Below are 56,589 nucleotides of genomic sequence, written 5' to 3' on the forward strand. Positions count from 1 at the left end.
AGATTTCTTTTATGTATTTATACAATTGTTGAAATACGGGGGCAAAGGCGACCTCTTCGTTTCTCCAAAATAATTCCGCCTTCTCCGTTGAAGTACTTCCATTTCTTTAGTTCAATCTATATATTATTTTTACTTGGTCCATTCTTGCATTTGTTGCACAAAATGTTTCAACATTTCTTTGGAAGGATATGTTCCGCTAAAATCTTCAATTCCTAAGTATCCGTCATAACCAACGGATTTCAGATCCGCAATAACCTGAGGCCATGAAACGATGCCATGGGAGAGCGGTACCCACTCACCTATCCATTCCGTGTTACGGCCGTTCTCTGACTTCGTCATTCGATAACCGGCATTTTTCACATGAACATGGGCCAAATAAGGACCAAGAAGCTCTAAGCCCATCCTAAAATTTTCATAACCCTCATGAACCATATTTCCGGGATCATATAAGACACCGACATGTCGAGAATCAAAGTGGCTAACCAGCTTATGAGCCAAGCCAGCGCTAGGCGCAATTGTTTTGTGATGGGTTTCTACAAGAGCTTTGATACCGTAGTCCGCAGCCAGTCGCTCCACGGATTCCAGATAACGTACGGCTTGCTTATAAAGATCATGGTAGGTCTCGCTTCTATCATAGCCAGGTATACCCGCCCGGATAAAGGAAGCTCCAAGCAGCTTGGCTGCCTTCATCACCCGCTCTGTGCCTTCAATATCACCACAAGTCAGATAAGGTACAACGGCTATGCTGCGAAGATTGTACTCCTTGGCTACCTTGTCAAACCTCAACCAGTCCTCCTCCGTACCTCTTGGATCGATAGAGCAGCGATTGTGGCGCCAAAATGAAGGCCCCTCCTGAAGGACGTCCTCCGGAATTTCCTTAAAGCGCCATTCTATTCCTTCAACTCCAGCCTCATGCGCAGCTGCGGCCAACTCCTCCGGATTCAAATCAGGGGTTGCAACTGTAAACACAGACCATTTCATCGTCGTTTCCACCCTTCTTTACTCGAAAGTAGCTTACTGTAAACAGACCTATTTGATTGTAGTTTAGCTATCCGTCACCATCATTCGACTTCACTTCCGGGTTACTACAGACTGTAATCGTTTTCAGTTTGATGCGGGTATAGTCTAACACAGGTTTTCAAGCAAACCTACGGCCTTGATACGGCATCTTAACCACAATCAAATAGACCGCCAAAAAAGAGTTTCCCATGCAAGAAGAACACACGACTTCCCCAAAGCAAAAAGGACTGTTCCTTCGTAGAATATCTACGCTGAAACAGTCCTGAGTCTGTAATTTATTATTTGACAGCTACAAAGAACAGCCTTTGTGCATCGCTTCCAGCTTCAACCCACTCAAAATCTGCATAACATTTCACATCACGGAATCCGGCTTTGGTCAACTCCACCTTCATCCACTCTGGATCGTAGCCGCGCTGCGTATGCGTTTCTTCGAAACGGCGGTATACCGATCGGTCATTCTCATCACGCGCGAAAATAGATAGATGATGTTCAATTTCACAGCGGAGTTCATCCAGAGCACATGTCCAAATATATGAGACCTTATGATCATCAAGAACGAAGGGCTGCTCCTCATCGTAACGAATCAAGGTGTTCGGATGGTGCACATCAAACAGGAACGAGCCCCCATCCTTCAGACCGCTATAGGTACGGGCGAACACAGCTCGAATGTCGTCTTCTTCAAGTAAATAATTAATGCAATCACAAAAAGAAATGACGGAGTCCACCTGCTCTGGCAGTTCCCATACCCGCATATCCTGCTGTACCCAGCGAACACTCCCCTCACGGAACAGACGATTCCCTTGAGGGGTCCCCTCCAGCTTGCGGCGAGCAATCGACAACATGTCGGCTGACAGATCTATTCCCGTTACTTCAAATCCCGAATTCACGAGCGGAATCGTGATGCTGCCTGTCCCGCATCCGAGCTCCGCCACACTTTTGGGCATACCATACTTTTCCCAAGCTGTCCGCGCAAACCGGATCCAATCGGGATAAGGCATGTCCTCCATAAGTTGATCGTAAACGTACGCAAATTTGCGGTAAGACAACATGATGACACCACTTTCTTAAGGCTTCCTTATTTATTGCCCTCTACACTGGGTTCCGAGTTCTCCTCATTTTCCTTAGCAAGATAGGTCCAATTTTCCTTCTGTGTAACCAGCCCGTCCTTCATCAGCTTACCTAGGGCCCGTTTAAAGGCTGATTTGCTGATGCCGAAACGCTGCTTAATAATATCTGGCGGCGTTGCGTCAGAGTATGGCATGGCTCCACCCGGACGTTCCTTCAGAAACGCTAGCAGCCGATCAGCATCATCTGTCATCCCAATCTCTTTACGCGGCACCATCGATAAGTTGACACGGCCGTCCTCACGTATATGACTGACACGAACACGAACTTCTTCTCCGAGACGCATTAATCGCGTACGCTCGGAAGAATGAATCATCCCAATAGCTCCAAAACCAAGCACGCCACCGTCTACTATAACGAACGTGCCCATCTGAAGAGGCTTGTACACAAGTGCTGTAAACCATTGGTTGAGCCAAGCATCGGGTGCATGAAAAGCAAGGGGCGCAAGCTCCTGTTCTCCGGCCAACTTGGCACGGAGCCGTCCTTGCTTATCGTGTTCCATCATGGCGAATACATAATCACCTACCTGGGGATGAAGCTCTCTCATCTCAGGTAGTTCACGGATAGGAAGCAGCAGTTGACGGCCCAGCCCCATCTCGAGGAAGCAGCCAAGGCGCGGATGAACGTCAGCTACCATTAGCTTGGCTGTCTCACCCAATGTGAGATACGGCTTTTTCATTGTAGCTGCGAGCCGATCCTCCGTATCAAAAAATATAAACACCTCAACCGTATCTCCAGGCTCTACCTTCCCGGTAAGCTCAGAGTAATGGAGAAGCACATCTCTGTCGCCGCCGTTCAAAAAATAACCGTAAGGCGATACTTCACGGGTTACTTCCAACTCCACGATCGTACCGGCGATCAGGCTCATACGTTCTCCACCACTTTAGCGTCAGACCACAGACGTTCAATGTTGTAATATTCACGCTCATCGCGATGGAATATATGAACTACTACATCGCCAAGATCCATCAACACCCAGCGGGCAGCGTCCATTCCTTCGATACCTTTAAGCGTCACGCCGACCTCTTGAGCACGCTTGCGCACTTCGGTTGCAATCGCTTGAACCTGGGTATCGGAGTTACCGTGACAAATAACAAAGTAATCGGCTACAAGAGAGATTCCTCTCAAATCAAGAGCCACAATATTCATCGCTTTCTTATCTTCAGCGGCCGCTACGGCCGCATTTAACAATTCATTCGGACTTATCGTCATGAATTCGCCTCCAATTGCTTTATTAAGTCATTTCGAGCCAGTACGGTCAGTGGATAAATGATCTGCTTGCGAGATACCAAGAGACTTATCGTCGAATCGAATCCGGCTACAAGCGCCTCTTCAAGGCTATGGTTGGCCAGTTCGCGAATATTATTCACGCCTGGGAAATCCCTTCCCGGCTCCATATAATCCGCCAGACAGACGACCTTCTCCAGAAGAGTCATTCGGGCACGACCAGAGGTATGATAGCGTATTGCATCCAATACTTCCCGATCGGTTATGCCGTAATCCCTTTCTGCGACAAAGGCGCCTACTTCGGCGTGCCACAACTGTTTATCATGCTGCAGCAACTCGTCGTTAAGTCCGTTATCCACTAGCACTTCTTTTAATTTTAACACAGGCCAATATTTAGCGACGTCGTGCAGGATAGCCGCCAAATCCGCTTTTTCCGGATTTGCCCCATACTGTTCAGCAAGTTTGACCGCCGTTTCCATGACGCCCTTGGTGTGTATCCAACGCTTCTCGGGCATCTGGGATGATACGGCCTCAATCAGCTGTTCCCGACTGTATCCCATAGATTCCGCTCCTTACAATGTAATCATATACACGGTCGGGTACCATATAACGGATGGATTCGCCCGCGGCCACCCTCTTCCTGATCAGGGTCGAGGATATATCAACAAGAGGCATATCTGCAATTTTGACAACTTTCTGTAAAAACGAAGGCAGCAAATTGACATCCAAACTGGATCCCGGCCGGTTCACTCCGATAAAATTAAGCATTCCGGCAAGCTCATCAATCCGGTGCCATTTAGGCAGGTAGTTGACCATGTCCGCACCAATGATGAATGTGAACTCTATATGCGGATAAGCCCGGCGAAGTTCCATCACCGTATCTACAGTGTATGATACTCCTCCACGTTCAATTTCAAAGTCCAGCGTCCGAAAAGACGGATGGCCGGATACGGCTTCGGATGTCATTTCCAGCCTCATCTGTCCCGTCGCACCGGATTCCAGCTTATGTGGAGGAATATGGCTTGGCATAAACCACACTTCGTCCAGTTGGTATACGTCCCGGGCAGCTTCTGCTGCCAGCATATGACCGATATGGATGGGGTCGAACGTACCTCCCATAATACCAACCTTCATCCGGTTCGCCTCCTTTTATTAAGGCAGTTCGATCGTTTTGTTATCCTTCGATTCCTTGTACAGCACGATCGTTTTTCCAATCACTTGTACAAGCTCTGCTTTAGCACCTTCAGCCAATTCCGCCGCGATTGCACGCGGATCTTCCAAACAATTGTTCAGCACGGATACCTTTAACAGTTCCCGCTTTTCAATCGCTTCAGAAATATGACGGATCAGATGATCATTGCTTCCACCCTTACCTACCTGAAACAAAGGATCCAAGTGATGCGCCATTGACCGTAAATACCTTTTTTGCTTTCCTGTTAACATACTTCGTCATAACTCCCTTAATTTCATCTATTTCAAGCTTTTCTCTGTTCCGAAACCTTTATTCTAGCGCTTGATGTATCTTTAAGCAATTATTATTGGAGACCTGCTTATTCCTGAAAACTGTTCAGCACAGTCTGCTTCATAATCTCAACCGGGGCAGCCTGTCCTGTCCAATATTCGAAAGCGTAAGCCCCCTGATTCACGAACATGCCGAGGCCTCCGTGAGTGGTACAGCCTTTTTCTTCACTTCTCCGAAGAAACTCGGTTGTAAGCGGGTTATATATTAGATCGCTGACAACGATTCCTTCCGGAATCCATTCTGCCAATAGCGGAAGATCACCGATATGCGGATGCATGCCGACCGAAGTCGTGTTGATTAACACATCTGCCGACTTCACAGCCTCTCTCGCTTCCGCTTCAGCCAATCCCCGAATATCGGCTAACGAACGCCACTCTTCCGCAAGCTCCTTCGCCCTTGAGGCAGTTCGGTTGACAACGGATATATGTTCTGGCTGTTCAAAAGTCAAAGCGTGTATGATACCGCGAGCGGCACCTCCTGCTCCGAGAACAACAATATTTTTGCCGGCCAAATCAGGACAAGCTTCATCCTTCAATGACCGGACGTATCCGATTCCATCCGTGTTGAAGCCGGTGAGAACGCCGTTATCGTTTACAATCGTATTGACCGCTCCGACCCTTGCAGCCCCTTCGTCTATAATATCCAGGTAGTTCATAACCTCTACCTTATGCGGAATCGTTACATTGACCCCGCGAAAGCCAAGTGAACGAAGGGCTTGAACCGCGCCCTCTAGCCCTTCCGGCTTAATATGAAGAGGAACATAGTCACCTGGAATACCGAGTGCCTTCAAAGCTGCATTATGCATGACAGGGGATTTAGAATGAATGATCGGATCCCCCATCACCCCGAGCAATATAGCTCCACTATTCCGGACAAAATCTTTTTGCTGTATTGAATTCATGTATTCCATCACCCTCTCCCAAAAGACCGTGTAAACCCGGTTAGATCAGTGACGGCCGTTGAAGTACTTTGACCCCTTTCGGCACATGAACCGCGACAAGAGCACCCATGTCTCCGTTCACTTTCACCCATCCCAAGCCGGAAATAAATATGTCCGAGCCGGAGCCTTTTGGAATTCTTATCTCATGTCTTGTCCATTCAGGCATTTCTTCCAGCCGTTCCTTGGTTGGAGGCGACAGCAGTTCCCCCGCATGCTCCTCGAACAGTGAATCGGCACGTTCCAGCTTCGTACGGTGTATATTCAGTCGGCCGCTAATAAAGCAAGTGAAGGACTGATGTTCTCCCTTAATGAAGTCGAATCGCCCCATTCCCCCAAAGAACAACGTTTGGCCTTCATTTAGCTGGTATACCAGAGGCTTCAGCGGATTCTCGGGCATAACGACACCCAGATCGTCACGGCTTACAAGCTCACTGTATCTCCATGGATAGACAATCCCCGGTGTATCCACAATATATCGTCCGTCATCAAGCGGAATATTAACCATATCCAGCGTAGTTCCCGGATAACGTGATGTGGTCAGCTCCTGCTCCAGATCACTGTAATCACGGATCAAACGATTAATGAGTGTCGACTTGCCAACATTCGTTGCGCCGACAACATAAACATCACGATCACCGCGATGAGCAGCCATCGTATCCAGAAGTCTGTCGAAACCCTGATTCTTCTTTGCACTGCACAGAACGATGTCGGTTGTTCGAAGTCCTTGTTCTTTGCACTGCTTCTGCACCCAATTCAGAAGCTTGTTCCAATTGGTGACTTTCGGAAGCAGGTCGATTTTATTGACAGCCAGGATGACCGGGTTGTTGCCAACAAACCGCTGAAGACCTGATATTAAACTTCCTTCAAAGTCAAAAATATCTACAATATGAATGACGAGGGCTTTCTTCTCGCCTATTTGCCCGAGCAGACGCAGAAATTCATCCTGATCGACTGCAACAGATGCGACCTCGTTATAATTTTTGATACGGAAGCAGCGCTGGCAAATGACCGGTTCACGGTCCCAGGCTTTTTCCGGCAGATAGCCAGGCTCACCCTGAGCAGTATGCTGAAGCGAAATGCCACAACCGCTGCATTTCTTGATGACTTGTTCGCCTAAAGGCTCCATCATGATTTCTTGTCCTCCTCAATCCATAATCCTTTTTTTCTCAGACGTGTCAGAGCGATTCGTTCCACCCGCCGGTTGAAAAACCGCGTCACAAAGCCTTCATCATTAATCGCAATCGGCATGACCAAAACCGTGTATAAGCCCAAACGATTACCGCCGTAAACGTCCGTCAGCATTTGATCTCCAACTACAATCGTCTGCTCATTCTTTAGATCCATCATTTTCATCGCTTTCCGGAAAGGAATGTTGCTAGGTTTACGGGCTTTGTGCACATACTGGATATCTAACGGAGTGGCAAACTTTGATACGCGCTCCAGTTGGTTATTGGAAACGATGATCAGCTGAAAGCCAATCTCTTTTACTTTTTTAAACCATGCCACCAATTCAGGGGTTGCAAGTGGCGCCTTCGCTCCTACGAGCGTATTATCCAAATCCGTAATAATTCCCCGGTAGCCCTGCTCGTACAGTTCTTCCAGGTTAATGTCAAACACCGTGTTGACGCGGAGTTTTGGAATCAACATTTCAAACAAATTCGTCACCTCAATTTCATACGAAAAACTATACCATATTACGGTTGGTTAGTAAAAATAATCGACAGCGCGTCAACCATACATCCCAAGCCAATGAGTGCCTGGGGTTTCATGAAAAAGCCGCCCGTTATTCCTATCGGAATCCGGGCGGTTGTGATCAGGAAATCCTAACACTTTTTATACTCTTCTTGAGCTGATCCGCTTCGGATTGAACCGCGCGCCATTCTTCCTCCATAATGTGGATTGGACTATAGCGTGCAGCCTCAAACTTTCTAAGCAATGGAGTCAGCGAGCGGGACAGTGGCGGATAAAGACTCTCCCAACGGCTAACCGACTCCCGAAGTGTTTCGTGGGTGTCGCGTTTCAAGCCGCGACGATGGGCATAACGTAGCCAACGTTCTGTCTCGGCAATCACTTTATCAGCAGGTGTCAGAGGTTTCCCGGCTCGAAGACGGGCAGAGAAGAACCGGAGATTAAACCGCATTCTCCAAAGAATATACCCTATCCAGGCGAGAATAACCGTTCCTGAAATAATTCCCAGAATCATGTACAAAGAGGAGCTGCCTCCCGTTTCTTCAGAAGGCAGAACAGGCTCTTCCTCTTCCTCAGCCTTCTCTTTCTCTTTCTCCGAAACAATAGGTTCCAGCGACTCCCCGCCGGCCAAAATCGGCATGTTAAAGCCTGGTGTCGTCTCAATCGGAATCCAGCCATAGTCCCCGAAGTATACCTCAACCCATGAGTGTGCATCCGCATTGGTAACCGTATAACTCCCAGATGCGGAATTATTCTGACCATTCTGAGACATAAATTCCTGACTCGGAATGTTTCCAGGCGCATAGCCTTTCACCCATCTGGCGGGAATACCTAGTGATCGGGTCATCATAACCATAGACGTAGAAAAATAGTCGCAGTAGCCTTCCTTCACTTCAAACAGAAAGGCATCCACAAAGTCTGTACTTTCCCTTCTCGTTAAGTCAGGTGTGTTCGTGTAGGTAAAGTTGTTTTGTAAATATTGCTGCAACAGCATTACCTTTTCATATGGGGTATTTCCTGCGGCAGTCACTTCCTCCGCCAGCATTTCGACACGCTCCGGGAAATCGGACGGTTTCTGAAGATACACCTCGTCTATTGGACCGTTAAACAATTGATCATAAGTTTGAGCGCTAAGCTCTTCTACCGGGATGACCGGGATTTCCGAAGTGACTGTATACGTCTTCGGATAATTCGGACGTTTCGGCTCAGAATTCAGATGAAGCTCGGAACTTTCGCCCTTCCAACGAAGCATTCCATTATCCACATCAGGATCCAACCTGTCCACTTTAGATATCGAATAGGCTCCAAACAGCACCGGATATACACTGTCATTGAGCATCGTCACGGTCTGCTGCACCGTCTTGGTGTCAATCTTCCCTGATAAATCCCCGCTTAGAGCCTCGCCTAGCGCAACTTCTTCCGAGTCGCGCCGTCTTTGTTTATCTGACCAGCCTGTTCCGGAGTATTGTGCTCTCGTCTCACCACGCCAATAGCTTCTTTCCTTGGATGCAACTGTCATGACCGGTGAATAGTCGAAATTAAAACCTCCGCCTAATTCGTTATCTTCACGCCCATATCCGGACATGCTCTCGACAGATACATCGAGAATACCGCTACCCAATCCGCTCACGCTTCCCGACAACGGTATGCCGTTCCATTCCCGCCAAGCGGTATAAGGATCTGTAAGTGCGGGTTGGATATTCGGCATGTTAATGCCGGCCAAAATAATCAACGAAAAGATAACGAGGATATTTCCGATAATCTTAATGGGATACTCGCGAAGTTTGCGCCAACCCAAAGGAAATCTTTTGCGAAACCGGTTGAAATGCTCTGTAACAAGCCAGCCCATACCCACCGCTACGATCCATGCGGTTTCATCCCATAAAACAATAGTCGTGAAGGAATCAAGCACAGCAAAAGCTACGATATTCAACCCTATAACCAATAAGATCCTTCTCTTGTTGGTCGCCCAGACTGCTATAAACAGAAAAATCGCCCATGATGCAGCTGCAAACCAAAGATAAGGCAGAAATTCAAGCAGCTCTCCCGACTCTAGTCCTTCAAGCAAGCTTGAAGGTACAGGATTGCCGTATTTCTCTAACGTGCGGTATACCGCATAAATGATCAACGGCAACTGAATGAGCATACGAAATCCGCGCTTGATAAACACCAAGGATTCCGTAATCGCCGTAATAGCGAGCGCGACAATAATGCTTGCCGTTGTTTCTTCATATAATAAGGACTCTGAATAGGAAACCCACTGCAGTAATATTAGCCAAATCCACAACAACGATAGTATATAAAAAAAGGACAAGGAAAACTTTTGCATCCATGACCTCATCATGCACCACCTCCTAACACGGCAGGAAGCTCTTCTAGCGAAGAAGCTGAGTAACTCGTGATGCCCCGTGACTGAAGAAATGCAGAGTAGTCATCCTTGCCGTTGTTCATCCCATCAGAGCTTAGTATTCTAAGCAAGCTAGGGTTCATCCCTTTGGTTTCTGCCCAGCGCATTGCTTCCATAACCGATTGATCCGCCAAAGGACTCACTAGAAGGAACAAAGCACCTTTCGGAAAATGTCGATATGCTCTCTCCAGTGAGGTCAGCAGACTTTCTGTCCGGTCCGCATCCACATCCACCAAATGCTGAATCATCCGCATCCGTTCGCTTGGGGTATCGCTTGGCGCAAATACACGGGAATCTTTCCCTGCAGTAAACAACCCGGTGCCTGCATGTTCTCGTGCTCCATATTCAACAAGTGAAGCAGCCGCTGAAACCGCAAACTCAAATTGTCGGGAATTATGGTATCCTTTTGCCGTGCAATCCAATACTATCATTGTTTTTGGAAATGATTCGTGCTCAAACTCCTTGGATTTCCAGGAGCCTGTCCTGGCTGTTGCATTCCAGTGTATTCGTGAAATCCGGTCACCGTAAACATAATCCCGGACACCGTTAATCTGGGTCGTCTCCCGTCTGGAGGACGAAAGTGTCGTCTGCGTCCCTCCGAGCCTTAAATTACGAATGCTCCGATGCCAATTCGGAATATACACGGTTCTCGGGAGCACCCGGAATGACGTTTGAACCTCAAATACCCCGCGATGCTCCATAAGGCCAAATATATCCTCGCTAATGCATTCCGTGCTTGAAAAGGCGTAGCGACCTCTTTCCAGCGGAGGTGTCTGAAACACCAGCTCCCCGGATCCGCGCAGGCTCGGAATCACACTATCTTCAAAGGACCACTTTTCCCCGTTATGACGCTGAAGCACCTCTCTTACAATAAGGTAAGGCATGGGTAGCAACCCTGGGATGTTCACTTCCATCTTGACACGAACCTGGTCACCGGCATGCAGAACATCGCCATTATTCTCACCTGATGAAACGGAGCGGGAGGCCTTTACTCGATTGACTCCGCCGAAACTCGAACCAATCAGATAAACAGACAATAGACTGACCATTGAAAAAAGCATCATGGATGTCTTGCCGCCCTGAAACAGAACATACAGCAAGCATATACACCAAACCGCCAATACCGCTGCGAGTCTCGACGGTTTTATGCCGTTCGTCCATATCGAAAGATAACGGCGCATACTTATCTCCCCATCTGTACGGGCACTTTTACTTGCCTTAGAATAAATTGCAGCACCGACTCTGTCGTCGCATTTTCGAGTCTGGATTCCGGACGCAGCATAATCCGGTGTGACAAGACATAAGGCGCAAGAGTTTTGACATCATCAGGCAATACGTAATCCCGTTGCTGCAAGAACGCATAAGCCTTTACGGCATTCATAAACGAAAGTGTAGCGCGTGGACTCGCTCCGAGAATGACAGCCGGGTGCTCTCTTGTAGCACGCGTTATGCCTAACAAATAATCGGCTACCGGGTCTCCAATAAACACATCCCGAATTTCGTGCTGAATGGCCGAGATACTGTCCATATGTGTCACCGGTCTGAGCTTGTCCACCAACTGTCCATTTTTAGAACGGAACATCAGCTCTTTTTCGGTGGCGGCATCAGGATAGCCCAAGCTGATTTTCAGCATGAAACGATCCAACTGAGCTTCGGGAAGCATATAGGTGCCTTCAAAATCAATTGGATTCTGCGTAGCACACAACATAAACGGATGTGGAAGCTCATGTGTCTCTCCATCTACGGTTACACAACGTTCTTCCATAACTTCTAACAAGGCCGATTGCGTCTTGGTCGTTGCGCGATTGATCTCGTCGGCGAGAAGAACATTCGTCATTACAGGCCCCGGACGGAAATAGAACCGTTCATCACGGGGGTGAAACACCGATACACCTGTTATATCACTTGGTAGAATGTCAGGATTACACTGTATGCGCCGGTAATCTCCTTGCATGGATTTGGCGAGTGCTTTAATCAACTGAGTCTTGCCCGTTCCCGGAACATCCTCAATCAGGACATGTCCGCCGGCGAGCAGCGCAGTTAGAAGAAGCTGGATTTCGAATTCCTTGCCCAGCAGGCACGATTCCAGATTGGAACGTACCGAAGAGATGATATTCATGGATTCTTGACTTACGGGCATGTATTAAAAACCTCCTGTAAGGGAATAAATAGTAGATTAACTACTATTGTACATGATGAAGGTCGCTGAGTACATTCAAGAGTCCATTCAAAAATACATTCATGCAAAAGAGTTATCCTGTTCATATCTTTCCTCACATCAAAGAGCCCCGGAAAAAATCCGGAGCTGTAATGTATCATCCATATGAACCGTATCTTTAGCCTTTGGGACGTACGATCAGTGCGGCCAGAAACGAAAAGATGATCGCCGACGAAATCCCGGCGCTTGTTATTTCAAATATACCTGTAACAACACCAATCCATCCGTCACGCTTAAGCTCACTCAAAGCTCCGTGGACAAGAGAGTTACCAAAACTTGTGATGGGCACTGTCGCACCCGCGCCGGCAAACTTAACCAGTGGATCGTATAAGCCAAAAGCGTCAGCAATCGCACCGGCCACAACGAGTGTACTCATCGTATGGGCGGGTGTGAGCTTGAATGCATCCATCATGATCTGTCCAACGACACAGATCAAACCGCCGATAATAAAAGCCCATAAAAATTGCATGCTTCTCAACCTCCCATCTCTAAAGCTACGGCATGGGCGATACAAGGGATACTCTCGCCCTGCTGATATGAAAGCGGTGAGAGCAATGCTCCTGTAGCCACAACCAGCACTTTTTTGAGCTCGCCGCGTCGCATTCGTTTGAGGATATGACCATAAGTAACAACGGCAGAGCATCCGCAGCCGCTTCCACCGGATAACACATACTTCTGTTTATCACGGTCGTAAATCATAAGCCCGCAATCCATAAAATCCGTCTCCTCCATGCGGACTCCTTCTTTTTGAAGGAGCTCTTTGGCAATGGGTAACCCTACAGCCGCCAAATCCCCTGTCACGACCAAATCATAATATCCGGGAGAGCGTCCGCTATCCTTAAAGTGTGCGGTAATGGTGTCCACAGCTGCTGGTGCCATAGCTGTACCCATATTAAAAGGATCCTTTATCCCTAGATCCATCACTTTACCAATCGTAGCGTAAGTGATTTCCGGTCCGACCCCTTGGGTCGCTACAACTGAACAGCCGGCTCCGGTAATTGTATATTGCGCATACGGCGGCTTCTGAGAGCCATACTCTGTCGGATAACGGAACTGTTTTTCAACCGTACAGTTATGACTCGCCGTGCCCGCCATCGCATACTGTGCAGCACCCGAATCTACCATAAGTGAGGCAATAGCCAAGCTTTCCATGGAAGTAGAGCAGGCTCCGAATACTCCGATATATGGCACACCCATTTTACGGGCGGCGAAGGAGCTGCTGATGATCTGATTCATCAGATCTCCACCTACATAAAACTGTAGCTGTTCTTCTGTAATGCCTGAGTTCTCCAGTGCCGTTCTGGCCGCATCCTCTAGCAAACGGCGCTCACCTTTCTCCCAGGTCTTTTCGTTAATTTCTATATTGTCGTATATATAATCAAAATCCTGAGCTAGTGGGCCTTCCCCCTCTTCAGGACCGACAATCGAAGAGGCTCCCAAAATGACTGGTTTATTCTCAAACTTCCAGGTTTGTCCGGTCACTTTCATAATCAATGGCCTCCTCCTATACCCAGAAGAGCATAGATAATACCTATGATAAATGCCGCTACGGTACCGAAGACGATAACGGAACCCGCAAGTTTGAACATGCTGGCTCCTACGCCAAGCACAAGTCCTTCCGCACGGTGCTCAAGCGCGGCAGAGCACATGGAGTTGGCGAACCCGGTTACCGGAACGGCCGTGCCGGCTCCTGCCCACTGGGCGATTTTATCGTATACCCCGAAGCTTGTCAGAATGACGGATATCAATATGAGTACCGCTACCGTCGGGTTGCTGGCCTCTTTTGTATTCATATGGAACACCGACATAAAGAACTGCTGGATACCTTGTCCGATAACACAAATCAATCCCCCCACTAAAAAAGCTTTTAGACAGTTTTTCAGTATATTGCTCGGCGGTTCATGTTTTTTGGCAATCGATTTGTATTCCTCCGGACTCATCGAATTTAGTTTTGATTCGGATTTTTGTTTGGAGTCAGGCAATTCGTACACCTCCGGCTAAGTATATGTTGCTTTCGCAAGTTGGGGATTATAGACATTTCGCTCTTTATCATTATGGTTTGAATTGACTTTCTTTATGTATGTTTGGTAAATCATCCATATAAAAAACAGCTTCAAGCACTTTGCCTAAAGCTGTTTTACGTACTGGCCTTAACATTGATCATTCAGATCAACACATACATCAACAAAACCACCAGCAAAATAAAGAGCACTAGCACCAGCAGAAACTCACTGGCTTTGCCATGCTGACTGTATAAATCGAGGGTATGTTGTTTCATATAATGCTCCCTTCTAAGGCAAATACGGTAAAGCAAGTTCAGTACAGTATACTCGTTGTCACCGGTATAGGTGCCTATGCATTGACGAAGGTTAATAAGGCCATGTGATAGCATGGACTTTTCGACGCTGGAAGAGCATACTAGAACATGAATCTTATACATACCTTCGAAAAAAGGAGCGAACACATTATGAATCAATCGACAATGGATTTGCTACGGACTTTAACAGAATTCCCGGCGGCTCCGGGCTTTGAACGTGAACTGCGTTCATGGGTTAAGGATGCCCTCTCCCCATATACAGACGAATTCCTGCAGGATCGCTTAGGAAGCATCTTCGCGGTCTTGCGCGGAAATGATGAAGGACCTCGGGTAATGGTGGCAGGTCATATGGATGAGGTAGGCTTTATGGTAACGGGAATTACGGAAGCCGGCATGATCCGCTTTCAGCCTTTAGGTGGTTGGTGGAGTCAGGCTGTGCTCGCACAGCGGCTGCAGATTATTACGGATCAAGGTCCGATCACTGGAGTGGTTGGCTCCATTCCTACCCATCTGTTGGATGAAGCACAGCGCAGCAAGCCGGTTGACATCAAGACAATGTATGTAGATATCGGTGCGGATAATAAAGCGGAAGCCGAATCGTTCGGTATCCGTCCAGGACAGCAGATTGTTCCGATCTGTGAGTTCACTCCACTTGCGAACCCCAAGAAAATCATGGCGAAAGCCTGGGATAACCGCTATGGTGTTGGACTGGCCATTGAGCTTGTAAAAGCTCTTCACGGTGAAAAGCTTCCTAATACCGTATATGCTGGAGCTACCGTTCAGGAAGAGCTCGGTTTGCGTGGTGCGCGGACATCAGCCAACCTGATCCAACCGGACATTTTCTTCGGACTTGATGCCAGCGCAGCGAACGATATGATGGGTGACAAGAGTCAGTTCGGACAGCTCGGACAAGGCGCGCTGCTGCGCATTTTCGACCCAACGATGCTAACGCACCGCGGGATGGTGGAGTATGTTCAGGACACAGCCGACACTAACAAAATCAAATACCAATACTTTGTATCTCCAGGCGGCACAGATGCAGGACAGGTGCATTTGAGTGGGATCGGTGTTCCTTCCACGATCATCGGCATTTGTTCAAGATACATCCATACTTCCTCATCCATCATCCATACAGATGACTACGAAGCAGCCAAAGAACTGCTTATTAAGCTGGTTAAAGGATTGGACCGTACGACATTGAATACGATTTTGGAGCGGGCGTAACTGGGTATAAGGCTTACAAGTCACGCTGAACAGACTCGATTACTCACAAATGGAGGGACTTCTTCGTGCTACAAGGATTAACACGTGCTGGTTTAGGTGAAATTGCAAATGATGAGCAACTCATGGAGCTGGCATCCCAGTACCATTTTCAGAGTGTGGATCTTGAAGCCAAAGAGCTGGTTGACCGTCTCGGAGCCGAAACGGCTGTCGAACGTCTTCTGGAACTCAATCTTACGATCGGAGCCATCGGTCTTCCGGTTGAATGGAGAGCCGACGAGCACACATTTTTAAAAGGAATAAGTCAATTACCAGCAGCGGCAGCTGCCGCCTCTGCCTTGGGATGTACCCGATGCTGCACATACGTCCTTCCCTCAACAGATTACCCGGCTGCACATTTCATGGCAGTTGCAACCAAGCGCCTTCGGATATGTGCTAATATCCTCGGCGCTTATGGAATCAGGCTCGGCCTGGAGTTTGTCGGTCCGCATCATTTGCGCACACAATGGAAAAATCCTTTTATCTGGACAGTCGACGAAACACTCGATTGGATTGATACGATTCACGAACCGAATGTCGGACTATTATTCGACTCCTATCATTGGTACACGAACGGTTTGAACGAATCCGATATATTGCGTCTGAGAGCAGACCAAATTGTTCATGTACATATCAACGATGCGAAAGACGTACCGGTAGAGGATGTGCTGGACAATGACCGTGTTTACCCAGGTGAAGGTGTCATCGATTTAGCAGCATTTTTAAGAGGACTGCATCAAATCGGGTATAACGGGCCTGTAGCTCAGGAAATTCTGACCCCGTCCATCCCGACCGATTCTCCTGATCAACTTGCTGCCCGGTCTCGCCAAGCCTTTGACAAGGTGTTCCAGGCAGCCGGATTGCTGTAGGCAACAGAACTGACAAAAAAGCCACAACTATCAGTTACAGTAAAAAACAACGCCTAAGGCACCTGCTCAAGTAACAGGCAGCTGCTTTAGGCGTTGTTTAACTTTTCCAGCCTTCTTCGAAGGTAGCCCACGCCTTTAATTCCTCGAATAGCTCCATAGGCTCGAATAATTCCTCTGTATGAAAAATACCAGGGCGGTAATCTTGCAGATACATTTTTTTTGCTATGAATGCTGCTGTTTTTCCCGTTATAAACGACTCACTCTGTCCATGAATCGAACATTCATAACAGACGGATTGAGCGTTATTTATACCGTTTGCACTAACTTTTGCAGCATATACCTCTGTTCCCAAGTGAAATTTACTTAGCAGATTGATCATAGAACGTCGGACGGCAGGATATTGAAGTGAGCGATATACGCCTAACTTTTTCATTAAAGCGATTAGGCGGGTTATCCATGACGAGTCGAAACAAATACGTGTGGAAACTGAAGAAATGCCCAGCGTTTCCGGTAAAACATGTTGATCTGAAAAATTAAATCGGTAAGCTGTTCTTCGACCGAATTTACCGGGAAAATCCGTCGTTTTACCTTCCTCTAAACTTCTCACTTGTTTGTTTACTCCATTCTCAACCACGGAAAAGCTCGAAGCTATATTATCAACCATCCACTCTATTGCAGCATGACCATGCTGCTCTCCCAAACCTAACATAATAAAAATATCAGCCGAATGAACCTGATCCATTCTATTCACGCATTGTTTAACCAGCATGTTGGTAAGTCCTGGCGCTAACCCGACACTTAATACCGAAGTCGATTCCAACGATGTCATATGTTTCTCAATACTTCTTACTTTGGATAAAAAGTCATGCGACGCAGATATATCGATATAGTGTATTTTCTTTTGGAGACATCTCTCTACGAAATTAGTGTTGTCTTGATCCAGGCACATGACCACAATCGTTCCCTCCTCCAGAAGGTCGACTGCGTTGATATCATGTGCATCCAGTTGAATCGGAATCACTTTATTGCCGGTAGTTGCAGCAAAACGTGCAGCTTTATCAAAACTTCTTCCAGCAGCATAAACTTTTCCGGGAAACAAATCTCCCAGGCTGCTGCATATCACTTGGCCTACTTGACCATAACCCCCAATGACTACGATCTTGTCTTTCATATGTTTATCCTCCGAAGATCCATTATAGTATAGGTACTAAACTATTTATCCAAAAAAAATTATTTGCGTAAAATATCATTTAGTGTTTCGATGCACTTCTCAAAAATTTCGATCTCCTGTTCGTTAAGCTGTGAACGAAGTTGATCATAAAACTGAATATGCACTTCCTCGTGCGCCTTAAAAGCCTCCTTCCCTATATCGGTTAGTGAAATGATAGTCGCTCTGGAATCATGTGGATGTGGCGAACGTGTCACCAAATCTTTCGCTTCCAGACGAACGATAAGCTGGGTGACCGCACCTTTTGTAACAGCGAGACGCGCGGCAAGCTCGCTCATCAGCACGCCTCCCTCGTATCCAATCGCTTCAATTGTGTGAATTTCACTGGGGGTCAGAGAACCGGCTTTACCAAATGTATGCGGGTGGCGTTCTAACCGCCGGAGCTGCAATATCAATCGGCCAAGATTGCGGCTTCCTTTGTTGTTGTCAGATGACAAGTGATTTGATTTATCCATGATTTTAGTTTAGTTGCTAAACATAACATTGTCAATGGGGGGCTTAAAAAAGGTCCATAGACCTGGAACACCCCTTCTGTCTGTTGTGAGACGCTTCGCGTACGAATCGTCCTCTCCGCTGCTTCGTGCATACATCTACTGTAAAAGATCTAAACATAAAGAAACCGTTCTTTTGTAAAATGGAGGTGCGACCCAACCACTTACGAAAGGAACGATTTCTTTTTTAGATCATTTATCTTTCTTCTGTCTAGGTTATTCAAATTTCTCTTTTGCTTTTTCCGGTAGTTCATCTTTTGTTACCTCTTGCCAAGATGTTACTCCTTTCTCTTCCTTAACATAAAGTCTTAGAAAAGCTTCTTCACGAAGTTGTTTTTGCGCTGTAAATGTCATCATTTTTTCTATTCCTTCTTTGTTAATCGCTTGTAAGGTGTATTTGTAGTCTTCAAAATGCTGGCCATTAGCTGCTTTAACATCTAATTTCTCGCCTTTCCCTTTAATTTGAACAAAGTATTCGTCTGCACCAATCCTGTTTACATTTACATTCTGAATAAAAATCAAGAACCCAATTACAAGTACCGCTATTACCGAAACAGATATGATTATTTTTTTCATTGTTCTACTCCTCGTATAATTTATTATTTAATTCGATTTCGTCACTATTTTGTAGTAAGCATTTACTGTTAAGAAGTAGTACACGATATAAATACAGGTATATACCCCCATGCAAATGACTACTGGAATGACTAGATTTGTTTGTAATAATTTTGATAAAGCAGTTAATGCCACAATACTATGAGCTGATCCTGCAAGTAATGGCAGGGCAAAAACAAACAACACTTGCTTCGCAATTGATTTTCGTACTTCTTTTTTGTTCACTCCTATTTTGTTAAGAATCTCATATCGACCTTTATCTGAGTTAGCTTCTGTTAATTGTTTAAAGTAAATGATACTTCCTGTTGCAGCCAGGAAGACTAATCCCAGAAATCCACCCATGAATATTAGTAGTCCTGATGATTCTAACCCTGAAGCATAGTTTGCATAAAAACTGGAGAATGCTGCTTCATCTGGTACGATCGATTGAATGTCTTTTGTTAATTGTTCTGCATCATCTTCATTCGTGATGTTATACACTTCCATGTATGTTGGATTTGCTTCTTTCTCTAATTTCGCAAATAATTCATCACTGACAACTAGAGAAGTGTAGGCAGTATAAAGATTGAGGACACTATATTTCTTTAAATTCGTAAATGTAATCTTCTCATCACTTCCATTAAGCTTTAAAGAAATCGTGGCTCCTACATATTTTGGTGACATCCCTTCCATGTAGACTGCGTCTAACGCAGCTGCTTCATTAGCTTTTAAAGAAAGGAAATCATTACGATCTTGTGCTTTTGCTAGTTCGTTAAAATGACTGTTTGAAATAATCGTATATTTCTCTTCATCATTAGAAAATTTATCTTTTAGGTTTGTTATATCTGCATCTAGTTGAAGTGTTGGAATCGATTGATGAAATACAACGTTATGATCTTTATTGTTTGATACGATATCTTCAACAAGTTTTGTTAAGTTCTTGTCCGTAGCAATAAACATCATGCTATTGGGATTTATTGTCTCTACACTACTTCTGTTGTTGTAATACAAACTGTATGCCGTTCCAACCGCTGTTAATGTTGTGGCACTTAGTACGGCAATGATGGTTAGCGTACGAGCATTCCCTTTAATGCGGTATAGAAGTTGGGACGTCCCTATGATGTTAATTCCTTTCCAATAGTTCTTTTTATTCTTTCTTGACATTTTTAATAGGTATACAGTTAATGTACTAAATAACAAATACGTACCCAGAATAACCGTAACTAAGATTACCATTGGAGTTATCGCAAAACCTAAAGATTTCCAAACATTCGACTCAAGAAAGTTTTGAAGCGCTATCCAGTAACCTAAACCAATTAGAATAAGAGATAATAAAGCAACTATAATAGATGCATTTGGTTCTTGTTCTCCTTCTTTATCGGCCTGGAATAAATCAATTAATTTAAAGCGATAGATAAGTCTATACCCTTGGAATGAGGTAATTAGTGTAATAACAACAAAGACTAAGACCGTGTTAATAACTGCTTCAGATGAAATTGAGAAATTCGTGATTGCTTCATATCCCATAACCTTCATTAAAATGGACACGAAAAACTTTGATAATACAGAGCCAATTAAAATTCCGATCACGAGTGCTAATATTCCCATAATAAAGTTTTCATAGAAAAGCATACGACCAATTTGCTTTTTACGCACACCCAGTAAAGAATATAAACCGACTTCTTTTTTACGTTTCCTTGTAAAGAAGGAGTTAGAATACCATATGAAAATAGCCACAAAAATCATTAAAACAAATGCTGCACCACTAAAAACAGAACTAATTTTTGGTGACCCATCAGAAGTGGCTTGAATCGTTGTATCATATTTCAATGAAACGAATGTAAAGTAAATGACTATACTAAAAATCATCGAAGCAAAATATAAAAAATAATTATTGAAATTTTGCACTATATTTTTTTTAGCAATACTAAATAATGTCACTGTGCCCACCTCCAAGAGAAGACAGGACATATAATACCTTTTGGAAGAAATCCTTGCGGGATTGCTGCCCTTTCAGAAGCTCCGTAAAGAGTTGACCGTCTTTTATAAATAAAACTCGTTTACAGAAACTTGCTGCGTACGCATCGTGCGTTACCATCAGGATCGTTGATTTATTCTTTTCGTTTAATGTGCTTAAGCTTTCTAGTAAACTAGTGGCAGATTTTGAATCTAATGCACCTGTTGGCTCGTCAGCTAATATTAAGCTTGGATTTGCAACAATGGCACGAGATGCAGCTGCTCGCTGCTTTTGACCTCCAGATATGTGGTATGGGTATTTATCTAAAATTTCTCGAATACCAAATGTATCCGCGATTTCATTGACGCGTTTTTCGATTTCTTTCACTGGAACTCTTGATAATGCAAGTGGAAGTAAAATATTCTCTTTTACCGTTAAGGTATCAAGTAAATTGTATTCTTGGAAAATAAAGCCCAACTTATTGCGACGAAAATCCGATAATTGAGCTTCCTTCATTTTGACGATATTTTGACCAGCGATAATGATTTCTCCTGATGATGGTGTATCGATTGTGGAGAAAATATTTAAAAGCGTGGATTTACCAGCACCAGACGGACCCATGATTCCGGTAAATTCACCCTCTTGAATCTCTACATTAATATCTTGTAGTGCTGTATACACATTTCCTTTGGCACCAAAAACTTTTTGAACATTCTTTGCTTGTAAGATTGGTTTCATATTTGTGTCTCCTAAATCGTAAGTTTAAAATTTCTTCTGTCTTCAATAGTTATAATAAACCTTGAACCTTACACCTTTTTAATTTAAACCTTACATAAAGCTTAAATAGAAAAATCTCAAAGCAAATTCGCTTTGAGATTAATTTAGAAAGTATTTTCGCTATTAGTATGGGAATACAATCGACACTCTACCTTTTGGCCTTATAAAACTCATGGTTCAATGCCCGCTTCTCAATCCGTGATACATAGCTGCGCGAAATCCCGAGCTCCTTCGCGATCTCCCTCTGCGTCCGTTCCTCACCGCCTGCCTCAAGGCCGAAACGCCCGATGACCACTTCCTTCTCCCGTTCGTCCAAAATGTCCAGATTGCGGTAAATCTTGCTCTTTTCAATCTTCAACTGCACCGCATCCACAATATCATCAGCCTCTGAGCCAAGGATATCTATCAATGTGATTTCATTGCCCTCTTTATCCGTTCCAATTGGATCGTGAAGAGATACGTCCTTGCGGGTCTTCTTCAGGGAACGAAGATGCATCAGTATCTCTATTCTAATGTCAGTAGTGTAGCTGTCCAAGTAAGCCTCGTTAGTATCGTCTTAACCGAATCGCGCTTTTCGATCAAATCATGTAGAACGATTAACAGGATTTGCTTGTCCGATTTTTAGAGATTACCAGCTGCATCCATGTGCACTACACATTCGCACTAGCAGATGCTTCCATGGATCAAAAAAATGCCACTCGCAGAGGAACGGCAGGAACAGTATCGAGAATCAGAATGTTCAATCAAAAACAACTTATTACATCAAATCCAACATCGGCAGCTCGTTCAAAGCCAGTACCGTCTCCTCTTGCATCTGCTGACCATTGGCGCGAACCAATGTGTAATATTCATAGTCACAGATGACTGTATAGTCGTCGTCCATGACCCCGGGATAGGCGCGGTTTACCGAGTAAATCTGGCTCTGGTAGGCTTGTAAAGCCTCCCCCTTGTGCTGACGAAAGTCACTGATATCGACTCTCACCGTAATCGGGCACGTATGCTTCGGCCCCGAATCCTTGCAATGGTCGTAGTAATGGGGAATTGAGGTAAAATATAATGATGGCTGCTGCCCCTCTGGGTATTGCGCTTCTGCCAGCACGACCGCCTTAACTACTGCTGCGGAAATCGCGATATGATCAGGATGTCCGGTAACTCCGTCCGGTGGAAACGTAAGGATGACATCCGGCTTCAGCTCCAAAATAGTCGATTGAATTCGATGGGCCAGCGTTTCCAAATCGAGTGACTTTAGTTCGCCATCTGGATAACGGTATAGAATGAGGTCGGCAAAACCCAGTACGGAGCATGCGCTCCGCAGCTCCTGCTCACGAAATCGGGCCAATTCTTCGCGGGTAGCGAATTGAAATTCTCCCGACTTCCCCCTGCATCCCGATGTAGCGCACGCCAGAAAAACCTCGTGCCCCGTGCTGCTGAGCTTCGCGATCGTGCCTCCGGCTGCAAAAGATTCGTCATCTGGATGGGCGAACACGAATAACCATCTTTTCTTCATTTCCCTCCCCCCCTACTGTTCGTATCTTACTGAACCTTAGTAGATACCTTCGTTTCCAAATAAGAAAGTCCCATGGCTGTTACACCGTAAATCGGCTCCTTCCGAGCCTTGTCCCATTGAACCTGTGGAGCATGCGCTTTAATCTTGTGCATTAACATATCCCGAACGTATCCTTCGTGTTGCAGAACGCCACCCAGTAGTATCATTGTAAATGGTTTATTCTGGAACGACAAATGACGTATAACCGCTGCGACAGCGATAAACAGCTCGTGAGCGGCCACCTCCAGAATTTGATGCGCTTCCTTGTCTCCGTCAGAGGCTGCTTGGCCAACCGCACGGGAGAGCTCACTTACTTTTTCGACGGAATACTCGGGGCCATATACCCAGTTGAACAAATCCTCTTCATTTTCCATACCCAAATGCGGGAGCACCCATTTACCGAGCCGAGTACCCTCATTCCGCCCGTCATAAGCCTTGAGAATCGCCATCACTGCCTGCTTGCCGATCCAATAGCCGCTGCCTTCGTCACCGACCCGATGACCCCAGCCTCCGGCTCTGGCCGTCTGTCCTTGATCGTTGATGCCGAATATGATCGACCCCGTTCCGGCAATGGCCAGAATCCCCGGATCGCCGTCTGTTGCCCCGAGGAGTGCAGCGTAGCCGTCGTTTTCTACGATTAGATGCTTGACCTGTATCGGCAGCAGCTTCAGCACTTCCTCTACCAATCCAGTAATAATGCGCCGGTCGTATTCCGTATCTAGTCCCGCAAGGGCGAACACGGCGCATTCCACTTCAATCTCTACATGCGATACATCAATTCCGTTCCTCTCACACAAATCCGCGACCGCTTCTTCAATCCCGACTTTCAGTTCGCGGATGACCCCATCTTTCCCACTGCCTTGGTAATTGGAGGAACCGCCCTTTCCTTGTCCGAGTATATTCCCCTGCCTGTCTGTAAAGACCGCAAGGCACTTCGTCCCCCCGCCGTCGATAGCAAGCAGAGGGATGGTGTGCTTATCCATCAAGAACCACTCCACTCTAGGATGACTTGATCCAAATGCTGCAGCGCCTGCTCAATTTTACTTTGTGCTTGCCCAAGCCAATGAACATGTGCGTGATGCTGGTTCATCCGAATGTCGATCATACGATTAATTTCCTTCGGGCTCGGCCCTCCCGGCAATGAGCGGATCTCTACAAAATGCACAGGGTCGAGCGCCTCGCGCAGCGTCTCCTCGCTAAGAGAAGAATCCCGTCCGATGTGGCACTGTGCGCTTTCGTTGACGATGAACAACGTAATCTCGTTAGCCGCTAGGCCTTGCGCCAAGGACAGCTTTACCACGTCACTGACGATATGATGCGCTTTTCTGAACGACAAGCCGTCCGTGCGGACAAGCGTGTCCGCCAGCTCGGTTACCGTGGCGAAGCTTCCTTTCGTTCGCTCGCGAAGCACCTCTTTGTTCACTTCCATCGTACCAATGACGGCAGCGAACAAACGATACATTTTATCCATAATGTCGAGGCTTCTCCACGCATAAGGCTGCATATCGTCTTCCGTATCTACGATATCCCCGAACGGCGTATTGTGAATCATCGACAGCACCGTGTTCGTATTGCCTACGCAGCTCGACAACAAAGCACGCATATGCTCGAAGGAGACGGGATTGCGCTTCTGCGGCATAATCGAGCTGATCTGCACATACGGAGCTGCCACCTTTAACGCGCCGAATTCCTGTGTACACCAGAGCAGCATATCTTGAACGACTCGACCTAAATTGATTGCCGCCAGCTGCACGGCCGTCGCCACTTCACCCAAGTAATCAGCACCGCCGATCGCGTCATACGAATTGTCGATAAGCTCGTCGAAGGCGAGCAGCTCCATCATCTGCTCCCGACTAATTGCAAAGCCCGACGTCGTGAGCGCCGCTGCTCCCATGCTGCTTCGGTTGCAGTTCGTGAAGGACGCCATCATCCGGCGAATATCCCGATTGAGCGAATCGACAACGGCCATAAAATAGTGCGAAAGTGTCGTCGGCTGAGCCTGCTGCGTATGAGTATAGCCGATCATAAGCGTATCTGTGTGGTCTTTGGCGAATAGCAGCAGCTGCTCATTGAGCTTCAGCGCGGAGGTCAACGTCACGATCAACTTCTCCCGTAGAACCATGCGATAAATGGAAATGCCCATGTCATTGCGGCTGCGCGCCAGGTGCAAATTGCCTGCGATATCACCCGCATGCTCCAGCATCTGATGCTCTACCTGAAAGAACAAATCCTCGAACTGTCCCGTATAGCTAGCTTGGCGAAGCGCCTCCGGGTCGATCGACCGGATTGCTTTGGCAATTTGCTTCGCTTCGTCGGTTGATACCAATTGCTGCTTTTCCAGCATGATCAGATGTGCCTTGTTGATCGCCATCATCGGGCCCAGCAAATTAGTCTTGGCCTCGTTAAATGCCGGCTCCAACACAACCTCTGTATACGTTTTGCCGGGAAATGCGGCCCCTTCGGTCTCCAACCATTGTTCACGATATCCCATAGCTCTATTTAGCCTCCTTGTTCGTCTTTTTTTTCATATCCAACCATTCTTGTATCAATAAGTTCATATTGCGGCTTGCTTCTACTACGATTGTCTGCCCCGCCTCCAAGGAGCACTGCTGAATATGTCCTGTGTAGCCGTCCCAGCCTTGAGGGGTTCCTTCTACTAATACATAAGGCAAAGAAGATAAAGGAGGACACGAATCTAATTCCAAGTCCGATTCCTGTACGGTTACCATTTCCGGGCGAAGCGCCTTGACGGCGGACATTTCATACGGACCGCCATGCCCTCTTCCTGCCGTCCCTTGGAACAGTCCTAACTGCTGCGTGAAATCGACGCTCGCCATCTGCCACCAGTTGATAATAAGGAAGCTGGCGTCGGGATAGGTGCTAGTCACCGATTCGGCGACGACTCTGGCTGGGCCCATATTGCCGTCATGAGCGTTCAGCAGCACGATATTGCAGATGCCAAGACGGCAAATCCCTTCGACAACATCAGTAAGATACTCGATAAAAATCGAGGGGCGAACCGATATTGTTCCGGGATAGTGCTGGGTTTTGCCCGGGCAAGCCGAGAACGGAAGCGTCGGATAGATCAAAGGACGCAGAGCTGCATCAACCCGCTTCGCGAATCCTTCCGCCAAGATCGTATCGGTTCCGAGTGGGGAATGCGGCCCATGATATTCCACTGACCCCAAGGGCACGACCGCGAATTGCGCACTTTCCGTCACATGACTGATTTCTCGCCCGTGAACTCCGATTACATCCATATACTCCTTAAACCTCCGCTTCTCCATCGTATTGGGGGACCCAATGGGGCCCCCGCTACCGATGTTGTGATGTTGAGCTAGCTTACATGTTAAAAAGGTCACTTCGTGATCAAAAGCGAACTTTACTGATGTTGACTAATCATATTTACGAACATGCGAATGGAGCCTGGAACTAAAGCTGGAATCTCGCGATACCAGACCAATGAACTGTAAGTATAGATTCCTTTGCCATAATGCGCCGTCAGGAATGTGCCCGTAAACTCCTTCTCGCCCGGATCCCCGTTCGAAATGAGCGCCGTATATTCCTTGCCCCATTCCGACGGATTGTAGGCAGAGCGGTCTTGAATCCAGTTGTTCCAATCCTGATCCGTAATCTTGTTTGGAGCATTGAACATCGGATGATCTGGCGCCAGCATCGTCACTTTGGAATTCTCGTCCGTTACGCGCCACTGAATAAGCGGTGATCCGATCTTGATCGGGTACGGGGCAAGATCAGGTGACCATTTGTCTTCAGGCTTATGATATTGAACAACAAGGTTGCCTCCATCTTTGACATAGTTCAGCAGACGCTGATTGCTCGGTATCAATTCCGGACGGAATGCGTATGCGCGAATTCCAAGCACAATCGTGTCATATTGCGAAAGATCCCCGGATTGGATGTCCTTCGCTTCCAGCTTTACGACATCGATGCCCACTTGACTCAAATATTGGTAGATGTTATCGAAGCCGCTGGATACGTAGCCTACCTTCAATTTGTCCGGAACCTTCAGGTCGAAGGCTTGGATCTTGAGCTCGGCCGGTTGCACCATGTACGTCTTTCCGATATGCGGATACTCGATGATCTGCGCACCATGCGTGCTTTGCACATTGCCGTTCTTTGCAACAGCCATCACGGTAAATTTGCCAGGCACGACGTTCGAAGCAGCTTTGACCGTGAACGCGACGGACTTCGTTTCGCCCTTAGCGGCAAAGCTCAATTCTTCAACAGCCGGCTCGGCCGTCCAGCCTTCCGGTACGTTCAGCGACACCGATGCTTTGGAAGCGCCCGGCGTATAATTGCGCACCGTAACCTTCATCGGAATCGGCTCTCCCGGCTTAAGCGTATTCAGAATCGTTGCGCTCGGGCTGAGCGACATCGAGTACGGTGGCAATACCGCTACTGCATTTTGCGGCGTAACGTTCAATGTCGTTGCCGTATTGAACGCCTGATATTCCACCTTCGCGTTGAATACCGAAGGGTCATAAGCCTTGAACAGCGGCGCGTCCGCAGGAATCGTCACCTCGAAGGTGGCTGATAGCGTCTCGTTGTAGCCTAACTCATCGAAACTGGTCACTCCAACCGGCTTCGCCGTCCAGCCTGTAGGTACGTTCAAGCTCAGGTTGATCTTGCCTAATTTCGTGGAACCGCCATTAAAGGCTGATACGACGACCTTCGTCGTTTGACCGGCAACAAGCTCGCTCGCTTCCGGCTTCACCTTCGCCACGACGGACGCCGATTCCATGCTCGCTTTGTTCAACTGCTCTTCTTTGACATGAAGCCGGTGAAGCAGATCCTCCTTGGTCGCCGCCTCTAAGCCGGATGCCTTGACATCGGCTAGCGCCATCTGTACGTCTGCTTTCATTTCATGCACTTCTTTCAGTACTTTGGAGAAGCTCGGGTAAGCGGCAACGACTTCATTCGCATCCTTTTGCAAGGTGCGCAAATCCTTGACGACCTTGTTGTCTTTGCCCTTCGCATCGATCTCTTTCGCCAAATCCTCGAAGGTGAATGCAATGCCGTCAAAGAAGTCGTTCTCTTTCTCCTTCGATTTCACCGTGCTCAAGTCGAGCTTGTAGTAATTGTCCCCTTGCACAGGGCCCTCATCATACACCCTTCCCATGCCTTGGCTCTTATGCATGAAGCGGGATTCTTCTCCAAGCTGAAGGTAAGAAGCCCCATAGGTTTCATTGTATTCCCCGACCGGCGCTTTCACGGTATAGTCCTTAGAGCTGCCAGGCAGGTACAGCTTCTTGATCTGCCAAGGCTGAAGCCCTTTTTGCAAATGTTCAGGAAAAATGTCTGGATTCGCCGCATCCTTAAACGCCCGAACAGTAAGCACGTTGATCGTCCGGTGATGTCCGTGTGTAGAGTTTTCATTCAAAAACGAAGGAATGATTACATCCGGGCGCAGCTCGCGAATTTTCCGAATCAATCGTTCGTAAGCGACCGATTCGCCCCATTTCTCCAGCGTCTCTTCCACGCTCTTAGAGAACCCGAAATCGAAAATCGGGTCATCCGGCTGCTCGCCAAGCATTCCTAACGTCACATTCGTGATCTTGGAAGCTTCCTGCAGTTCGTGGGTGCGAATAATGCCGAGGGCTTGCCCCAGCTCGCTCCCGATTTCGTTCTGTCCTCCTTCTCCTCGGACAGCGATCACGCTGGAGGTGTTAACCCCTCTTCCCAAGGAAAGATATGCCAAGGTCGCGCTGTGCTCATCATCCGGATGAGCCCCCGTGTTCATTGCGCTGGCAATCGTCGTCAGCGGTTTAATCGACTTCCACAGATCGACGACTCCCCGATCCGCATACGCGGGATGAGCTTGCGTGGACAACAGCACACTGCTTGCCAGAACCGTGCTCATAACAATGGAACACAACTTTAAAGTCGACTTACCTTTGATCATCAAATCCCTCCTATATGGTGGAATGTTTTTTTCAGCTGGAAATGGCCAGTTTCCCCGCTGTATATCATGACGTGGATGATGAACCCCTAGGTGTTCCCACGAAATGACCGTTACTTACACGGCCGTGCTGTCGCCCGTTATTTTTCGCGAAATGAAGAGCACGATGATGATCAGGGTAATTTGCAGCACACCGTACGCACAAGCTGTACCGAACTCAAATGAATACATCCGCTGGAAAATCTCGACGGAAAGCGGCGTACTCTTTGCGGTGAAGAGCAGGATGGATGATACGAATTCTCCGATGCCCTGCACGAACGCGAGCAGCGTCCCCGCTAGAATGCCGCTTAGCGCCATTGGAAACACAACCCGCCTGAAGCTGTACCACCAGGATGCGCCCAAGTTGCGAGCTGCCTCCTCGACCGATGCATCCATCTGAACCAGTGTCGCCGAAGTGGATCGGAACACAAGTGGTAAATGCCGGACAAAATACGCCAAAGGAAGAATCCAGAAGCTGCCGATCAGCACTTGGTTGAAGCTGAATATAGTAGGCTCGCTGAAGGCGGCAATCAGGTTAACCGCAACAACGGTTCCCGGCAGAGCCCATGGAAGCATGATGAGCACGTCAAGCAGCGTCTTTCCTTTAAATTTCAAGCGAATCATGGCATACGCGGCAGCGACGCCGAAGATGACATTGCCGATTGTCGCCACGAAGCTCATCTGGAAGCTGTTTGCAATTGGTCGCCACGTTTTGCTGTCGGTAAACAGCTTCACGTAATGCTCAAGCGTGTATTCTGGCGGAAGGATTTGCGTCGTCCACGTGCCGTCCGTCGAAAGTGAAATGAGAACGAGCACGAAAATAGGAAGCAGCAGAACGATTACGCCAATGATAGACAGGATCATCGCGACGTACTTGCCTACGGCGCTTTTCACTTCCGTGCGATGGACGCTGATCCCTTTACTCATGTTCTGATAATTGCGCCGCCCTTGATACCAGCGCATCACAAGCAGGAACAAAATCGAAACGACGGACAAGATCGTGGACTGCGCCGCAGCCATATCCAGATTGCCGTTCGTCCGGGACAAATAAATCTGCATCGTCATCGTCCGCTCGATGCCAAAGATGAGCGGAGCCGTATAGGAAGCCATCGCGATCATGAAGACGAGCAGCGACGATGCGACCAGCGCCGGTGTCAGCATTGGCAAAATGATACGCCGCCATATATAGAGTCGTCCTGCGCCAAGACTCGCTGCCGCCTCCTCCAAGGACGGATCGAGACTACGGATCGCAGAGGAAGCCGTCATATAAAAGTACGTGTACATCGTGAAGGTATGTACTACGAGCACACCCCAAATGCCCTTCAAGGAAAACGGCACCTGATCGAGATGAAGCAGCTCTTTCAGTGCTCTCGGGATAATGCCGCTTTCGCCGTACAAAAACGTAAACGACAATACACCGACAAGCGGCGGCAATGCCATCGGAACGAGGACGAGGACGGCCAGTATTTTCCGGCCGGGGAACTCGTAGCGCTCCAACAGGAAGGCCATCGCAACACCAACGATCGCACAGGTGATTACGCTTAAGACAGAAATATAAATGCTGGTCCAGAGTGCCTCCAGATTGGACGTATGCTCCAAGCTAAAAAACCGGGAGTAGTTGGCGACCGAAAATTTGTCCTCTACCTGGATACTTTGGATGAACGTTTGGAACAACGGATATACGACGTAAGCCAAGAGCACTAGAAACAGCGGTGCTACCAAGACATAGACAAAATAGGGCGATTGCGTGAATGAACTTGTTCTAAGCTTAGGTGTTTTGGGTGCTTTGGATATTTTGGTTAACATCATTCATCCCCTCTCTATCCCAAGAAATAGATGCTTTCTTTCGGAATGAACAGGGAGATTTCTTCCCCGCGTCCGCGCACTCGATGCCCTTGATTGACGAACATCGCTTTCAGCTGCTGGTCTGCCACCTGCGATACATAGTTCACGCTTACGCCCGTAAATTCGGAAATTACCACGTTACCGTTAACCACATTGTCGCCGGACTCTCCTTGCAGAGCCTCGCGAACCGATTCCGGACGTATGGACATAGCCACGCTCTTGCCCGCTTCTAGCTTGCAATTCGGCGAGGCATTCGCAATCAACCCTCTCAGACTAAGGCCCGGAGCGATACGAACGACCGCTTCGTTGCCTTCGATTCGTTCTACGGTTCCTTCCCACAGATTGGACTCCCCGATAAAGGAAGCGACAAACCGGTTGACCGAGCGATTATATATTTCTTCTGGACTTCCAATCTGCTGGACAACACCACCCTGCATAACCATGATCCGGTCAGACATCGCCATCGCTTCAGCCTGATCGTGCGTCACATAGATTGTGGTAATTCCCAGCTCCAGTTGAAGTCTCTTAATTTCAATTCTCGTTTCTTCTCTAAGCTTCGCATCCAAGTTCGATAGCGGTTCATCCAAGAGCAGGATTTGCGGCTCAATGACGAGCGCACGAGCAAGGGCAACCCGCTGCTGCTGGCCTCCGGACAGTTGATCGATACGGCGGCTGCCGTAGCCTTCCAAATGAACTTGCTTCTGCGCGCGTTCGACGCGCTGCACGATTTCGGATTTAGGGACTTTTCTTACCTGCAGACCGAATGCGATATTTTCAAAAACGGTCATGTGCGGAAATAACGCATAGTTTTGAAATACCATTCCCGTATTTCGCTTGTTCGGGGGAAGCGTGGTGACATCCTGATCACCGAACATGATGCGGCCCTCGCTCGGATAATAGAATCCTGCGATCATCCGCAGCGTCGTTGTTTTGCCACAGCCGCTCGGTCCAAGAAAGGTGAAGAATTCCCCCGGTTGAATCCGAATGTTAACGTCTGTAACACCCTTGACGTTTCCGAATTGTTTACTTACCTGATCCAGTATGACCTCTATCAAGTCGGTTTCCCCCTTAAGTAAAATGTTCAGGCGGAGGAGCTCCTCCGCCTGAATGCATTATTTGGAACCTTTTCCCTTAATGTTCTCGTCCCAATGCTGCATCCATTCCTTCTCTTTCTCTGCCATAACGGCCCAATCGATATCAAGCGGCTTCAGTTCCAACCCTTGTAACCATGCCGGAAGCGTATCTTTGCTGATGTCTGTACGTGTCGGGATTTGATACAGCTTCTCTGCAAGCTCAACGCGCAGCTTGGAATCGAAGAGGAACTCGTAAAATTTCATTGCCGCATCCTTGTTTTTCGCGCCCTTGACAACTCCGACACCATCAACCAGAATCGGTGCGCCGCTAGCAGGATAAATAAAGTCGAACGGCTGCTTCTGCAGCTCCTTCTGGAGCATAATGTCCTGTAGGTTCCACAGCGACAGCGTGCCTTCCTCTCGTCCCAGCTTCAGGTACAGGTTGGTCGGGTCTTGCGCATATTCCTTCGTATTCGCGTCGAGCTTCTTCAGCCATTCGTATCCTTTTGCAGGGTCGCTAGCATCTTGACGGAAAATCATCGAGGAGTAAATCGTTCTCATCGTTCCGGAAGCGAGCACGCCGCGAATAATAATTTTGTCTTTATATTTCGGATCCAGCAGATCATCCCAATCTTTTGGAGCATCTTCCTTTTTCAACGCTGTGGAGTTATACATAATTACTTCCGGCAGCAGCATCTCACCGTACCAGCGATCCTGGCTGTCTTTGTACATCGCAGGAATGCTGTCGGCGAAGCTCGGCTTTACGCTTTCGAGCAGATCTTCATCCGCAGCCGTCATCAGCGCCGATTGCGTGCCGCCCCACCAGAAATCCGCCTGCGGGTTTGCCTTCTCCCCACGAACGCGCTCCAATATTTGCTGCGCCCCCATGGTGAGAACTTCGACTTCCATTCCCGGATTTTGCTCTTCGAACTTCGGAATAATTTCTTCCACGACGTTTTTATCTCTGGCTGTATAAATGACCAGCTTCTGCTTCTCGGAACCCTTATCTCCTGAATTTTGACCGCCTTCAGAAGTGCTTCCACCACAGGCTGTGACCGTCAGCATTGCAATGCTGAGGACTGTTCCTATCAACCACTTTTTTGCCTTTCCCTTCGACATTTCCATGAATTGACCCCCTAAATTTAAAATTTTCTTCGTTGATCTTGCTGTATCGCATGAATTCATCTTCGTTAGACGAAATGAATCTTAGCCAGGACTTGATCAAATGAACATATAGGACATATCACAGCCGCGTCTGTGCAGCTTATGAACCGAAATATGTTCTCCTTTTCAAGGGTGACTGATTGGTAAGTGAATCAAAAGTAATCCGGAGAATCCTGAACTCTTCAGGCAAGTAGAAATTCCGTTGAAGCTGATTGTCAATTTCTGAAGTCAGTCTGAAGTACTTAGAAGTACCTTAGAAGTCATGAATTATGAACTCAGAAGGTGTGTATACACTTAGAAGAAAAGTAAGCGTTCGAAGTAAAAATCTAGTAGGTGGTGTTGTTGTGAAATTTGTATTTCTCAAGACTTTGCGCTGTACAGCTCGCAGCAAAAGCATTGAATTATCTTTGAAATTTAGGAGTGGATGGGAACGCCTCCAGCGTGCAATGAATGGCCCCAATGAGTCCAGCCTGATCGCCTAGCGAGGCCATCTTAATCTGAGGAGCGGAAGGAACCCAGTCGTTTAACCATTGTTGTATTTTATAAATCCCCTCGTCCCCGATATGCATCATTTCTCCGCTAAGAATCAATAGCGCTGGATCCATCACACTTGTTAGATTGGCAATGCCATAGGTCCAGTGCCGACAGATATCGTCGAGCAGTGCCTGAGCTTGTTTCCCCCCTCGATTCGCCTGATCAACGATTTGCTTAACGATACTCGATCTCTCATCAATTGAAGGCAGAATGCCTTTGGCTTTGTCGTAAATGGCCCATACGGAGTAATTGCGCTCGAATACGCCATATTCTCCCTTGGTCTGATTACCGACCGGACCAACCATCATGTACCCAATCTCCCCGCTCGCCTCGTTGGCTCCGCGATACAGCTGACCATCGATGATAATTCCGGCGCCAATCCCAGTGCCCGCATACATATATACCAGATTGGTATGACCGACGCCTATGCCCTTATGAAATTCACCAAGCGTCATCAGGTTCACGTCATTCTCAATGACCACGGGCAGCCCTAAGATTTCTTCGATCTCCTGCTGCACCGGCAGCCCCATCCATCCCGTACTGGGAGCATAGCTTACCGTTCCGGCGCTTCGCTGGGTTATGCCCGGCAAGCCCAGGCCCATGCCAAGCAGTCGTTCTTTATCGAATCCGCTTTCAAATAGCAGGGCCGCAAGCCCTTGCCTGATGCTCTGGATGGCCATCTCGCCATTCATCGGATGAGGTAAGCTGGTCGTGCGTTGAATCAGCAGCTCCCCTTTCAAATTGGCTATAGCCAGCTGCAGAGTGCTGCCTTCGAATACCGCACCAATAACACCATAAGCTTGAAAGTTATATTCGAGGAGGATAGGCTTCCTGCCGCCCTTTGATTCTCCCACGCCGACTTCGCTAATTAGGCCTTCCGTAATCATCTCGTCAACGAGAGCTGATACGCACGGACGGCTTAACTCCGTTAATTTCGCCAAATCAGCTCTTGATACCCGGGGGTTTTCTTTCAACTGATGAAGGATGCCTTCTCGGTTAATATGCTTCACCAGCTTGGCGTTTCCCGTTTGGCCTTTGTCAATCAATAAGTAGTCCCCCCTTTTGTTAACTTAGGTAAAATTAAGTTAGTTAAAATTATTAACAAAGTCTTATTGGAAATATTTTATTGTATGCGCTTCCAAATTGTCAACAATAATTTTCTTCATCTTTCCATATTTATATCTTTTTACGTTGTCTGGGTGAATATTTAGCCCGTTCCAATAACTTACATGTATTATTGGCAAGTACAGTAAGTTAGGAAGAACTGACGGAAAGGCACACCCATTATAATTACCGTTCAAAACGCCTAAAGTATCTGCTCAGTTAAGACGCAGCTGCTTTAGGCGTTCTTTGTAGGGTCATATTGAAATCGCAATCTACCTTTTGGCCTTATAAAACTCATGATACAACTTCATCAATGCCCGCTTCTCAATCCGTGATACATAGCTGCGTGAAATCCCAAGCTCCTTCGCGATCTCCCGCTGCGTCCGTTCCTCACCACCTGCCTCAAGTCCGAAACGCCCGATAACCACTTCCTTCTCCCGGTCGTCCAAAATATCCAGATTGCGGTAAATCTTGCTCTTTTCAATCTTCAACTGCACCGCATCCACAATATCATCAGCCTCTGAGCCAAGGATATCTATCAGAGTGATCTCGTTCCCTTCTTTGTCTGTCCCAATCGGATCGTGGAGAGACACGTCTTTCCGCGTTTTCTTCAACGACCGAAGATGCATCAATATCTCATTCTCGATACATCGGGCCGCAAACGTGGCAAGCTTCGTCCCCTTATTCGGGCGGTAGCTCTCAATCGCCTTAATCAGACCGATCGTTCCGATCGAAATCAGATCTTCCAGATCCTCGCCCGTATTATCGAATTTTTTGAGGTTATGGACACGATGCGATGTCAGTTGTTATCCGATCTATGAATCCATAACTTTAAGCAGACTTTTTTACACGTCGATCTTATTAAAGGGTTAACTTAACATTTTAGCATTGAGAAAACACCTCCTGCCGCTTGAGAATACAGCTCAATTGGCAATTACCATCCCTATTAAATCGGTAGTAAGCTTTTTATCCACTCGTTATCCTTGTATGATATGCAAGATCACTCATTGCCCGGATTGTGGAACCAACTCAAGCTGCATCACAATGCTTACAATGTCAAAAAACATTTGGCAGATGTCGTAACGGAACAAGTCTATGTTTCACCTGTTTACTATAAATCTGCATTTATCCATAACAGAAATAATTAAATCTAATTTACTTCCTAAGCCGTTCATCCCAAACAATGTAAGGCCCTAGTTGTCCTCAATCTATTATGTTAAAATGGGAGAAGCTCATTTTACATAAAACAATACATAGTCCTTATTTTTCCCATATAGAATCCATGCTAGCTAATCTTTTTCTAAGGGGATGAGAATATGCCGCAAATTATCGCATTAGAAATTAATAACAAGCTTAGCTCTAATACTTTTCGTATATTACTGGATCATCTCCCAGTGGAGAAACAAGCTAAGATTCGTTCATTTCGGCGATACGAAGATGCGTTACGAACACTATTTGGTGAATTATTAGTTCGAACATCTGTAATGGAGATGTATCAAATTCCAAATAACTGCATCCAATTTAATTCCAATTGTTACGGCAAGCCATTTCTAGTACATCCCGAACCATTTCATTTTAATATATCCCATTCCGGTCATTGGGTTGTACTCGCCATCGATTCGCACCCAATAAGCATTGATATTGAAAAAATCCAGCCTTTCGATCTTTCAACAGCAGAATGCTTTTTTTCAAAAAACGAGTATGCTGATCTAATCAGAAAACCTCCGATTGAGCAATTATCATATTTTTATGACTTGTGGACCCTTAAAGAGAGCTATATTAAATATATCGGAAAAGGGTTATCTCACGTCTAAACTCGTTTAGTATCCAGTGCGACAATGGTGTATTTAAACTTACCTCTCAAGAAGAGGCGCCTTGTGTCTTTTTCAATCAATACGATATCGATCCGGATTACAAACTATCCTTATGTTCGTTATCCCAAAACTCACCTTCTATTGTATTAATAAAGTCATGTGATGAGCTTATAAAACAATTTTCAGCAAAAATATAATACATATAGTCCAGGCTCAAAACTAAAAATCCAACATTGTTTGTTGAATCGCCTCTCGACGGTCTTCCTAAAAAAGGAACAGCCCAGTTAGAAAATTTCGCGTAATATATATTTTATTTTATTACCTGCATCTAAAGAAAAGGTGTCAATACTCTCCTCGTCAGGAGGCAGTATTGACACCTTTTGCTTCGTTACTTACATATTTATCTGATCTTGTTCAACGCTCGTATTAATGTTATTCAATCGTTGTCGTTTAGATTTCCGGAAGAAAAAAGCTTCATATATTACAGGTACGACAACCAAGGTCAGTAATGTTGATACCGCCAATCCGCCAACTACGACGACTGCCAAGCCTTTTGAAACGATACTGCCAAGCTCCGGTTTCGAAAAGAGCACCGGCAGAAGTGCAAATATGGTAGCCGCAGCCGTCATCAGGATTGGACGAAGTCTGACGTTTCCTGCTTCGATTAGAGCCTCTCGTATGATCATTGTTTTTTCGTTCTGTTTCACCCGGTCCAGCAAAACAATTGCATTTGTGACTACAATTCCTATCAGCATCAATGCGCCTATCAGGGCAAACGTATCTACGGGTATTCTACTAATAATCAAACCCAGTATTGAACCAACCGCTGCGAATGGCAATGAGAAAAGAATAACAAATGGCATTCTAAGATTCTTAAACATAATGACTAAAAGTAAATAAATAATGCCAATCGAAACGATCATAGCTGTGAATAAGTTATTGGTATCCACACTCTGCTGTGCCCCTGCTCCGCCTATATCCAAGGAGACTCCATCAGGCAGCTTAAGCGACGAGGTTTCCAAGGCAATTTGATTGTTAATGGTACTTAATTTACTTCCATCTACAGTAGCTGTGATACGAATGAAATCATGACTGTTCTTCCTAAGAATCGTAGATTGTTGCTCCGTTTTTTCAATTTTCGCAACTTCACTTAATGCAATCTCACCTGTTTTTCCAATCACTTTCAAATCTTGCAGGTTGTCTCCGGTTTGCAATGGATTCGTTATATCCAATAAAATCGGTGTCGCAATTCCATCCAATATCATCGAACCGATTGGTATTTGATTCAACTGCATATTTAATTGCATTGCCAGATTTGAAACATTCGTTGTGCCAGGATCCACATTAATATTATAGATTGTTTTTTTCTCTGTCAGATTAGTGCTGATTTTTTGAATTCCCTCAATTGGGTTCAGTGCTTCAGTAACACTCTTAGCTGCTGTTTCCAAATCCTCCTGATGACTTCCTGAAAGATCAAGAACGATAGCATTATTTGCTGAACTTAATCCGCTTGATTCCGTATATTCAAAATCAGCATTCGGGTACTGATCTTTGAAGGTAATAATTTTGTCTATTAAATGATCTGCATTCGCATCCTCTTTTAAGAAGATGGTAAACGCAATGGATGTCGGTGACTGAACAGATCCCAATTTCAGGTCCTCTTCGCTAACACCTAAATGAATAAATTCATGCTTGGTTTCTGGTTGCTGCCTTACCAAATCTTCTAGTTGAAGTGCAGTTTGTTTGACGGTTTCATAAGGGGTATCGCTTGGAAGAGTCAGGTTGATATCAATCTGCGAGGTATCGTTATTATTTATCGTGCCTTTAGGTATAACCCCATAAGCTACGATAGAACCAATTAATAGAACAAAGGTTGCTGCAAGTGTGATAAATTTATGATTTAAAGTCCATTTTAACACGGCCTGATACGATTTCACCTGCTTATGCTTCTTTGGCTTGGCATTCTTCATGAAACTATGACCTAACAATGGGACTACCGTTATAGCAACAAATAAAGAAGCCAACAAAGAATAGGTTACTGTTAGAGCAAAGGGCAGAATCATCGCGGACAAGCCTTTAACCAATCCAAGCGGCAAGAATACACAAACGGAGGTCAAGGTTGAAAGTGTGATAGCTCCTGCGACATCTTTAACCGAGTCGATAATAACGTCTTTGGTATAGCCTTCTGTCTGTGACCTGCGGTATAGGTTTTCTATAACGACAATACTGTCATCTACTAATCGTCCGATCGCAACAGCAATACCGCCGATAGTAATTACGTTCAAACTTATGCCTGATAACGATAAAAAGAATAACGTAATTGCCAGCGACAATGGTATGCTGATAATTGTAATAAGTGTCATTCTCCAATTTCTCAAGAACAGAAAGATAATCAAGGTTGCGAACAAAGTACCAAGCAGCACCTCACGCATCATACTATTAACAGAACCTGTAATAAAGGAGTCGCTCGACCAAACAAGGGATGTCTCGATGTCACCCTTGTAATCCTCGTTCATTTTCTTAATTTCAGATGCTATATTCTTTCCAACCTCTACAGCATTCCCGCCTGCAACTTTGTTCACTAAAAGAACAACACCATCTTGACCATTTAAATGAGTCATCGTCTTTGTATCTTTAGAAAGGCTGATCTTCGCAACATCGCTTAGTTTAACATCAGCCGCAACATTAAGTTCCCCGAGCGATTGTAAGTCATTTAAGTTGCCGACAACTTTAAGGGATACTGCTGTGTTATCCACAACATGGCTGCCTAAGGACACGACTAAATTTTGACCATTTAACAGGCTCATCAGACTTTCCATTGATATTTTATGCTTACTCAATTCACCTGGATCTACACGAATAATCACATTTTGCATAACACCACCAGTATTTCGAATGCTTCCTACATCTGTGATCTTCTGTAATCGGGGGATGATTTCGTTATTAATTTTATCCATTCCTGTAGATGACATTTGTTCAGATAATCCGATTCCCAGGATAGAAACCGGCATGCTGTCCGTACTGGGTTGATAAATATAAGGCTTGCTTACACCTGCTGGAAGCTGAAGCCCGTTTACGATTTTTTCTGTTTCGGCAACAGCTTCTTTCATCTTAATTCCGAGCTGGAACTTTATCGTGACCTGGGAGTAACCGTCCCCGGTAGTAGATATTACAGAGGATTGCCCCTTCACATTTGCTACCGCTCTCTCAATCGGTTCCGTCGCAGATACCAGCATCGAATTTGAATCCATGGATTGTCCCACTGTCGTGATGCTAATTGTAGACACTTCCATTGAAGGTTGTAATTCCCTTGGCATTTTAGAGTAGCTGAAAATGCCGACAAGCAAACTAAAAAAAACGATAACCAGAATTGCTGCTTTGTTCGCCATAGCCCATTTCGTGATTCTGTGCATCCTTTTAGCTCCTTAAAGTAGAATTAATTTAATTTTTACCAAATTATGTATCGACAATTGTATTATATACCATAATACACTTAAGTCAATGATAACTTTTTATTCAAAATACTGTAAATGCATTGACTTGTTTGTATTAACATATATAATACAATTCATGAGGAGTCATAAAGTCAGTGAGGGGGATGTGAAATGGATATTATTCAAGTAGGCGACCTCACGTTCCAGTTGGATTACAGTAAGCCTCTGTATGAGCAGATCATCAACCAATTTCGATTTGACATTGCACAGGGGCATATCCAATTGGGTACAAGAACACTTTCAGTCCGTGATCTAGCTAAAGTGCTAAAAGTTAACCCCAATACAGTCATGCGGGCTTATCAGGAATTGGAGCGGGATAATCTTTTTGAAACTCGAAGGGGGCATGGAACTTTTGTAACCTCATCCCAGAAGAAAGTGGACGAACTTCAACGATCTCTGGCAACTCAGGCAGTTAGCAACTTCGTCACGTCTATAAAGAGCATAGGATTTACGAAAGACTCTGCCATAACATTGATTGAGGAGGCTGAGTGGAATTGATAACTCATGGGCCTAATTCATTAGTCACCAATTCAGATGCTGTTGTATGTAAGGAACTTGTTAAACGTTATAAACAAAAGCTTGTTCTTAATCAATTTACAGCTTCATTTCCTGCCGGCAAGATAACTGGTCTTCTTGGACAGAACGGAGCAGGCAAGTCTACATTACTCAAGATCATTGCAGGATTAACCCAACCTGATCATGGAGAGGCCAGAGTTTTTGGTCAAAAAATCCATTGGAAACAAAATCATGATATTACTATTTTGTCTGATCGTACCAAATGGTATGAGCATCACACTGTATTGGAAGCTATAAAATTCTCCAAAGTTTTGTTTCCTTCTTTCGATTTGGAAAAAGCTTTGGAACTAATCCAGTTCATGGAATTGGATGCCGATCAAAAAGTACATACATTATCCAAAGGACAGGAATCACGTTTGTATCTTGTGCTATGCCTTGCACGGAATACAAAACTTGTGCTATTGGATGAACCTTTCTCAGGTATAGATCTCGTATCTAAAGAACAAATCATTCAAGTCATTATTGACTATATGGTTGAATCTCCTTTCACTCTTATTATTAGTACACATGAGATTCACGAAACAGAAGGATTATTCGATCACGCTGTTTTTATCCGCAATGGGGCTAACGTATTGTCAGGGGATGTAGAATACTTGCGCGCCACACAGGGATCAATCGAAACTATATATAGGGGGATTTATCGATGAGTTCTTTTTGGAGCCTTGTGCAAAATGACCATTTATTGGGTGATAAATCAAATCGAAAACCGGCATATTTATGGATTTCCGCTCTTCTGCTCCTTCTGTTTTTCACATGGTATACCGTAGTCCTTCTCTTTGGAACAGCAATCGCTCCTCTCAGCTTGCTAAAGATTACTCCTTTGTTGATATTCGTATTTGCCGGAGTTTCAATAAAGTTATCCATTAAAGAATGGAGGAAACAAACAATCAGTTGGTGGCTAATGTTGCCGTTTCCTCGATATTATTTATTATGTGCAAAAGCACTTTCCGCATTGCTCATTTGTTTCAAAGTACTCTTATTATGCTACGCAATCACACTTGCAACTGGCCTTGAAAGTTATTGGCTCAGCCCTGAATTATTTAATATCCATCACTCCTTAGGAAGTTACTTTTATGAAGTTAGTATGAACTACTTTGGATATCTAATACTGAGTCCTTTAATCATCTCAATTACCATCACTTTGGTAATGTTATTCAAATCCAGATTGAAATTTTATGTTCTTCTGATCATTATGCTTGCCTCACCTTTACTCAGCTTGGTGTTTTCAGATCACAATATCATTTCAAAGAATCCCAACTTATCCTTTAAATTATCCTTTCAGCTGCCAGAGTATATATCTTCTGATTATTTATCTTCATATCTACCAATCACTTTACTTGTGTCCCTGTTGGTTTCGGCAATGTTACTGTTTGTATCTTCCTTAATATTAGAGAAAAAAATACAAATCTAAACTAAGATAAAGCATATTCGCACTTATAGGACTACTGCTTATTCTCTTACTTTAGAATTCCCTCGCGATTCAATGCGAAAGAGGTTCATCTCTCAGAATCTTTTGCGCACTGTAATCGCAGGGTTTTCCTTATTTTAAATTTCCCCATAAATCGATAATGCCTCAACTGGCTTAAAATCACTAACTAAGAAAAGAACAGCCTCAAATTAATGGCTGTTCTTACTATAACCTTCAGCTCTTTACTATGCATTCCACAAAAGAGGCGATAGGAGGTTGACATGCCATTTATCTACACTTAAACAAGCCCTTGATAATTATTCAAGATTCCCCTCAAACGTTTTGCAGCGCATCATTGATGATATCCACAACATACAACATGCTGTCTTCAATGATAAAGAAATGTCCCCCCATTACTTTTTTGATATTACATTGCTTCTCCGCATGAAACCGCCATTCATTTATATCAAAATTCATAATACTTCGATCGTTAGTCCCATTTATCACAGTGAGGTCACAAACAATTTTCTCTTTTTTTTCCTGGTGTTTATATGTCTCTGTAATTTTGAAATCCGCTCTTAAAATTGGCAAGAAAAGTTGAAGCAACTCTTGATTCTGGATAACTTCCTTTGAAGTACCCCCATATTCTAATACAACTTGTAGAAATTGCTCATCCGACGCGTCATGGCAAATAGGCCTATCAGATTTAGGAGAGCATTGAGGTGCCTCTCTTCCGCTAAAAAACATATGTTTTGGCGCATGACACCCTCTTTCCATCAACTTGTAATATGTTTCAAAAGCAAGCAAGGATCCCATGCTATGTCCATATATAGCATACATTTCGTTTGATTCCAGCTGATTCATAATTGAAGAAGCCAAATCTTCAATTACATCCTCAAACTGTTGGGGAAGCGGTTCACAAATTCGCTTTCCTCTCCCGGCAATCTCTACTGGGCACAATTCAATATGATTAGATAGGAACTTTCTCCACTTCCAATATACTTCGGATGTCCCCCCTGCGTAGGGGATACAAAATAATTTGATCGGTTTCATTTCATCCCGCCTTATGTACTCTTTTTCGGAAGATATATATCACTATGGCCGTCGCCCCTCATCAACAACGGAAAGAGAACGTTACTGATGAGGGGAAAAAGAAACACAACCATAATCATCTTATTTGAAACGTATTAACATATTACAAGTTACCCAGAAGCCCAATCAAATCTATATCAGGCAATTCGATTCCAACTATTACATCAATGTAACAATATCAGCCTTCCCCACAGCTCTTTTCTTATCAATAAATGCTGCAAGCTCTTCTACTGTTGGATAAGTAAAAATATCCGAAATGTCAACCATTCCAGGGTAGATGGAACCTAATTCTTTCATCAGCTGCATAGCATGAATGGAATCGCCACCAATAGAATTGAAATTTTCGTAAATATCTATTTCATCTAAATCAAGTGTAATTGCATAGATGTAGGCCACATTTTTTTCCGCTTCGGTGTACTCCTTACCCTTTCCCAGAATCAATAAGTCTTCTGGATTCAGTAGTTTTTTTACTTCCTTACTTCCTATATCCTTGTTCTTTCTCTTATAACGTGCAAGTTTCTTCTGTAAATCATCAGATAGTCCGAAAGGCAGATTGTCTTCACCGATTTGCCAGAGCATATCAAGATTGATCTGGCCCGGAACCACATTACTTAATTTGGAATTTATAACATTGTCCAGAGCGCTAATCGCAACATGAGTATCCAGCGATTTAAACATAGTTAAAGAATCAGCCACTTGATAGTCGACCGCCATACCGGTTTCACTCCAACCAGGCCAGTTAACTGTCTGAGCTGCCAACCCTTTTTTCAAAAGATACGATGCGTATGCATCAAGAAACGCATTGGCTGCCGTGTAATCGCCTTGACCGAGTCCGCCGAACAAACTTTGCATCGAGGAGAACAGAATGAAGAAATCAAGCTCCTGATCTCTTGTTAATTCATCGATAATGACAGTGCCAAAGACCTTCGGAGTAAGGACACTATTAAAAATGTCCATGTCTTTGCGGAATAGAAAGCCTTCGCCGGCAACGCCTGCACAATGCACGACCCCATTGATGCGGCCATACACCGCCTTTAATTCTTCAACGATGATATTCATTTGACCAATATCACACACATCTGAATACCGTAGAATGACGTTGCATCCTTTGCTTTCAAGACGCTGAATGCCGCGGATTAAACTGCATGCTTTTTTGTCTTCTTCTTTATCTAACACAGCTTGCCATTCGGAACGTTCCTGTAGCTTTCTCCGGCCTAATAAACAGATATTGCATGGTCCCGAATCTCCCAAAAGCAATGCGGTTTCTAAGCCGAGACCGCCTGTCCCTCCAGTGATCAGATAGATTCCTTCATTTTTGATTTTAACTTCCTTAATATCATCAGGCTGAACGTCGATAGTTACTAGCATTTCGGTATAGCGCACATTGTTGCGGTAAGCGACACGGAAGGCTTGCTTATCTATGCGAAGCGCTTCGTTCATCACTGTGTCAATACTGGTAAGATAATCGATGTCGATACATTTGTATGTGTATAATGGGCATTCCGCTTGAGTCGCTTTGGCCAGAGCTAAAAATGATGCGTTAGCAGGTTTGATATAGGCTTCTTCGTTGTCAATAGCATGAGCATTTTCAGTCAGTAAGACAAAATTCACATTGTTATTTTTCATGTTCAAAAAGCCTCTTGTCAGGTAGAGCAGGGAGTACAGGCCTTGATTTAACGCCGCAGGATACTGCTCAAGGGCAAAGTCCGTTTGGTTAAAATTAATAGTGCCCAAGTGATAGACAGTTGAGATATTCTCCGGGCCAATCGATTCCAGAAGCTTCAAATAATCCTCTTCCGATGAACCTACGGTGTAGTGTGACGAATCAAGCTTTGCGAAAGCCTCACCGAAGGATACAAAATACAGATGGTTATCTAATGTCTGGAGTCTACCTGCTAGATCACTTGATAACCCGGATTGATCCGTAAAGATCAGGATATCACCATCTGGAATCAAGCTCTCACTCTTATCCGCCGCTTGCGGAGCCCACCTTACCCCATAAAAAGAATTATTTACGTACTCATGGATATCATTGATCTTCTTCAGTGATGTTTCTTCTATTTCGGCAATAATGTTTCCTTCCATATCCGCAAGCACCACATTAAAGCTCATGATTTCGGAATCATTACCTTTTGGAATTCTTCTGATTTTGCTGTAAAAGTGTCCCGGTAGCTTTTTGTAGAACTTCAGGCCCTTATAGGAGAACGGTAAGAAGTGTTCTTCACCTTGATAGAGCAGCATGGTGGCCATATTGACGGCTGTATCCATCAAACCGGGATGGCAAGCATATTCTTCCAAATCCTTTGATAACTTATCGGGAATTTTAACTTCCGTATAGATGGTTAGGCCTTCCTCATCCTTATTCTGATAGAAATGCTGTACGCAGTTCCATCTTTCCCCAAAAGCGTTCATTCCGTTCTCGTCCAACGTTGTCTTTAACGGAAGCACAGTCACCTCAGGATCTGTCACAATGCTGTTAAATTCAGCTGTTTTTCCGACGGTGTCGTTATGAAAATATGCATTGCCTCTTGCATGTTCAATCCAAGTGTCACCATTTGCGTTCGCATGTCTAGAAACAACAGAGAAGCTTGCATCGCCCTCTTCCTTAGTAATAACGATATGAGTTTCCAGATCCTCATCTTCAACAGAGGCTACCAACGGAGAAAGGAATACAATGTTTTTAATCACAACGTTCTCGTTGTCATAGCACTGCCGGAATGATTCTTTAATGACCTCAATGTACGCTGTGCCGGGAAGTATATTGCCGCCCATAATTTTATGGTCCTGCAGTACCCAATGCTTCTTAAGATTAAAGTTCATCAGATATATGTTTTGTCTCATGGAGTCGACAAGACATCTCTCAACCAGAGGATGGAGTGCCTGATTGTTCGCTGCAGCATCCTCGCTTACAATTTTCGTCACTTTGACATCGCCCCAGTAATGAGTTCTATCAAATGGATAGGTTGGTAATGGGATACGACTATAAAGCCCCTGACGGTATACCTGGGTCCAGTCTACATTAGCCCCCTTAACATACAAGGCACATAAATCTAAAAGCATTGCACAATAGTCCTCGTCCTCTTCACGATCCTTCAATGTATCCGCAATCTTCTGGGCTTGAGATTTGATGTGGCGAAGCTCGCTTTCGGTAATTTCTCCTTCCTGCTTATGCTGGCGTTTGTCGGATACAACGTGGTTCTTGTTATAAAAGATCTGTTTGTCTTCGATGGATTTCAATCCGCTTTGACTGAGCAATGCGATTTTTTCCTTCAATTGCTCCAGACTATTAATAACCATAGCCACACGATATCCGTAATCTCCCCGTCCCGTATTGGCTGTGAAACAAAGATTGTCAATATTTAACTGTGTTTTATTTTCCAAGTATTTATTGTAATTCTTGATGATATTAAGCATGGCAGTCTCTGTTTTCGCAGATAGCGTCAAAATATTATTCCTGGATATGCCCGTTTTCGTTTCCTGTACTTTTTGATATTCCTCAACAACCATATGACAGTTTGTCCCACTGAAACCGTAGGAGCTAACACCTGCACGGAGTGGCTGCTCATTATCTTCCCAATGTGTGACTTTATCTACTACAAAAATCGGCGAATCCATAAAATTAATATGCGGATTTGGTTCTTCGAAATGCAGGCTCGGTGGTAACGTATGCTGATTCATTGATAACAATACTTTTAACAGGTTTGCAGGCCCAGAAGCTCCGACCGTATGTCCGATACTTGTCTTGACAGAACCAATGCCGCAGAATTGTTTTCTATCAGTGTATTTCGAAAAGGCATTCGAAAGACTTAGAATTTCAATCGGATCACCCAGTTGTGTGGCCGTCCCATGTGCTTCTACATAGCTAATAGATTCGGGCGCAACTTTAGCCCGCTTCCACGCATCAATGATCACTTCCTCTTGCGCCAGCGGGTTCGGGGCGGTCAGACCATTAGAAGCACCATCATTGTTAATCGCACTGCCTTTGATAATACCGTAAATATGGTCACGATCTTTCACCGCTTTTGTGAGCGACTTTAGTACAAATACGACAACACCTTCACCAAAAACAGTTCCGCTGGACTTTTTGTCAAAGGAACGTACCCGGTTATCATTTGATGAGACTGCCTGCATAACGCCATTGGCCTCTTCATCTGCCTTTTCCGTTTCACTAACCGATTTAGCGCCCTTTGAGCCAATAGAAATCCCACCGGCAAGAGCCATTTCACATTCCTGATTTCGAATTGAATTGCAGGCCTCATGAATCGCAACTAATCCAGAGGAGCAAGCTGTATCGAGTACCATTGCTGGCCCTTTCAGATTGAAAATGTAGTTGATCCGGCTGGCAAGAATGCCGCTCCAGATTCCACTCAGTGTCATTTGATCCCATTCAGTAATGTATTTATATTCAGTTGTGGTTGTACTATCCTTGCCAACAAAAACACCTGTTTTGGTATTTTTAATATTCTCCGCCCCATAACCAGCATCTTCAATCGCGCTCCATGCGACTTCCATGAAAACCCGCTGTTCTGGATCTATACATTTCGCTTCTCTCGGAGGGATACCGAAGAAGTTCGCATCAAATTTATCCATATCTTCAACAAACAACCCTAAGAAATCTTCCAAATTCTCATGGTCGTCGGTAATTTGATTCATCCCGACAAATTCCGCATAATGTTTATTTTTAAATACTTTTTCGTAGATCAGCTTGTCTGCCGGCTTGGGGCTCAAACAGGTTCTTCCGTTCAGCAAATTGTCCCAGAACTCTTCTGGATTATTCGACATAGGAAGCCTGCAAGCTGTACCGATAATAGCAATTTCCTGCGTACTCTCCGTCTCTTTATTCTGCAATTCGCTTAATAATTGTACTGCTTCCTGCTGCGATAAAATTTGTTTACCTAGTTGGTCTAAAATAAACCGTTTTACATTATTCAACTTATTCACTCCTTTGAGATAGTTACTGTCCAATTTTTACTCATCAAGCAGTGCCAGTATTTGATCGAGATCCATATCGCCACCGACAAACTGTGCAACCATTTTTTCAAGATTCTTTTCGTTCTGTTCTTCCTCAATCACGAGCTTTTTCGTACTTGCGCTCACCTTGGACTCGATATAATTTGAAATATCCAAAACAGAGGAATAAACAAAGATATCGGTAATGGCCGTTACTCCTGGGTAGGCTTTATTTAATTCCTTGTGCAGATAAGCAGCCAACAATGAGTTACCTCCGGATTCGAAAAACTTGTCATGGAGATCGACTTCATCGACACTCAGGGTTTTAGCCCAGGCGGAGATCACATGCTTTTCAATTTCCGTCAGTTTATCCATACTTTTCCCAGTCACGACAACATCATGAAGATCTCGCTCAGTGGTCGTAGTTACCTTTGTGGCAGTTCCACGCTTTTTCTCTATTTTTTCAGAGAACTTTATTTTTTTCCCATACCCTTGACTTTCTGATGCTAACACAGAGTAATTGACGTCACCCACCAAAACTCTAGGCAACCCGGTTTGCAGCGCGTAAGCAAAGGCATTGGCCCCTTCTGCATCCTTAACAAAATGCACATACATTCCGTTTGCATTCAGACCATTAGCAACGGCCATACCCGACTCACTCCAACCTGTCCAGTTGATGGTCAGGCTTGGAATTCCTAAACTTCTACGATAATATGTAAAGCTGTCCTGATAGGCATTGGCCGCTATATAATCACTCTGCCCTGCTGCCCCAAACAGAGATGCGAACGACGAGCACATAACGAAGAAACTCAGTTGATCGTCACGGGTCAATTCATGAAGCATCCATGTCCCGTAGACCTTCGGGCGTAAGACCGCCTCGAATGTTCCCCAATCCTTTTTCATAATGAATCCGTCACCCGCCACACCAGCGGTATGGATCACACCATCGATCGCTCCGTACTGATCTCGGATATCCTGCAACGTCTCCTTCAACTGTCCATAATCAGCGATATCAACCTGTAAGATTTCCAAATCTTTTCCATCCGACCAAAGTTTATTTACTTGATCGATCTTGTTCTGGAAGAAGATATCATCATGTACCTTTAACGCCTTAAACATCTCACGGGAATACGTCCTGTTCAGAAGAATGACGCGAATCGCCGGATTCACACTAAACAAATATCTACAGATGGCTAGTCCCATGCCGCCTAATCCGCCGGTGATGATGTAAGTCCCTTGATCCTTGAGTTCCAGCTTTTTCTCAGCCAATTGCTCGGAGTAAGACACCGTATCCAGCTGTTCTACATATCTCTTGTTATCTCTAAAAGCCACCGCGTACATCGTTTCGTCATAAAACAACTCATCCAGGAGGGACGCTATCTCCGTATTTCCATCACAATCCACAGTGCGAGTTTTAATATTAGCGTACTCTTCTCCAATGCTAGCCCCCATCCCGGCTAGTGCACGATTAATTGGATATACTTGATCTTCATCACCCGTTACGAAGGTCGCATTCGACGTCATCAAGACTAGGCGGATCTCTTGCCTAACGTCTTGCTTCAGCAGTGCTTTAATCAGGTCAAATGTGCTTTTCAAAATAATCTTTGTTTCATACACAACATCATGAACTGATTGAACATCCCCATTCGAAAGTGACGCCAGTTGTACGATGTACTTGATTCTCTCTTTAGGAAATAGACTCAGCCAACCTTCAAAATCATTATCTCCAGCGAGCTGGAACGCTACCATGCGGTGACCAAACCGGTGTTGCAGTGCTTCCATCAGCGGACTGAACTTCTGGTCAGGTCGATGCAATACTAAAAGGAGATCCTCATCATCTAGAAACATCAAGGCATTTTCATGTGCATTTTCATAAGAAACCCAGCTCGTTGCATGGTACATGTCTAATTGGCTGTTTTCTTTCCTCATGAAAAATTCCGGCTGATGCACTTTCTTAATGCTGTAGTCTTCCAGTTCGGCAATAACCCGTCCATTTTCCGTCAAAAGTGTGATATCGAAGGCTGCAAATTCATCCGAATCGTTTCCCTGAGTTTTTCTTTTAATGTGACTGTACAAATTTTCTGGAAGTGCCTCGTAGAACCTAGCTTTTGAACAAGAGAACGGCAAATACACACTTTGCAGGAGGAAATTCCCTCCATTTATTGCCGGGTCCAACATCGACGGAAATAAAAAGTAATTTTTTATGTCCTGTGTAAGAGATGAATTCAGTTCAAGGTGAAGCAAAACTTCATTGTCATTTAAATAGACGTCCTTTAAATGGCCCCACTTTTCTCCATCGATCTCAACGATCGACAGAGTGTTTGGTTTTGTCGCCGTATCGGCCTTTTTACAACGGTCAATAATTTCATTTGCATGTAAAGTAAATCGCACTTGTTCACATTCTTCACTCACCCTCAGTTCCAGATGAGGCGTCCACTCATGTTCATCATTATTTTTGCTGTAGCATGAGATGCTCAACTCAGAATTCCCCATTTTTGCAAGCGTGTGAACAATCCGCACTTCATCTTCCTTACAAACAAATGGGACTAAGTAGGACAGTTCCTGAATCTCGAAATGATTTTTTTTCAAAAAACGGCTACTGACAAACTGAGCCATCTCGATAAATGCAGTTCCAGGTAAAACATACACGCCGTTGATCTTATGAGATTTTAGTTCCCAACAGCTATCTATACTCATATCAGTGGAATACACCTGCATTTGATGAGTATCGAGAACACATTTATGAACTAAGGGATGAAGCTTCGCCAAGTTATTATTTTGTAATGACGAAGATTCCTTTTCAGGGAAATTAATCCAGTAACGTTTATAATTAAAGGGATAAGTAGGAATATTCAGTCTATACCGAACCTCATTTTTATAAAACTGATGCCACTGAATGTCTGCTCCCTGAACATAGAGGTCTAAGATTTTCTGCAGCAGCTGCTCATATAAATTAGCATCCTGCTCCTCATTGACCTGTTTGATTAATAGATTTGCCTGCTCCGTTAATGACTTTTTCCAAGAGGAAGTAATATATCCCTCTATCTGCAGTTGTACATCTGTCACCTTATGTTCGCGATACATATAACGCTCATCAGTAAGCTGATGAATGTCAAACACTTGGTTTGAAAAATCATCGATTGAATCGAGAATCATCGCAAACCGGCAATTGTAATGCCCACGGCCGATATTAGCCGTATAACAGAAATCATCCAAACTACAATCTGGAAACCGCCGGAGATAGGTCTGATAATCCTTAATCAAACGCATAACCCCCTCCTTGTTCTTCGCAGAGACGGTCAACAATCTTACTGGAGCGGCGCTTTCTTCCATTCTTTGCAACACAGGTGCTTCCTCCAAGACCAGATGACAGTTCGTACCGCTCATTCCAAAGGAGCTGACCCCACATCTTCTCGAACCGGATTCCGTTTCCCAGGGCACCAATTTGTCATTGATGTAAACCGGGGATGATATAAAGTTGATCTTTCGGTTTGGCACCTCAAAATGAAGAGTAGGCAGTAATTGCTTGTGCTTCAGCATCAAGATTGCTTTCACCAAGCCTGCAAGCCCCGAAGCGCAGTCTAGATGCCCGGCATTTGATTTCACTGAACCAATTGCACAAAACTGCTTCTTATCTGTAAAACTGCCGAATGCTCGTTCGATACCATTGATTTCGACTGGATCTCCTAGATTAGTAGCGGTACCGTGCGCTTCGATATAGGTGATCGTTTCCGGATTAATACCCGCATCCTTCCACGCTGCCTTGATGACTTCTTCTTGTGCAGCCGCATTTGGAGCTGTGATGCCGACGGATGCACCATCCTGATTGATGCTGCTGCCCTTAATTACAGCATAGATGTTATCGCGATCCCGTACGGCCTGACGGAGCGATTTAAGGACGATACAGATGACGCCTTCACCTATACCAGTACCATCTGCACGGTCATCAAATGTTTTGGTTCTGCCGGAAGAGGATTCGATCCCCATCTTCTTTCCATGCTGATGAGGAGGCAATGTCTTCAAGCGTACAGAACCCGCCAACGCCATCGAAACCTCACCGTCTCTAATTTGCTGACAAGCCAGATGAACAGCCACTAACGAAGATGAGCAAGAAGTATCAACATTAACCGCCGGACCTTTCAAATTCAGAAAATAGCTGATTCGGCTTGCGATAATCGCGTCCACATTTCCTGACACCGCCACGCCATACATATAATTATCAGTCTCTTCAACCACCATATTGTATGGATTTTGTGGATTGTTGTACCCCAGAAAAACTCCGGTTTTGCTTCCGTTCAAGATACCTTTACCGTATCCAGAATCCTCCAAAGCAGTCCAGGCAGATTCAAGAAACAGCCGTTGAGCCGGCTCCATCAGTTCCGCTTCAGCTGGAGATAACTGAAAAAATCCGGCATCGAACATATCCAACCGATCTATATAAGAGCATGGGGTCAGTTCTTCAGGCAATTGCCTATTAAACTTTAATTTATAGAACTGGTTAGCGTCCTTCCAGCGTTCTACTGGGAAATCTCGTATCAGATCAAAACCATTACTCAAATAATCCCAAAGTTCCTCGACGTTTTTAGCACTTCCGATCTTTGCGTCAATACCGATAATAGCAATGTCATTCCCCCCAACATCGGCGGCTGCAGATACAGGCACATCACTGGAATCGGGAAGAATCGAAAGATGCTTTAAAGCATTCAAATCCATAAAGATTCCCCCCTTAATTGATCATGCTATAGTCAAAATCTTTGAACAAACCTTGGGTACCCGAATCATTAAACAATTGCTTGAATCTTGCAATTTGTTCGTCTCGCGGAGTTTTCTTAGTGCGAAACATTTTGAGCAGCATTTCAATTGCCAGTTGCATTTCTTCACTGGTTGCTACTCTGTCTTCTCTTTCGATAAGCTGCTGGATATCATTTATGTGATTATATGGTTCGATAACACCCTTACGATATGTTTCCTCATCCCAGTTGAAATTCCGGGTTGCTGCGGAGATCCCCAAGCTTCTCGACAAAAACGGAATATATTTGTTTTGGATGAATTTTTTTAGAGCAATTATTTCTGAAGGATTATCATAAGAGTAGGTTGGAAGATCGGACGTAATACCCTTCATCATGTTTTTCAGAACATTACCTGGTCCAAGCTCAACCGCATACTGTACCGTCAGCATCTTGGCATAGATCATGCAATTGACCCATTGTACAGGCATCACAATCTGAGCAGTCAGATTCTCAACAATGTCCTCTTTTCCCCCATAGGGCTTTGCTGTTACATTCGAAAGGACAGAATATTTGAGATCGTTGAAAGTATATTTGGCCAGTTCCTCCTTGAAAAGCTCTGCAGCAGGCTGCATCAACTCACAGTGGAAGGGTGCACTCACATTTAGTCGGCTCACCTTAATATCCTCTTTCTCCAATATCGTTACTACTTGATCTACTGCATTTCGATTACCGGAGATCACGGTTTGAGTTATCGAATTGAAGTTGGAGATGCTGGCAATCCCCTCCTTTCCCGATACCGATCTGCAAACTTCTTCAAGTTTTTCGATGTCTCGGGTCAATACAGCCACCATTGAGCCGAGCTCGGGGGCAATTGTCTGCTGCATGAATTCCCCTCGTCTTCTCACAATCTTAACCGCATCAGAAAAATTGATAGCGCCAGCGCAAGTCAACGCTGAGATTTCCCCCAAGCTGTGACCAGCCATCAGATCAGGCGTAACCCCTTCTTCTTCCATAAAGACCCGGAACATTGCAACACTGGTGGTCAGAATAGCCGGTTGTGCATTATATGTGAGTGTCAATTCTGACTTTTCACCCTCAAAGCACATTTTTTTCATATCTAAGGATAACGCTTCACTAGCTTGGTCAAAAACTTCGGATGCAGTTTTAAAGTTCTCACACAATTTCTTGCCCATTCCAACATATTGCGAACCTTGCCCCGGAAATACAATTGCCTTTTTAGTCATAATTTAGTGACTAGCCCATAAATCGTATGGGCTAGTCTGCCCACCCTTCACATTTTTTTTATACATATTCCAACAGGTATTGGACGATTTGAATCAATCCCCTCAATAACTCTTCTAGCTTTTGCTCAGAAACTTTTTTGTTAAAAACCTCGGCAGCAAATGTGACGGAATCTTCTCCAATATCAAAGGAAAGGGAGAAATCATAATAGTCCTTGTATAATTCGTTACCACTGAATCGGTAGAGAAAAATTGGCATCAAACCTTTTTCCGTGCTTTTGATGTGGATCTTCGCTCTCTGGAATTTAGTCGCATCCTGATAATTCTGATGGACAGTCTCCATAAGAACATTCAGGTCTTCTTCAGCTTCTACTTCAAAGGAGACGTAGTCCTTTTGATTGACAGTACATACCGCAAGTTGTTGCTGGCCAGTCGCATCAAACAACAAATAGCTATAAGAGAACAACAGAAATTCATATAGTTTGAATTCATCGGTATCATGCATTGCTTTAATACTCTGATACAAGCTTCCGCTGTCCGTGAATCTGACGATAGAATCATGAAGCACTTTGTTGGACTGTTTAAAGTAAGAATCAGGGAACGAAATCTGCGAGCAAGACATAGTTTCCAAACTGCTCATTTCAATATGTGCGGCAAGCTGTGCAATGGTTGGATTTGCAAATACATCACCAACTTTTACAATCCCAGGGTACTGCTCTTCAATTTGTGAAAGCATGACGGTGATCAGCAAGGAATTTCCACCTAAATCGAAAAAGTTATCGTCAATGCCGATTTCGTCGAAATGAAGTATACTTCTCCAGATATTACTCAGGATATGTTCACATTCATTATTAGCAGCCACAAATCGATTGGTCTTACGGAAGAGATCTAAGTCAGGCATAGGCAATGCATTTTTATCCAACTTGCCGCTTCTGGTAACTGGAAGACTATCAATCTGCATGATAAAGGCAGGAATCATGTATCCTGGTAGTACACCTTTGAGTGCATTCTTGATCTCGGTCGGATTAACCTGAACATCGGATATCACATAGGCTTGAATAGTTTTGTCTTCACGGTCATCTTTTCTTGCGATTACCACTGCATCAACGATGTGTTCCAGCTTACGCATCACACTTTCGATTTCAGCCAACTCAATTCGGAACCCTCTGATCTTGACCTGCTCGTCGATTCGTCCTAGATATTCGATGTTTCCATCAGGCAGCCATCGGGCCAAGTCTCCGCTCCGATATAGTTTGCCGGCTCCAAATGGATTGGCAATAAATTTCTCGGCTGTTAATTCCGGCATATTCAGGTACCCTCGAGCTATACCATCTCCTGCAAAACACAATTCACCTGGTATCCCGATTCCGCATAAATTCATTCCGTTCATAATATAGGCTTGTACATTAGAGATCGGCCGGCCTATCGGGACCGGATGCGGGATGTCACTCTTTCCGTCATATTCCCAGTGCGTAGCTAGTACTGTGTTTTCTGTCGGTCCATAGGCATTGACATATCTGCAAAGGCTGCCCGCCTTTTGAATAATTGCTGCATTTGATTCCGAACCGCCGGTCGTGAGTACCTTCAAACCTGTAAGCTGAGTCTGCAAATAGTACTGTGGCGGCAACAAGGTCAACGTGATGCCACTCTGGTTCACAAACTCATTAAATCTTCCGGTGTCCGCAATTATCTCTTTCGTGATTAACGTCAACCTTGCACCAAGCAGGAGTGACAACGTCATTTCCCACACTGCAGCGTCAAAGACATAGTTGGAAAATTGCAGAACGTTGTCTTGATCGGTTACTTGGTATAGATTCTTCAGATAGATACGCATGGCTGTAATACCTTGATGCTGCAGCATGACACCCTTAGGCTGACCAGTAGTTCCCGAGGTATAAATGACATAGGCCAAATCATCGGGCTTGTTTACTTTATCCGGATCTTCATACATACTTTCCCAAATCGAACGGTCTGCAAGATCGAGAACAGAAAGTTCAGTATTTAAATCCGTTTTGTAAAGAAGCACCGCTTTGGGTCGACAATCCTCCAGAATAAACTGGATACGCTCTTCTGGAAAGGTAGGATCTATCGGTACATAGGCACCGCCCGCCTTCATGATTCCATAGATCCCGACGATCATCTCGATACTACGCTCGGTCATGATGGCGACTCGGTCATCTGGTCTTATCCCCAGTCTGCGGAGTTTCCATGCTACTTGATTAACTTTCCGGTTTAGTTCAGCATACGTCAGTCGATCTTCCTGAAAAACGACTGCAATCTCATCAGGTGTTTTCTTAACCTGCTCCTCAAACAAATCTACGACAGTCCGGTCTCGTGCATACTCAACAGCCGTATCATTGAATCCGCTGAGGATTTGGAGTTTCTCCTGTTCAGTAATCGTCTCGATCTCGGACAATT

Annotated in this window: 43 protein-coding genes and 1 pseudogene; 6 read left to right on the forward strand and 38 right to left on the reverse strand. The window is 45.1% G+C overall.

Going from position 1 to position 56,589, the window contains the following annotated elements:
* Positions 1-129: 129 nt before the first annotated feature.
* The 16 genes from B9N86_RS21235 to spoVAC form a co-directional block, all read right to left on the reverse strand.
* Positions 130-981 carry a sugar phosphate isomerase/epimerase family protein gene (locus B9N86_RS21235; protein WP_208915137.1) on the reverse strand — a complete coding sequence of 284 codons (852 nt, stop codon included), beginning with the start codon at positions 979-981 and terminating at the stop codon, positions 130-132.
* Positions 982-1,298: 317 nt separating this feature from the next.
* Positions 1,299-2,069, reverse strand: coding sequence for a class I SAM-dependent DNA methyltransferase (locus B9N86_RS21240; RefSeq protein WP_208915138.1), 771 nt, complete (start codon positions 2,067-2,069; stop codon positions 1,299-1,301).
* Between the two features lie 26 nt (positions 2,070-2,095).
* Positions 2,096-3,013, reverse strand: coding sequence for a CvfB family protein (locus B9N86_RS21245; protein ID WP_208915139.1), 918 nt, complete (start codon positions 3,011-3,013; stop codon positions 2,096-2,098).
* Positions 3,010-3,357 carry a ribosome silencing factor gene (gene rsfS, locus B9N86_RS21250; protein ID WP_208915140.1) on the reverse strand — a complete coding sequence of 116 codons (348 nt, stop codon included), beginning with the start codon at positions 3,355-3,357 and terminating at the stop codon, positions 3,010-3,012. The genes B9N86_RS21245 and rsfS overlap by 4 nt, the downstream gene beginning before the upstream one ends.
* The gene (gene yqeK / locus B9N86_RS21255; protein ID WP_208915141.1) at positions 3,354-3,932 is read right to left on the reverse strand and encodes a bis(5'-nucleosyl)-tetraphosphatase (symmetrical) YqeK; all 579 of its coding nucleotides are present in this window, start codon (positions 3,930-3,932) and stop codon (positions 3,354-3,356) included. Before yqeK ends, rsfS begins: the two co-directional genes overlap by 4 nt.
* Positions 3,904-4,506, reverse strand: a complete 603-nt coding sequence (locus B9N86_RS21260) for a nicotinate-nucleotide adenylyltransferase (protein ID WP_208915142.1) — start codon at positions 4,504-4,506, stop codon at positions 3,904-3,906. The genes yqeK and B9N86_RS21260 overlap by 29 nt, the downstream gene beginning before the upstream one ends.
* 18 nt (positions 4,507-4,524) lie before the next feature.
* On the reverse strand, positions 4,525-4,815 hold the full coding sequence (yhbY, locus tag B9N86_RS21265) for a ribosome assembly RNA-binding protein YhbY (RefSeq protein ID WP_208915143.1): 291 nt from the start codon (positions 4,813-4,815) through the stop codon (positions 4,525-4,527).
* A gap of 107 nt (positions 4,816-4,922) precedes the next feature.
* On the reverse strand, positions 4,923-5,795 hold the full coding sequence (aroE, locus tag B9N86_RS21270) for a shikimate dehydrogenase (protein ID WP_208915144.1): 873 nt from the start codon (positions 5,793-5,795) through the stop codon (positions 4,923-4,925).
* 40 nt (positions 5,796-5,835) lie between these two features.
* The gene (gene yqeH, locus B9N86_RS21275) at positions 5,836-6,963 is read right to left on the reverse strand and encodes a ribosome biogenesis GTPase YqeH (RefSeq protein ID WP_244562783.1); all 1,128 of its coding nucleotides are present in this window, start codon (positions 6,961-6,963) and stop codon (positions 5,836-5,838) included.
* Positions 6,960-7,490: a YqeG family HAD IIIA-type phosphatase gene (locus B9N86_RS21280; RefSeq protein ID WP_208915145.1), complete on the reverse strand. Its 531-nt coding sequence runs from the start codon at positions 7,488-7,490 to the stop codon at positions 6,960-6,962. The genes yqeH and B9N86_RS21280 overlap by 4 nt, the downstream gene beginning before the upstream one ends.
* A gap of 157 nt (positions 7,491-7,647) precedes the next feature.
* Positions 7,648-9,867, reverse strand: a complete 2,220-nt coding sequence (locus B9N86_RS21285; protein WP_208915146.1) for a transglutaminase TgpA family protein — start codon at positions 9,865-9,867, stop codon at positions 7,648-7,650.
* Positions 9,864-11,111 carry a DUF58 domain-containing protein gene (locus B9N86_RS21290; RefSeq protein WP_208915147.1) on the reverse strand — a complete coding sequence of 416 codons (1,248 nt, stop codon included), beginning with the start codon at positions 11,109-11,111 and terminating at the stop codon, positions 9,864-9,866. The genes B9N86_RS21285 and B9N86_RS21290 overlap by 4 nt, the downstream gene beginning before the upstream one ends.
* Before the next feature lie 2 nt (positions 11,112-11,113).
* On the reverse strand, positions 11,114-12,070 hold the full coding sequence (locus B9N86_RS21295; RefSeq protein ID WP_208915148.1) for an AAA family ATPase: 957 nt from the start codon (positions 12,068-12,070) through the stop codon (positions 11,114-11,116).
* A 196-nt stretch (positions 12,071-12,266) separates the two neighbouring features.
* A complete protein-coding gene (gene spoVAE / locus B9N86_RS21300) occupies positions 12,267-12,617 on the reverse strand; it encodes a stage V sporulation protein AE (protein WP_208915149.1) in 351 nt (116 codons plus the stop codon).
* Positions 12,618-12,622: 5 nt separating this feature from the next.
* Positions 12,623-13,636 (reverse strand): stage V sporulation protein AD, encoded by a 1,014-nt coding sequence (gene spoVAD, locus B9N86_RS21305; RefSeq protein WP_208915150.1) that lies wholly within the window; start codon positions 13,634-13,636, stop codon positions 12,623-12,625.
* A gap of 2 nt (positions 13,637-13,638) precedes the next feature.
* Positions 13,639-14,088, reverse strand: coding sequence for a stage V sporulation protein AC (gene spoVAC, locus B9N86_RS21310; protein ID WP_208920598.1), 450 nt, complete (start codon positions 14,086-14,088; stop codon positions 13,639-13,641).
* A gap of 527 nt (positions 14,089-14,615) precedes the next feature.
* On the opposite strand from spoVAC, the gene B9N86_RS21315 reads away from it, so the two are divergent.
* Positions 14,616-15,689 carry a M42 family metallopeptidase gene (locus B9N86_RS21315; protein ID WP_208915151.1) on the forward strand — a complete coding sequence of 358 codons (1,074 nt, stop codon included), beginning with the start codon at positions 14,616-14,618 and terminating at the stop codon, positions 15,687-15,689.
* 65 nt (positions 15,690-15,754) lie between these two features.
* Positions 15,755-16,594: a sugar phosphate isomerase/epimerase family protein gene (locus tag B9N86_RS21320; RefSeq protein ID WP_208915152.1), complete on the forward strand. Its 840-nt coding sequence runs from the start codon at positions 15,755-15,757 to the stop codon at positions 16,592-16,594.
* A gap of 97 nt (positions 16,595-16,691) precedes the next feature.
* Here the strand turns inward: B9N86_RS21320 and B9N86_RS21325 are convergent, their stop codons facing one another.
* The 16 genes and pseudogenes from B9N86_RS21325 to sigK all read right to left on the reverse strand — a co-directional run bounded on the left by B9N86_RS21325 (position 16,692) and on the right by sigK (position 35,669).
* Complete coding sequence (locus B9N86_RS21325; protein WP_208915153.1) at positions 16,692-17,765, reverse strand: saccharopine dehydrogenase family protein; 1,074 nt, start codon at positions 17,763-17,765, stop codon at positions 16,692-16,694.
* A gap of 59 nt (positions 17,766-17,824) precedes the next feature.
* A complete protein-coding gene (locus B9N86_RS21330) occupies positions 17,825-18,277 on the reverse strand; it encodes a MarR family winged helix-turn-helix transcriptional regulator (RefSeq protein WP_208915154.1) in 453 nt (150 codons plus the stop codon).
* Positions 18,278-18,529: 252 nt separating this feature from the next.
* Positions 18,530-18,889 (reverse strand): YxeA family protein, encoded by a 360-nt coding sequence (locus B9N86_RS21335; RefSeq protein WP_208915155.1) that lies wholly within the window; start codon positions 18,887-18,889, stop codon positions 18,530-18,532.
* 27 nt (positions 18,890-18,916) lie between these two features.
* Positions 18,917-20,848: an FtsX-like permease family protein gene (locus B9N86_RS21340; protein ID WP_208915156.1), complete on the reverse strand. Its 1,932-nt coding sequence runs from the start codon at positions 20,846-20,848 to the stop codon at positions 18,917-18,919.
* Positions 20,835-21,602 (reverse strand): ABC transporter ATP-binding protein, encoded by a 768-nt coding sequence (locus tag B9N86_RS21345; protein ID WP_208915157.1) that lies wholly within the window; start codon positions 21,600-21,602, stop codon positions 20,835-20,837. Before B9N86_RS21345 ends, B9N86_RS21340 begins: the two co-directional genes overlap by 14 nt.
* A gap of 187 nt (positions 21,603-21,789) precedes the next feature.
* A pseudogene (locus tag B9N86_RS21350) lies at positions 21,790-22,155 on the reverse strand (sigma-70 family RNA polymerase sigma factor); the annotation flags it as partial.
* 243 nt (positions 22,156-22,398) lie between these two features.
* Positions 22,399-23,148 carry a PIG-L deacetylase family protein gene (locus B9N86_RS21355; protein ID WP_208915158.1) on the reverse strand — a complete coding sequence of 250 codons (750 nt, stop codon included), beginning with the start codon at positions 23,146-23,148 and terminating at the stop codon, positions 22,399-22,401.
* Positions 23,149-23,174: 26 nt separating this feature from the next.
* The gene (locus tag B9N86_RS21360; RefSeq protein ID WP_208915159.1) at positions 23,175-24,170 is read right to left on the reverse strand and encodes an N-acetylglucosamine kinase; all 996 of its coding nucleotides are present in this window, start codon (positions 24,168-24,170) and stop codon (positions 23,175-23,177) included.
* The gene (gene argH / locus B9N86_RS21365; RefSeq protein ID WP_208915160.1) at positions 24,170-25,678 is read right to left on the reverse strand and encodes an argininosuccinate lyase; all 1,509 of its coding nucleotides are present in this window, start codon (positions 25,676-25,678) and stop codon (positions 24,170-24,172) included. The genes B9N86_RS21360 and argH overlap by 1 nt, the downstream gene beginning before the upstream one ends.
* Positions 25,679-25,682: 4 nt before the next feature.
* Positions 25,683-26,447, reverse strand: coding sequence for a creatininase family protein (locus B9N86_RS21370; protein ID WP_208915161.1), 765 nt, complete (start codon positions 26,445-26,447; stop codon positions 25,683-25,685).
* A gap of 122 nt (positions 26,448-26,569) precedes the next feature.
* Positions 26,570-29,110: an NEW3 domain-containing protein gene (locus tag B9N86_RS21375; RefSeq protein WP_208915162.1), complete on the reverse strand. Its 2,541-nt coding sequence runs from the start codon at positions 29,108-29,110 to the stop codon at positions 26,570-26,572.
* Positions 29,111-29,224: 114 nt separating this feature from the next.
* A complete protein-coding gene (locus tag B9N86_RS21380) occupies positions 29,225-30,952 on the reverse strand; it encodes an ABC transporter permease (RefSeq protein ID WP_208920600.1) in 1,728 nt (575 codons plus the stop codon).
* Between the two features lie 14 nt (positions 30,953-30,966).
* Complete coding sequence (locus B9N86_RS21385) at positions 30,967-32,046, reverse strand: ABC transporter ATP-binding protein (protein ID WP_208915163.1); 1,080 nt, start codon at positions 32,044-32,046, stop codon at positions 30,967-30,969.
* A 57-nt stretch (positions 32,047-32,103) separates the two neighbouring features.
* Positions 32,104-33,189: an extracellular solute-binding protein gene (locus B9N86_RS21390; RefSeq protein WP_208915164.1), complete on the reverse strand. Its 1,086-nt coding sequence runs from the start codon at positions 33,187-33,189 to the stop codon at positions 32,104-32,106.
* 440 nt (positions 33,190-33,629) lie between these two features.
* The gene (locus B9N86_RS21395; RefSeq protein ID WP_208915165.1) at positions 33,630-34,808 is read right to left on the reverse strand and encodes an ROK family transcriptional regulator; all 1,179 of its coding nucleotides are present in this window, start codon (positions 34,806-34,808) and stop codon (positions 33,630-33,632) included.
* A gap of 330 nt (positions 34,809-35,138) precedes the next feature.
* Complete coding sequence (gene sigK, locus B9N86_RS21400) at positions 35,139-35,669, reverse strand: RNA polymerase sporulation sigma factor SigK (protein ID WP_208920607.1); 531 nt, start codon at positions 35,667-35,669, stop codon at positions 35,139-35,141.
* 513 nt (positions 35,670-36,182) lie between these two features.
* On the opposite strand from sigK, the gene B9N86_RS21405 reads away from it, so the two are divergent.
* Entirely contained in the window at positions 36,183-36,680 is a 498-nt protein-coding gene (locus B9N86_RS21405) for a 4'-phosphopantetheinyl transferase family protein (protein WP_208915166.1), read from the forward strand.
* Between the two features lie 392 nt (positions 36,681-37,072).
* Here the strand turns inward: B9N86_RS21405 and B9N86_RS21410 are convergent, their stop codons facing one another.
* A complete protein-coding gene (locus B9N86_RS21410) occupies positions 37,073-40,093 on the reverse strand; it encodes an efflux RND transporter permease subunit (RefSeq protein ID WP_208915167.1) in 3,021 nt (1,006 codons plus the stop codon).
* Between the two features lie 192 nt (positions 40,094-40,285).
* Here B9N86_RS21410 and B9N86_RS21415 point away from each other — a divergent pair, with 192 nt between their 5' ends.
* Genes B9N86_RS21415 through B9N86_RS21425 form a run of 3 tightly spaced genes read left to right on the forward strand, consistent with a single transcriptional unit; the run spans position 40,286 to position 42,161 of the window.
* A complete protein-coding gene (locus B9N86_RS21415) occupies positions 40,286-40,672 on the forward strand; it encodes a GntR family transcriptional regulator (protein ID WP_208915168.1) in 387 nt (128 codons plus the stop codon).
* Positions 40,663-41,397 (forward strand): ATP-binding cassette domain-containing protein, encoded by a 735-nt coding sequence (locus B9N86_RS21420; RefSeq protein WP_244562784.1) that lies wholly within the window; start codon positions 40,663-40,665, stop codon positions 41,395-41,397. Before B9N86_RS21415 ends, B9N86_RS21420 begins: the two co-directional genes overlap by 10 nt.
* Complete coding sequence (locus tag B9N86_RS21425) at positions 41,394-42,161, forward strand: hypothetical protein (protein WP_208915169.1); 768 nt, start codon at positions 41,394-41,396, stop codon at positions 42,159-42,161. Before B9N86_RS21420 ends, B9N86_RS21425 begins: the two co-directional genes overlap by 4 nt.
* A gap of 330 nt (positions 42,162-42,491) precedes the next feature.
* On the opposite strand, the gene B9N86_RS21430 is transcribed toward B9N86_RS21425, so the two are convergent.
* The 5 genes from B9N86_RS21430 to B9N86_RS21450 all read right to left on the reverse strand — a co-directional run.
* Complete coding sequence (locus B9N86_RS21430) at positions 42,492-43,211, reverse strand: thioesterase II family protein (protein ID WP_208915170.1); 720 nt, start codon at positions 43,209-43,211, stop codon at positions 42,492-42,494.
* A gap of 198 nt (positions 43,212-43,409) precedes the next feature.
* Positions 43,410-48,182: a beta-ketoacyl synthase N-terminal-like domain-containing protein gene (locus B9N86_RS21435; protein ID WP_244562785.1), complete on the reverse strand. Its 4,773-nt coding sequence runs from the start codon at positions 48,180-48,182 to the stop codon at positions 43,410-43,412.
* A gap of 36 nt (positions 48,183-48,218) precedes the next feature.
* On the reverse strand, positions 48,219-52,913 hold the full coding sequence (locus B9N86_RS21440; protein ID WP_208915171.1) for an SDR family NAD(P)-dependent oxidoreductase: 4,695 nt from the start codon (positions 52,911-52,913) through the stop codon (positions 48,219-48,221).
* A 13-nt stretch (positions 52,914-52,926) separates the two neighbouring features.
* Positions 52,927-54,174 carry an ACP S-malonyltransferase gene (gene fabD / locus B9N86_RS21445; RefSeq protein WP_208915172.1) on the reverse strand — a complete coding sequence of 416 codons (1,248 nt, stop codon included), beginning with the start codon at positions 54,172-54,174 and terminating at the stop codon, positions 52,927-52,929.
* 58 nt (positions 54,175-54,232) lie between these two features.
* Positions 54,233-56,589 (reverse strand): non-ribosomal peptide synthetase (locus B9N86_RS21450; RefSeq protein WP_208915173.1); only part of this gene is annotated, 2,357 nt, incomplete at its 5' end.

This window comes from Paenibacillus uliginis N3/975, from assembly GCF_900177425.1.
Lineage (GTDB): Bacteria > Bacillota > Bacilli > Paenibacillales > Paenibacillaceae > Paenibacillus_AQ > Paenibacillus_AQ uliginis.

Coding starts and splice junctions, on each gene's coding strand:
- B9N86_RS21235 (WP_208915137.1), bottom strand. CDS start 981: ATGAAATGGTCTGTGTTTACAGTTGCAACCCCTGATTTGAATCCGGAG.
- B9N86_RS21240 (WP_208915138.1), bottom strand. CDS start 2,069: ATGTTGTCTTACCGCAAATTTGCGTACGTTTACGATCAACTTATGGAG.
- B9N86_RS21245 (WP_208915139.1), bottom strand. CDS start 3,013: ATGAGCCTGATCGCCGGTACGATCGTGGAGTTGGAAGTAACCCGTGAA.
- rsfS (WP_208915140.1), bottom strand. CDS start 3,357: ATGACGATAAGTCCGAATGAATTGTTAAATGCGGCCGTAGCGGCCGCT.
- yqeK (WP_208915141.1), bottom strand. CDS start 3,932: ATGGGATACAGTCGGGAACAGCTGATTGAGGCCGTATCATCCCAGATG.
- B9N86_RS21260 (WP_208915142.1), bottom strand. CDS start 4,506: ATGAAGGTTGGTATTATGGGAGGTACGTTCGACCCCATCCATATCGGT.
- yhbY (WP_208915143.1), bottom strand. CDS start 4,815: ATGTTAACAGGAAAGCAAAAAAGGTATTTACGGTCAATGGCGCATCAC.
- aroE (WP_208915144.1), bottom strand. CDS start 5,795: ATGAATTCAATACAGCAAAAAGATTTTGTCCGGAATAGTGGAGCTATA.
- yqeH (WP_244562783.1), bottom strand. CDS start 6,963: ATGATGGAGCCTTTAGGCGAACAAGTCATCAAGAAATGCAGCGGTTGT.
- B9N86_RS21285 (WP_208915146.1), bottom strand. CDS start 9,867: ATGATGAGGTCATGGATGCAAAAGTTTTCCTTGTCCTTTTTTTATATA.
- B9N86_RS21290 (WP_208915147.1), bottom strand. CDS start 11,111: ATGCGCCGTTATCTTTCGATATGGACGAACGGCATAAAACCGTCGAGA.
- B9N86_RS21295 (WP_208915148.1), bottom strand. CDS start 12,070: ATGCCCGTAAGTCAAGAATCCATGAATATCATCTCTTCGGTACGTTCC.
- spoVAE (WP_208915149.1), bottom strand. CDS start 12,617: ATGCAATTTTTATGGGCTTTTATTATCGGCGGTTTGATCTGTGTCGTT.
- spoVAD (WP_208915150.1), bottom strand. CDS start 13,636: ATGAAAGTGACCGGACAAACCTGGAAGTTTGAGAATAAACCAGTCATT.
- spoVAC (WP_208920598.1), bottom strand. CDS start 14,088: ATGAGTCCGGAGGAATACAAATCGATTGCCAAAAAACATGAACCGCCG.
- B9N86_RS21315 (WP_208915151.1), top strand. CDS start 14,616: ATGAATCAATCGACAATGGATTTGCTACGGACTTTAACAGAATTCCCG.
- B9N86_RS21325 (WP_208915153.1), bottom strand. CDS start 17,765: ATGAAAGACAAGATCGTAGTCATTGGGGGTTATGGTCAAGTAGGCCAA.
- B9N86_RS21330 (WP_208915154.1), bottom strand. CDS start 18,277: ATGGATAAATCAAATCACTTGTCATCTGACAACAACAAAGGAAGCCGC.
- B9N86_RS21335 (WP_208915155.1), bottom strand. CDS start 18,889: ATGAAAAAAATAATCATATCTGTTTCGGTAATAGCGGTACTTGTAATT.
- B9N86_RS21345 (WP_208915157.1), bottom strand. CDS start 21,602: ATGAAACCAATCTTACAAGCAAAGAATGTTCAAAAAGTTTTTGGTGCC.
- B9N86_RS21355 (WP_208915158.1), bottom strand. CDS start 23,148: ATGAAGAAAAGATGGTTATTCGTGTTCGCCCATCCAGATGACGAATCT.
- B9N86_RS21360 (WP_208915159.1), bottom strand. CDS start 24,170: ATGGATAAGCACACCATCCCTCTGCTTGCTATCGACGGCGGGGGGACG.
- argH (WP_208915160.1), bottom strand. CDS start 25,678: ATGGGATATCGTGAACAATGGTTGGAGACCGAAGGGGCCGCATTTCCC.
- B9N86_RS21370 (WP_208915161.1), bottom strand. CDS start 26,447: ATGGATGTAATCGGAGTTCACGGGCGAGAAATCAGTCATGTGACGGAA.
- B9N86_RS21375 (WP_208915162.1), bottom strand. CDS start 29,110: ATGATCAAAGGTAAGTCGACTTTAAAGTTGTGTTCCATTGTTATGAGC.
- B9N86_RS21380 (WP_208920600.1), bottom strand. CDS start 30,952: ATGTTAACCAAAATATCCAAAGCACCCAAAACACCTAAGCTTAGAACA.
- B9N86_RS21390 (WP_208915164.1), bottom strand. CDS start 33,189: ATGGAAATGTCGAAGGGAAAGGCAAAAAAGTGGTTGATAGGAACAGTC.
- B9N86_RS21405 (WP_208915166.1), top strand. CDS start 36,183: ATGCCGCAAATTATCGCATTAGAAATTAATAACAAGCTTAGCTCTAAT.
- B9N86_RS21410 (WP_208915167.1), bottom strand. CDS start 40,093: ATGCACAGAATCACGAAATGGGCTATGGCGAACAAAGCAGCAATTCTG.
- B9N86_RS21415 (WP_208915168.1), top strand. CDS start 40,286: ATGGATATTATTCAAGTAGGCGACCTCACGTTCCAGTTGGATTACAGT.
- B9N86_RS21425 (WP_208915169.1), top strand. CDS start 41,394: ATGAGTTCTTTTTGGAGCCTTGTGCAAAATGACCATTTATTGGGTGAT.
- B9N86_RS21430 (WP_208915170.1), bottom strand. CDS start 43,211: ATGAAACCGATCAAATTATTTTGTATCCCCTACGCAGGGGGGACATCC.
- B9N86_RS21440 (WP_208915171.1), bottom strand. CDS start 52,913: ATGGATTTGAATGCTTTAAAGCATCTTTCGATTCTTCCCGATTCCAGT.
- fabD (WP_208915172.1), bottom strand. CDS start 54,174: ATGACTAAAAAGGCAATTGTATTTCCGGGGCAAGGTTCGCAATATGTT.